Below are 57,671 nucleotides of genomic sequence, written 5' to 3' on the forward strand. Positions count from 1 at the left end.
CGCGTAGGACAGACCCAGGGTGTCGTCGAAATGGCGGATCCAGGTTCGTTGCGCCAGGGTGCGGATCCGCTCCTTGTCGGCGGCGGTCATGAACTCCCCCCCCACATTGGCCCGGGCGATGAAGGCGAACGCCTCTTGCAGCGTGGCCAGTTCGGCCTCCAAGGTCTGTCGTACGGTTTGCGGATCTGACTGGCCGGCCAGCAATGCTTGCAGACAGGCGATTTCCGCGTCCCGATGCAGCACCTCGAAGCGCATGCGCACCTCGTGGATGCGGTTGTGGATCCCTTCGAGTTTGGTGGCCTTGTCCACCACATACTCCGGGGTGGTCACCTTGCCGCAGTCGTGCAGCCAGGAAGCGATGCGCATCTCCTGGTGTTCGTCTTCGGTCATGGTGAAGTCGGTGAATCCGGGATGATCGGTTTCGCACACCGCCTGGGCCAGCAGACGCGCCAGTTCCGGCACCCGTTCGCAGTGTCCGCCGGTATAGGGGGATTTGGCGTCGATGGCGGCGGCGATCAGTTGGATAAAGGCGTCGAAGAGATCTTTCTGGGCTTGCAGCAACAATTGATTGTCCAGGGTCATGGCGGCCTGGGCGGCCAGGGCCTCCACGAAGGTGATCACCTCCGGATCAAACGGAATCACTCCGCCGGTGTTCGGGTCGGTGGCGTTGATCAATTGCATCACGCCGATCACCTTGCCTTGACGGGGTTTCAGCGGCACCGTGAGAAAGGATTGGGAACGATAGCCGGTTTTCTGGTCAAACTGCCGCACGCCGGAAAAATCGAATCTGTGGGAGTCGTAGGCGTCTGCGATCACCACGGTTTCGCTGGAGTTGGCGGCATAGGCGGCGACGTTTTTCAGATTGGGGGTGCCATCGGGTTGCGTCATGGCCACGGGGGGCATGAGGACCGGTTGGTGACCCGCCCCCCCCATGGAAATCCCCAAAGAGTCGGTGCGCACGATGGTGAAGCGCAGCAAATCATCCTTGGTGCGCAGATACAAGGTGCCGGCATCCGCGTGGGTCAGGGCCTTGCCACCCAGCAGAATGTTTTCCAGCAGGGTGTCGATATCCCGCTCCTGGGCCAGGGAGACCCCGAGTTCGACCAGTTTTTGCAGCTTTTCTTGGGAACGCACCAGATCCGCCGTGCGTTTGCGCACGGTTTGTTCCAGGGTTTCGGCGTGCCGTTCCAGGTTCTGGTGGGCGCGATTCAGATCTTCTTGCTGCAATTGGATTTGCTGGTGGGCCTGTTTGACCTTTTGTTCGTTGCGGTCGCTCATGCGCAGGATTTTTTGTGTGCCTTTGAGCAGCTTTTCGTATCCCTTCAGCAGGTTGCCCAAACCGGCGCGCAACTGCTCCGCCGGAATCTCCGGATTTTCCAGCAGGGCTGCGGCTTGGGCGATGGCGGTGTTTTCACCCTCGAAGAGGTCGAAACTCATGTGGGATCACCTTGTTTGCGGGTCGATTTTTTGATGGCTGGATACCGGGATATCCGTTCAAGCGGGATTGTGACTATAACTATTTTTTGTCTGTGCTGATTAATGCATTTTTGTTGATTATAGAGGAAACGGTTTGTGGCGCAAGAAAAATTTACAATTCATTGAAGTGTTTCAGTAAAAGCAATACCAGAAATGGCGGCATTGAAAAAAACCGCGGGACAAAAAAATGGATTGATCCCCCTCCCTGAATCCGATAGTGTGATCTCCGTCGGCATTCTTGTGCCCTTTCCCATGCGCGTCATGGTTTCTGGCAAACGTGGGCTGCGGGTTTTGGCTTCCGGCGTTTGTCGGTTCCCTTGATCGGCCCCTGCCGGGGGGCTGGGTCATCTTTTGCTTTACAACCCTTCAGGAAATTGTATGATGTCTCCAACCATACTGGAAAATTCATCCAAACCCCGCAAAAAAGGCAGGAATTTTCCGCCCTGCATGGCCTGTCACGCGGATCCGGGTTTTACCTGGACCTGCGACTGTGGTGTGGCCCTGTGTACCGAATGTCTCTGCCGCAACACCGATTTATGGATGGGAGGGGGGCGCACTTGGCGTTGTCCGCAATGCGGCAAGGAGCACCTCGGACCCAATCGATAGCCACCCTTTGGGCCGCATGTGAGTCATCATGCCGGCTGCGGATTTGAAACCTTCTCCGATGAAATCTTTTTGGCCATCTTTGTCGCTTCCATTCCGTTTTGCCGGGGGGGTGGGCCTTGTGGTGGTTTTGGGTGCCGGCCCCTTGTGGTGGCATTACGCGCTCGCGCAACAGGCCCACCCTGCGGCTTCATCTCTGGTGGAAGGGCTGTTCTGGTCGGCGTTGACCGCCTCGGCAGTCGGCGCAACGGTGCTGGTGCGGTTGACGGTCCGGTTGCGCCGGCTTTTCAGGGGACTCGACCGGCTCGCGGAGACCAGAACCCGAGGCGAATCGCTGGCCGCCGGGGGGGATGTGCCACCGGAACTCCGGGCCTGGATGGATCGCCTGCAAAGCGGAAGCGGGGGGTGCGACGATGTGCAGACGGTGATGGCCCTGCACGCCGGCAGTCTCACCGCCTGCGCCTCGGAGTTGATGAAAATGCGGGGATTGCTCCGGGACGATGCGGAAAAATCCCGGGAAAATGTCACGGTGGTCTCGAAGCAAAACGATCTGCTGGCGTCCGAGATCGAGCGGGTCACCCAATCGGTGCAGGAGACCATGGAGAATCTCACCGCCATTTCGGCGGCTTCGGTGCAGGTGTCGTCCAGTGTGTTGACCATCGCCGCCGGGGTGGAACAGTCCAGTGTCTCCATTGCCGAACTGGCCACCTCGTCCCAGCAGATCACCGGGGAGATCGGCATCGTCAGCCACAACATGGGAGAGGTGGATGTCTCGGTACGCAACGCATCGTTGGCCGTGGGTGAAATGAACGACTCCCTGGAGACCATCCGTCAGCAATGCCAAGCCGCCGCCCGGGAGTCGGACCAGACCAGCCTGCGTGCCCACGACAGCGAATCCATCATGGTACGACTCGCCGACGCCACCCACGAGATCAGTCATGTGGTGGAGATCATCGACACCATCGCCGATCAGACCAAAATGCTCGCCCTGAACGCCTCCATCGAGGCGGCGGGGGCCGGGGAGGCGGGGCGGGGATTCGGGGTCGTGGCCAACGAAATGAAGGATCTGGCCCAAAAGACCGCCAACGCCACCAAACTGATCCTGGATCGCATCCTGGAAATCAAGCAAACCAGCGTGGCCGTGGCGGATTCCAACCATGAGATCGTCTCCAGCATCGAACGGATTACCGCGGCCACCACCGAAATCTCCAACGCCGTCAACGTCCAGATGGAGACCACTCTGGCCATCGGTCGCGACATGGAGCGGATCGCCACCGCCACCGGTTCCGTGGCCCAGGGCACCGAACGCCTCATGGTTTCGGTCGCCGATGTTTCCCGTTCCGCCGCCGAGGTCAAACTCGGCACCACGGAGATCGCCCGTTCCTCTTCCGATGTGGCCCAGGCGGCCCAGGCGGCGGCCCAGGATACCAATCAGGCCCTGGAACGGGTGCTGGGCATTTTGGAATCGGCCCGCAAAACCCGTGACGCCTCCCTGCTGGTGCGGGAATGCATGGAAAACGCCAGCCAGACCGCCTCCCTGATGCACGGTTCCGCCACCCAGTTTGATCGTCTGGGGGGGGTGCTTCAGGACATGATCAACGCCTTTTACGCCACCCGCCTCGATCTGACGGAACAGACCGCCCCCTTCTTTGATATGCGCGCCATCAAGGAGGCGTTTTTGTTGTTGCAGGCGCGGCTGGAACTGGCCTTGAGCGGGCGTCACCCCTTCGAGGCGGGAGAAGCGGCCCGCATCGTCGCGGGTTGCCTGCACACGTTGCAAACAGGATCCGATCCCGCTTTCCGGGAGTCGGCCTTGTTTCAGGATGTCTCCCGTCGCGCCGGGGCGCTGTTGGAGCAGGCCGAAGCCCTTGGCCAGCGGATCACTTCCTGTGCATCGAGCGCAGCGCCGGAGGCGGAAAAAGCGTTGGTGGATCATTTGCAGGCCCGCAATCTTTTTTTCCGCAATCTGGATCGGCTCTATCTGGGAGAGCGGGAACTGGAGGTGGTCTGTCGTCCCTTCTTCCCCTGGGATGAGCGTCTGGTCACCGGAGTGCGGGAGGTGGACGCGGATCACAAAAAACTGGTGGACATGGTCAACCGGTTGCACCTCGCCATGAAAGAAGGAGAGGGACGGGAGGTGCTTGGTGCCTTGCTCAAGGAGTTGGCGGATTACACGATCTTTCATTTCCGGCGCGAAGAGGAGTATTTCGCCCGTTATGGCTATCCGGATATCGCCGCCCACATCCGGGAACATCAGAAACTCCTCGCCGCCGTGGCGGACCTGATCCAGCGTTTCGAGGCCGGTGATTTTTCCGTGGCCATCGATCTGTTGGCCATTGCCAAAAGCTGGCTGATCGAACACATCATGGATGTGGACATGCGGTTTGTGCCTTTCTTGAAGAGCAAAGGGCTGGATTGAGTTGCACCGTGACCATCCGGAATCGACTCCTGGCATTTTTTCTGGCTGGTTGCGCGCTGGTCTGGTGGTCGGGAGCCTGCGCCACAGAGGGGGTCAATCCGTTGGCGTTGCGTCCGCTGATGGAAGGTCTCCCCGCCACTCCCCATCTTTGGATTCTGGAAGATCGAGAGCGCGGATTGACGGTGGCGGATCTCGTCCGTCCCGAAGTGGCGCGACGCTTTCGACCGGTGGGTCCGATCACCAGTCAGGGACTTTCCGGCTCCGCGTGGTGGTTGAGACTCGAAGTGGTCAATCCGGATCGGCAACCCTTGCGCTGGTTTCTGCAAACCTCCAGTCCCACTCTGGACTACCTGGACCTGTTCCAGATGATGCCGGATGGCCCCCCCCAGGTTTGGCGGCTCGGGGATCGGCGTCCGATACAAAACGTCTCCATCTCCCCGGAACTCCCGGTGATCCCCCTGGTGAGCCAGCCCGGGGAACGCACCATCCTTTACGCCCGTCTGGCCTTCGAGCAGGTCGGCTTCATCGATACCGACTTGTTGCTGTGGAGTCCGGAAGCCTTCCATCTGAATCATGACCGCAACGGCCTGTTGACCGGGATCTATCTGGGCGGCTTGCTGTTCATGGCTTTTTACAATCTGTTTATTTTCTTCTTCACCCGCATGCGGGAATATTTATGGTATGTGGCCTATGTGGCGGGATTCGCCTGGGCCACCATGGCGGTCACCGGGCTGGGGCATCGCTATTTTTATACGGAATCGGTTGCGTTGACCGAGCATGTGCCCACGTTGTCGATTCAGGTGTCGTTGATCCTGGGGGTGCAGTTCAGCCGGGTGTTCCTGGATTCGGCCCGTCAGGCGCCCTGGATGGATCGGGTGTTGATCGGGGGCATGATCGGTCTGGGGACCACCATGGTGCTGATCCTGGCCGGGTTGAAGCTGGTGGCCATGAAGAGCCTGCTCGTGTTGTGCGGATTGATGATTCCGATCATGCCCCTGATCGGTCTGTATCTGTGGTCCCGGGGTCAGGACCGGGCCAGACTGATGATTCTGGGATGGAGCTTCATGCTGGCCGGATTCGCCATCAGTCTGGGGCGCTATTATGGTTATCTGCCCACGTCGTTTTTGACCATCTGGGGGGGGCGGCTGGGACTGTGGCTGGAAGCGGCCTTTTTGTCGTTGGCACTGGTGGATCACATCAACATCTTGCGCCGGGACAAGGACTTGGCCATCCGGCGGGAAAACGAGGCCATGCTGTTGGCCAAAACCGAACTGGAAACCCGGGTATGGGAACGGACCCGGGATCTGCAAGAGGCCAAAAAACGGGCCGATGACGCCAATCAGGCCAAGAGTCTCTTTCTGGCCAACATGAGCCACGAGATCCGTACCCCGATGAATGCCATCATCGGCTTGTGTCATCTGGTGCTGCGGGATCGTCCCGAGGAACGGCACGGCAAACAATTGGTCACCATCCGCAACGCCGCCCTCGCCTTGTTGGGCATCATCGACGACATCCTCGATTTTTCCAAGATCGAAGCCGGCGCGTTGCAAGTCGAAAGCATTGCCTTTTCCTTGCAGGATCTCATCCACGAAATGGTCCGACTCATGGCCCCCCGGGCCGAGGAGAAGGGATTGTCGTTTCAACTGGTGGGGTGCGGCGGCAGCGATCTGGTGTTGATGGGAGATCCGTTGCGGTTGCGTCAGGTGATTCTCAATCTGCTTTCCAATGCCATCAAGTTTACCGGCCGGGGGGCGGTGCGGCTGGTGGTGGAACGGATCACGGAAAACGGGGAGCCGCGCTGGATCCGCTTCGCGGTCGAAGACAGCGGTATCGGCTTGAGCCGGGAGCAGCAGGAAAAATTGTTCAAGCCGTTTCAGCAGGCCGACATCTCCCATGCCCGCCGTCACGGAGGCACGGGTCTGGGGTTGGCCATCTGCGAACGGTTGGTCATCGCCATGGGGGGACACATTTCCGTGGAGAGCGCCGTCGGAGTGGGCAGCACCTTTTCCGCCTGGCTTCCCTGGTCCGCGGGTACGCTGGATGTCGGCGAGTCGACCCGCGTCGCCAGTGGTCCAGCGCCGGTTGTGGGTGGTCAGACCTGGGCCCCCGCGGAAGAGGCTCTGCTTCGCATCCGGGGCGCCTCCGTGCTGTTGGTGGATGACATCGCCTTGAACCGGGAGATCGCCCGGGCTTTCCTGGAAGGATATGGACTCCGGGTCACGGTGGCGGAGGATGGGCGGGAGGCGGTGAATCTGGCAGGCGCCATGGCTTTCGATCTGGTGCTGATGGATATACAGATGCCCGGCTTGAATGGTCTGCTGGCCACCCGGGAGATCCGACGCCTGCCGGGTCGGGAGGCGTGGCCTATCCTCGCCATGACTGCCCACGCCCTGGACGAGGATCGACGCGCCTGTCTGGAGGCGGGCATGAACGACCATCTCACCAAGCCGTTGGATCCGGAGCGCTTCTTCACCAAGCTGGTGCAGTGGATTCCCCCCCGCACGCCTTTGGTCCAAACGGAGACGACGCGCTCCGAACCGGTGGCGGCTTGCGATTCGGTGGCCCTGCCGGATCTGGAACGGTCCGGCCTCGATCTGGAACGGGCCTTGCGGTTGGTGCATGGCAATCGTCGGGTGTTGCGTCTTTCTTTGGATGCTTTCGCACGGGACCATCGGGAGGCGGCGGTGCGCATCCGTACCGCCTGGGAGCAGGGACAAACCGAAGGAATCAAACCGTTGGTCCATGCCCTCAAGGGATTGTCGGGCAATCTGGGAATGACGCGTCTCGGGGAGTTGGCCCGCACGCTGGATGAAGGTCTGGCCCGGGGGACGTTCGTGGCAGGGGATGTGCTTGCGTTGATCGGGGAGTTGGAGCGGATCCTGATCGTTTTGGCACGCCTCGATCCCCTGGCTCCTCTGGAGTGCCCGCTCCCGTCGGCCCCTGGGGGGGAGAGGGATCGGGTTGGTTTCGAGGCGCAATGTCAGATGTTGCGGCGTCTGCTGGAAACCGGAGACTTTTCCGCCCAGGATCAGTTGCCGAAGATCGCCGCCCATCTGGGTGGCCGTGGGGCACGGCTCTTTTCCCTTTTGGAGTCCCAGACCGCGGCCTTTGCCACCGAGGAAGCCCTGGTCACCCTGGCCGCCTTGCAACGAGAGATGCGGAGCTGATCCGGTCGTTCCCGGCTGTGCATGGCAGGTCACCCCAGAAAAACGTGAAACTGGACACTCCTTACCAATAAGGCAATCGTCTTATGTCTCCTTCCCGTCATACGCACTTTTTTTTGCAGGGCAACCGTGCGGTCATTGCCCGTCGTTGGCCTCGGGTGTGGGCCTGGTTGACGCAAGCCCCGGAACGTCTCGTTTTGGGGTGGGAGGAGGGGAAAACACCTCAGGTGGATGGTCGTCTGGTGTGCAGCCATCGGGATCCGGAGGCCGAGGCCCGTTGGCAGTTGGCCTCCATCCCGACCGACAGCGCTTGTGTGTGGGTCTATGGTGTGGGTTCCGGTGCCGTGGCCCGGTTGCTGTTGCGTCGCGTTTCCCTGGAACGCCTGGTGGTGGTGGTATGCGACGCGGCCACCGCCCGGATCTCCCTGGAAGGGTTTGATCATAAAGAGTGGCTGGAAGATCCCCGGGTGACATGGCAAACCCCCGGCGAACATGGGGAGTGGCTCCGGTCTCCGGCGGTGTTCATTCCCTTCGACTGGCAGAACGCGTTGCCTGGCACCCAGGGCGAGGGGTTGCGCAACCGGATTCAATGTGAACTGGACTCGGCCATCTTGAATCAGGATGCCCGGCGTCTTCCCTGGCTGAAGTCTCATATCGATGACAATGCCCCATACTGGCAGCAAGACCCGGATATCGCCACGCTCGCCGGCCAATGGCAGGGACAAACCGTTGTGGTGGCGGCGGCAGGTCCGACCCTTTCGGACCATTTCGGGGCGTTGGCGACGGCCCGTCATCCTGTGATCGCGGTGGGTGCGGCGCTCAAGCCGTTGCTGAACGCGCGGATCCGACCGGATATCGTGATCACTCTGGATCCGACGCCGATCATCGTCCACCATTTTCATGCCGACTTGAGCCTGCTGCAAGAGACGGTGCTGGTCTATTTTCCCGCCACCGATCCTTGGATCGTGGCCCATTGGCCGGGTCCGCGTCGGGTGGCCTGCAGCGACGGGATTCTTTACGCGTCGTTTCTGGAACACAGACCAGCGTGTACGCGCCTTTTTACCAGCGGCACCGTGACCCATGCCGCAGCGGATCTGGCCCGTTTGCTGGGAGCGGGTCGGGTGCTGCTGATGGGAGCGGATTTCTCATTTCCCGATGGAAAAAGACATGTCGCGGGTACGGCCCACAGTCAGGTCGCCTTTTCGGCCTCGGAGAGCCTGGTGAATGGTTGGGGCGAACCGGTGCCCAGTCAGCCGGCGATGAAAAGTTTTTGTCACGATCTGGAGGTGCTGATCGTGCGTCATCCCACCATCGCATGGTTTCAGGCCAGCCGTCGGGGCGCCCGGATCGCCGGTTGCCACTATCCGGAAGGCAGCGATCTGGAAGCGTTCCTGGCTGCGCCGTTTCAGCCGGCCAACCCGCTTCCGGTCGAACAGATCCGGATTGCGGCCCGAAAGAAGGCGCGTCAGCGCCTGTGGTCGGAAACGGAACATCTGCTGGCGCCCTTGGAGCGGGACGAATCCCTTTCCATGGAGGACGGATTGCTGCTGGTGATGGCCCGTCTGCATCACGGTGCCCGTGAACAAGCCTTGTCCCTGCTGGATGCGCTGCTCGACCGTTCCCCGACCGATCTGGCGGTCCGGATTCGTTTGATGGCGCTGCGGGGGGAGGGGTTGATTCCAAGCGAACCGGATGAATCCCTCCATTTGTTGCGTGGTGCGTTGAATTGGGCTCAAGCATCTGGATTGGCGGACGAAGAGGCCTTTGTGACGGTTCGTCTGGCCCGTTTTTATCGGCATCGGGGCCAACTGCAACCGGCGTTGACCCGATGGCGGGAGGTGGTCGAACTCACGGGCTCCGGGACGGAGCGCGCCTTCTATCAGATGGAATGGGCGGATCTCTTGCAACAGACTGGACAGGTCATGGCCGCCGAAACACTGTTGCAGGAAGCGGCGCAGGTCTGTGAACGGGAGGGACTGGTTTGTGGCGCCGCCCAGGCCCGACATCAACGGTTTGTCTTGAGGATGGCGTTTCCGGATGGGGATCCCCCCGAAGATCCCGACTGTCGCCGCAAGGTTGCCCAGGTGATCGAGGCGTTTCGTCAGGGCCGTGTGGCGACGGGCAATCAGGCCATGGTTGGCAGCATCGACTGTCTGTTGAAAGCCATTCAGGCCGGGCGCATCCAACCGCGTCCCCCCTTGCCTCAGGTGCTGAAATCCGTGGTCATGGCCCAGGCCAACCGCGACTGGGTCCGGGTGGCGGATCTGCTGGAATTTGAACTGTCGTCATTTTTTTCGGTATGAGCCTTGGCGTTCGGTCGGATTCAACGGTTCTGCCCCATGGCAGACTCGCGGAGTGAAGCGCCATTTTTTTGCAGACCTTTTTTCACGCCAAGGGATCCCCCATGAGTCAAAATTCTTTGCCCCGCATCCTGATCGTCGATGACGAGCAGCACAATCTTCAGGTGCTGGGCAACGCGCTGAAAAATCTGGCCCAGATTTTTGTCGTCACCTCCGGCGAACAGGCCTTGCGCAAGCTGGCCACCGCCCCATATCCGGACATGATTCTTCTGGATATCGTCATGCCCAGGCTCGACGGCTTCGAGGTGTGCCGCAAGGTCAAGGAGCAGGCGGTTCTGGCCGACATTCCGGTGATTTTCATCACCGCCATGGATTCCGAGGCCGACGAGGCCAAAGGATTTGCCCTGGGGGCGGTGGATTTCATCACCAAGCCGATTCGTCCGGCCATTGTCGTGGCCCGGGTTTCCACCCATCTGACTTTGCAGGCCCGCAAGCGGGAGTTGATCCACGCCCGCAAGGAGGCCGAAGAGGCCAATAAGGCCAAAAGCGCTTTTCTGGCCACCATGAGTCATGAAATCCGTACCCCGCTCAATGGCATTCTCGGCATGGCGGAACTCCTGAGCGAAATCGACATGGCCGACCAGGGACGGGAGTATGTCCGGGGGCTGATCAACTCCGGTCGGGCGTTGTTGACCATCATCGACGATGTGCTGGACTACTCCAAGATCGAAGCCGACAAGTTGCGCATGGAGTCCATCCCCCTGGATCCCCACGCCATGTTGAACGATCTGGCCATGCTGTTCCGGGGGTTCGCCGGCAAACGCCGGATCGATTTCAAGCAAGACATCGCCGACACTCTGCCGGAATGGATTCTGGGGGATCCGACCCGGTTGCGTCAGGTGCTGGTCAACCTGCTTTCCAACGCGGTGAAGTTCACCCATGCAGGCAGCGTGACCCTTTCTGCCACCCCTGCGATGGATTCCAGGCTGGGACGGGCGGTGCGCTTCGAGGTGCGGGATACCGGGGTGGGCATCTCCCGGGAGCAGTTCGCGAAACTGTTCCAGGCCTTCGAGCAGGCCGAAACCTCCACCACCCGCCGTTATGGCGGCACCGGATTGGGACTGGCGATCACCCGCAAGCTGGTCGGATTGATGCAAGGGCGCATCGAGGTGGAAAGCACCCCCGGGGTGGGTAGCTGTTTTGTGGTGGTGCTGCCCATGGAGATGTGTGATCCCCAGTCGTCCAGCTCCCGGGACAGCTCTTTGGCGGATCCGGGATTTGCCCGGGGGGCGCGGATTCTGGTGGCTGAGGGCGATCCCATCAATCGGGCGGTGTTGCGGGGCATGTTGAAACGTTTCGATCTGCGTGTGGAATTCGCCGACAATGGACGGCAGGCTCTGGAGATTCTGGCGCGTTCCGCCTTCGATTTGATTTTCATGGATTGCCTGATGCCGGAAATGGATGGTTACGCCACCTGTCGGGCGATTCGTGCCCAGGAGCAGGATCGTCACACCCCCATCGTGGCCATGACCGCCTTTGCCTTGCAGGAGAACCGGGAGATGTGTCTGGCCGCGGGCATGGACGACTGTCTGTCCAAACCTGTCACCCGTTGGGGGATTCAATCGGCCATGATGCGTTGGCTTTCGGATCGGATTGCAACGCCTTCTTGACGGCAATCCGGCCATGGGAGAGGCGGCGGGGAGGGGGGTGAGAGGGCCGGAGGTCATGGTTGCATCGGAAGTCCAATGGTGCGCCGCAGCGTGGCGTCAAGGTCTGGAAGACCAGGGGGACGGGGGTGATCCGCGGGGCTGAACCTGGAGGAACTGGAGGCGGCGGTGGGACGCGCCATCATGTTGTTGCAAGAGTATGCTGGGGAGGAATAATGAATTTGATGTCATCGGAGGTGCGGAAAAAAATAAATCAAAAATAATAAATCATTATTCTTGATGTGATAAAAACCGCTCCTGGATACGCCTGTCCCCTGCGCTTATGTTGCACCGCAATGCGCTAGTGGGTTGATAGAAAATATGTATTAACAATCAAGAATATTGATATAGTCTTTTATAGAAGAAATTTATTCTTGAAGGTCGGAACTCTTTTGTATATTATGGTCTCTATACGGGGACATCAGCAAAATTGGTGAATGTTAAAACTAAGAATCAATATTAAACATCTTGAGTTTTCCTAGAACATCCCAGGAGTGACCTAATGAGCGAACAAGAACAGCAGAAAGACCAATCTTTTCAACTCAATCCAACGCCCATGCTGGACGATTTGGAAAATGGTCCTTGGCCAAGCTTCATCAAGGGCTTCAAGGAGACGGCGCAACGCACCGGCAAGACCATGGTGCGCGGTGTTCTCGATCAACTCAACTATTCCTACGAGACCCGCATGGGGTATTGGAAGGGGGGTGTGGTCGGCGTTCATGGTTATGGCGCCGGGATCATCAGCCGCTACAGCATGATCAGCGACAAGTTCCCCGAAGCCACCGAATTCCACACCATGCGCATTCAGCCTGCTCCTGGTCTGCATTACAATACCAAGTCCCTGCGCCACATGTGCGATGTCTGGGAAAAATACGGCTCGGGTCTGATCTCCATGCATGGCCAGACCGGCAACCTGCAACTCCAGGGCATCAAGGCGGAGTACGTCCAGGCCTGTTTTGACGAACTCAACCAGGAAGGCTGGGATCTGGGTGGCGCCGGCGCCACGGTGCGTACCGGTCTGTCCTGCGTGGGTCCGGCCCGCTGCGAGCAGGCCTGCTACGACACCTTGCACGCCCATGGCAAAGTACTCTCTTATTATTCCGATCTGACCCACCGTCCCCAACTCCCCTACAAAGCCAAATTCAAGTTCTCTGGATGCCCGAATGACTGCACCAACAGCATTCAGCGCAGCGACTATTCCGTGATCGGAACCTGGCGGGACGATATCAAGATCAACGAAGCCGAAGTGGAAAAATTCATCGAGGCCAAGGGTGTGGACTATCTGGTCAACAACGTCATCACCCGTTGTCCCACCAAAGCCATCACCCTGCAAGGCGGCAAAATGGTCATCGACAACCGGGATTGCGTGCGCTGCATGCACTGCCTGAACGTCATGCCCAAGGCCCTGTCTCCCGGAGACGACCGTGGCATCACCCTGCTGGTGGGTGGCAAGGGTCACCTGAAAGTGGGCAACATGTTGGGATCGGTCATGGTTCCCTTCATGAAGATGGAAACCGAAGAGGATATGGATGCCTTCATCGAGTTGGTGGACCGCATGATCGACTACTGGTCGGAAAACGGCCTCGATCACGAACGGATCGGCGAGTGCATTGAACGGGTCGGCATGCAGCAGTTCTTGGACGCTGTTGGCCTGGAGGCGTCCGTGGAGATGGTCTCCCATCCCCGCGACAATCCGTTCTTCAAGGCCGGTGAGTACTCCACCGACGAAGACGAGCGGGATGCCGCCTGATCGCGGACCCCATCACGAATCACTACAGGCACCATTAATCAAATTCAGGGAGATGTATGACCCATGGCTACTGCGCGTACCTGGAAGACCGTCGAGAACGGTCCCCATGATCTGGACGAATTCCTGCACCCCGTCAGCAAAAAGAACTATGGCAAATGGAGCCATCACGAACGGCCCCGTCCCGGTGTCTTGAAACATGTGGCCTTGAGCGGCGACGTGCTTTTCACCGTGCGTGCCGCCACCCATCGTCAGGTGACGGTGGATATCGTGCGTCGCTTGTGTGACCTGGCGGACCGTTACGCGGATGGTTATCTGCGTTGGACCGTGCGCAACAACGTCGAATTCATGACCCCCAACGCCGAAAACGTCGATCCGTTGATCGCCGCTTTGGAAGCCGCCGGTCATCCGGTGGGCGGCACCGGCCCCTCGGTGAGCGCCATCGCCCATACCCAGGGCTGGCTGCACTGCGACATCCCCGCCGTGGACGCCTCGGGCGTGGCCAAGAGCATCATGGATGCCCTGTTCCACGACTTCGCCCACGAAGAAATGCCCAACCGGGTCCGTCTCACCACCTCTTGCTGCGAAATCAACTGCGGTGGTCAGGCCGACATCGCCGTGGTGGTGCAACACACCCGTCCGCCGCGCATCAATCACGAAATCCTCGCCAACGTCTGCGAAATGCCCAGCACCGTGGCCCGTTGCCCCGTGGCCGCGATCCGTCCCACCACGGTCAATGGCAAACCCTCGCTGATGGTCGTCGAAGAAAAATGCATCTATTGCGGCGCCTGCTTCGGTGCCTGCCCGGCCATGGAAATCAACCATCCGGAACACTCCAAGCTCGCCATCTGGGTCGGCGGCAAGAACTCCAACGCCCGCACCAAACCCGCCAACATGAAACTGGTGGCCCATGGCCTGCCCAACAATCCGCCCCGTTGGCCGGAAGTGGGGGAACTGCTCAAAAAAATTCTCTCCGCCTACAAGGCCGGTGGTCGGGATTGGGAGCGTCTGGGTGAGTGGATCGATCGCATCGGCTGGAAACGGTTCTTCGAGGAGACCGGTCTGCCCTTCGACAAGTTCATGATTGACAATTATCGTCATGCCCGTGTGTCGTTCAATCAGTCCGCCCACATCCGGTTCTGACGGGGGAGCGCGATGATCGAAACCAACCCCATGTATCAATCGGCCAAGGACTGGGTCTACCCGCCGTTTTCCCTGGAGCAAGGGCTGGATCGCGTGGTCGCCTATGGCGACCGCAGCGGCAAATGCCCGACCTACGTGGAGCGGTTGCCTCCCTGTTCCAACGCCTGTCCCGCCGGAGAGGACATCCGAGGCTATCACAACCTGATCCGTGGCACCTGGAAGGATGGTCCGGATGCGTGGGAGGCGGCTTTCCGTCGTCTCACCCGCACCAACCCCTTTCCCGCCGTCATGGGACGGGTCTGCCCGGCTCCGTGTCAGGGGGCGTGCAACCGTCAATATCGGGATGAAACCATCCACATCAACGCCGTGGAACAGGCCATCGGCGAATATGCCATCGAAAAGAAACTCGCCTACCCCAAACCGGCTCATAAAACCGGCAAAAAGGTGGCCGTGGTGGGTTCCGGTCCCGGTGGTTTCTCCTGCGCCTACCAGATGGCCCTGCGTGGCCATGATGTGGTGATGTTTGAAGCCAGTGACAAGCCGGGTGGCATGATGCGTTATGGCATCATGGGCTACCGGGTGAGTCGCGACGTGCTGGAGGCCGAGTGCCAACGGATTCTCGATCTGGGCGTGGAGTTGCGTTGCAACGTGCGCGTCGGGGTGGATGTCTCCCTGGAGCAGCTCAGCCGCGATTACGACGCGGTCTTTTTGGCCGTCGGCGCGCAGAAGGGGCGGGGACTGCCCATTCCGGGTGCGGACTGTGCCAACGTGACCAATGCCATCGATTTCCTGCGCAGCTTCGAGCTGCAAGGTCATGCCATGTCCATCGGTCGCCATGTGGCGGTGATCGGCGATGGCGACGTGGCCATGGACGTGGCCCGTCTGGCCCTGCGTCTGGGGGCGGAACAGGCCACCTTGATCTCCGGCGTGCCCCGCGAAGAGATGAAGTGCTCGGCTTACGAGTTCGATGAAGCCGTGGCCGAAGGCACGCGCATGGTCTATCAGGCTGGAACCGTCGAAGTGTTGCGGGACGGCAATGCGGTCAAGGGACTCAAGTGCGTCCAGATGGTCAAAAAAGAGAAGGGCGAAGAGGGATGGAATCATCCGATTCCGTTCTTCCGCTTCAAGGTCCAGCCCGGCACCGAATTTGTGCTGGATGTGGATCAGGTGGTGGCCTCCATCGGTCAAACCACCGATATGACCGGCCTGGAACAGACCACGGGTGGCACGCCTTGGCTGAAGGTCGATCACAATCAAAAAATCGAAGGCTTTGCCAATGTCTTCGGTGGTGGTGACGCGGTGAGCATCACTTTGCTGACCACGGCCATCGGTCATGGCCGCAAGGCCGCCGAGTCCATGGATCTGCTGCTGCGGGGCGAGCCGTTGCCCCCCAAGCCGGGACGCCGCGATGTGGTCCGCTACGAAAAGCTCAAGTCGGATTATTTCGTGCCATCCGCGCAAAAGAAACGGCGGCTGGATCATCCCCAAGTCGTCAAGGGTTCCTGGCGCGAGGTGTTGATCCCCTTGTCCCGCGAAGATGCGAAGGAGGAGTCGGCGCGTTGCATGAGCTGCGGTTTGTGCTTCGAGTGCAATCAGTGCATGTTGTTCTGTCCTCAACACGCCATTACCCGTTTTCCGGGCAACCCCGAAGGGGAGGTGATGTTCACCTTCTATGAGCGTTGCGTGGGTTGTCACATTTGTGCCGAGATCTGCCCCACCGGGTATATCGATATGGGCATGGATTGATGGGCAAGGAGAGAAAAAACATGAACAAGTCGGATGTCGTCAAACAGTTGGATCAGGCCATCGCCGAATCCCGCGCTTGGTCCGAAAGCGGTTGGACCATGACCTTTGGTCGCAACGCGGTGCGGGTCGCTTCGTTGACCGAGGCCAAGGCGCAGTCGGATCGTTTTGTCAATCGTCAAGAAGCTCTGGCCTATTGGCGCAGTGTGGCCGAGGCCGGAGAAGAGACTGCGGTTCAGGGTGAAAAGGCCAAAGCGGCCCTGGATCGTGGTGATCTGCGTTATGCGGAAGGGGCGGTCTATCATGCCGCCTATGTGGAAAAACGGCTCAACAAGCCGGTCTCCACCTGGGAGCCGGTTCTGGCTGGCATCCGTACCCTCTGAGAGTAAAGCGTTTCAAGACGTGTCCGGAAACGGGGCTTGCCTGTCCCGTTTCCGGATCGTTTCCTCCCCCCGGATTTCGATTCACCTCCCCCCTAAGCTTGAGCGTTTTAAAAATGGCAGCACCCTGCTGGCTTTGCCCGCGTCATGCGTGGCAGGATCGGTCGGAATGGATCGGCCCCACGCATTTTTTTGTTTTGGTGGATGGGGTGTCATTGGGTTGGACAAAAAACTGGGTTTTTTATAAAATTCGTGCCCGTCATCGCGGTGAGCCGAATCCATTCAGGATGGCGGCATGCCCAGGATGGGATCCATGGATTTTGGTCCTGTTGGATCCATTTCCGGTCAATCCCAACGGGGGATGGCCTGTGTTCAACCCACGGGGATCCATGGACGAACAGGCTGGATCGACAACGATTCGTTGAAGGGATCTTCGATTTTTGAAGGCGTCAACCCATTGCTGTTATGAACACCTTGACCTTTGTGACCTATCTGACCCGGGATATGGAATTGATGCCGGTTGGGCCGTTGACCTTGGCCACTCTGGCGCGTGAACGGGGCGTGGATGTGACCGTGGTGGATCTGCCCGCGGTGCCGGAAGAACAAGAATGGGCGTCGTCGTTAGCCCAACGGGAGGTGGTGGGATTCAGCACTCTGTGTTCCACCTTTCATCGTTCGTTGCGTCTGGCGGGATTGGTCAAGGCGCTCAATCCCCGGGTGACGGTGGTGATGGGAGGACCACAGGCATCGGCGGTGGCGGTTTTGCTGCTGCAACGTCATGGATGTGTGGATCTGGTATTCCGGGGAGAGGCGGAAACGGGATGGACCGCCTTTTTGGATGGCGCCCCCTGGTCCGCCATTCCGGGTCTGGTGTACCGCCAGGGGACGGAGATCCTGGAGACACCCCCCGCGCCCTTGCTGATGGATCTGGACCGTCTGCCCCTGCCGGCTTTCGACCTGTATCGACCCACCGGAATCAGTGTGCCGGTGGAGACCGGGCGGGGCTGTCCTTTTGCCTGTACCTATTGTTCCACCAACGAATATTTCTCCCGTCGGTTTCGTGCCAAGAGTCCCGGGCGGATTCTGGCCGAAATGGACCAGTTGCACGCCCTTTACGGCATGCGCGCGTTTGAAATGATCGAGGACTCCTTTACCACCAATCGCCGCAAGATCATCGAATTTTGCGCGGCCATCGGCCAGCATCCCCGGCAGTACCATTGGCAGATCAGCGCCCGTCCGGATCTGGTGGATGCGGAGTTGTTGGAGCATTTGCGCCTCGCTGGATGCCAGGGCATCTATTTCGGGATGGAGACCGGTTCCCAACGCATGCAGAAAGTGGTGCGCAAGAATCTGCGGGTGGCCCGCGCTGTGGATAACATCCTGCTGACCCGACACGCTGGATTGGCGACCACGGTCTCGTTCATCATCGGCTTTCCGGATGAGACCGAGGCGGATGTGCAAGAGACGTTGCGGGTGTTCGGTACCTTGTCCGAGTCGCGGGATGTGGTGTTGCAGATGCATCTGCTGTCGCCGTTGGCAGGATCGGCCCTGGTGGCCGCCAACACGGAGCTGGCCTATGACGGTATGCCCACCGATTTTAACGAATCCGATGAGCGCGACGCATTGTCGATGCCGGATCTGGAACGATTCCGGGAAGAGAGCGGGTTGTTTCCCCATCGGCACTATTTTGCCCAGACCGTGCTGCCCCGTGGCCGTTATCTGTTTTTGGCGTATGGGCTGCGGTTGATGGCTTGGTATTTTCCCAATTTTTTGCACCGGGTGTTCGGCCAGTGCCAGGAGGCGTGGATCGATTATCTGCTGACCATACCGGTTCCGGAGGAGATGGTGAGGGATCCTTCATTTCCCGAGCCTATGGCCGTGTGGAGTGAACGGGGTTATGCGCTCTGTGTGGATTTTGCCCGCAGGGTCGATGTAGTGGGTTTGTGGGAGCTTTTGGCCTATGACCGGGCCTACAGCCGGGTGAGCCATGGACTGGAAGAGACGCCGGTGGTGGTGCGATTGCCCCGGGTATTGGCCGGGCGCAACCCGGGGCGTTTGTTGCCGGAGAGGGGGGACGCCGACTCCGAGTGGGCGTCGTTTGTGGTGAGTCGTCTGGAATCGGGGATGGTGGATGTTTCCATTCAAATGACCGCCGAGGAGATGGAACGGCGTCTGGAGGAGATTTGTGGCCCGTGCGGGGAGTGTTGTCTGGATGAGGATGGGCTGATGTGTGGCGTCGAGGAGTGGGGCCTGATCACGCAATTTCTGGAGAGTCAGCAACAGAGCGTGCCGTCCATCACACCAACGGCGTGGCAGGGGTTGGTCCTGGAAGGGGGGATTCGTTACCTGGCTCAAACCGAAGACGGGGAGCGTACTTTGCATGAGACTTATGAGACCGCCTTGCAGGAGGCCGGGGAGGATGGTTGGGTGCGGCATGCCTGCGCCCATCTGGAGTTGGAGGCGGACCGGCATCGATGCGCCCTTCAGGGGGTGAAGCCGGCAGAGTGTGTGGCCTATCCCTATCGACCCATGGAGGATGGAAACGGTGGGTGGCGGTTGGAGCCGGTGGCGGAAGTCTCGCAGGGGCGATGTGCCTTGATCAGCTTGTTGCGGGATCGGGCCATGTTTCGGGAACAGTACATGGAATGGGCCACTGGACGCATGGGGAGGAGATCCGGGGCGGTCGCGTTGAGTCGGATGCATGGGGAAGAAAAGCATGAGCAGGAACGCCGGGCTTGACCGGGATTGGGGGTGGGTACGAGAGGGGAGGGGGGCTTGGTGAGGGGATGACCGGGATAAAAATGGAATAAAAAAACGGCTTGACATTGCTGCCAAGCCGTTTTTTTATTCTGGAGCCGCTTCTCGGAATTGAACCGAGGACCTGCTCATTACGAGTGAGCTGCTCTACCCCTGAGCTAAAGCGGCTTGCCAAGACACATTAGGGCATTCCGCCTCTATCGTCAAGGGATCACAGATTGTCGGCGTGCGCGGCGAGATATTCGGCCACGCCTTTGGTGGAGCCTTTCATGCCGGCCTTACCTTTGTTCCAGCCCGCCGGGCAGACTTCGCCATGCTCTTCGGTGAATTGCAGGGCATCGACCACACGAAGCATTTCGTCGATGTCACGGCCCAGGGAGAGGTCATTGACCACCTGATGACGAACAATGCCTTGACGATCGATCAGGAAGGATCCCCGCAGGGCAATGCCGGCACCCAACAGGACGCCAAAGTTTTTGGAAATCTCTTTCGACAGGTCCGCCACCAGGGGATACTGGATGTTGCCAATGCCACCCTGGTTGACCGGGGTGTTTTTCCAGGCTAAATGGGAGAAATGGGAGTCGATGGAGACACCGATGACTTCCACATTGCGCTTTTTGAATTCATCCAGGCGATGATCGAAGGCGATGATCTCGGAGGGGCAAACAAAGGTGAAGTCCAGCGGATAGAAAAACAACACCACATATTTGCCGCGGTAGGACGAAAGGGTGAACGCATCGGCGATGCTGTTGTCGGGCATGACAGCTTTGGCGGTGAAATCGGGGGCGGGTTGGGTAACCAGAACACTCATGATGGGATTCTCCTGTTTTGCAGTTTTATTTATTTTAATATATGGTACTCTGCACGCTTGGATCGTGGGCGTCAAGACAAAAAATGATATGCAGTCAAAAATGTTTTCAGATTGTCATGCGGAGTGAAATGCCAACATGATCACCAATTTGGTCGGCACACGGATCCGCTCGATTCGCCGACAGAGAAATCTCACTCAACAACAGTTGGCCGATCTGGCAGGCATACCCAGGGCCACCTTGGCCACGGTGGAAAAGGATGCCGCCAATCCCAGTCTGGCGGTGGCCTTCAAGATTGCATGCGCATTGGAAATGACGTTGGATCAGTTGGTGGATGCGTCACGTCGTTTTATTCGGGTACTGCCGGGATCGCAGATGCATCGCGTGGAGTCCGGGGACGATGGGTATCAGGCGGTTTTGCTGACCCCACCCAATATTCTGCATCTGTCCCAATGGTCTTTCAGTTTGCGACCGGGTGCAGAGTACCTGGGCAAGCCCCATCCGCCGGGCAGTGAGGAGTATCTGCATGTGCAGGCGGGGGAGATCGAGTTGGATGTGGGAGGCGAGCTGGCGCGGTTGCGCGGGGGTGACACGGCCTGCTTTCACGGAAATGCCCGTCACTTCTACAGAAATCCATCCTCGGATGTCGTGGCGCAAGGAATCATGACCATCTTGACGGCCCCCGACGAAGAAAAAATGACCGGCTGAAGAAATTCATCTTGACATTCGGTCCCTAAGCGGTTAAAAATTTCCAGCTCAACACGGGGTTCTTTTCGAGATCCCACAAACGGGTTGAAAACGGGAATGTCAGGAGGGGTTCCCAAGCGGCCAAAGGGAGCAGACTGTAAATTTGCCGGCTCAGCCTTCGGAGGTTCGAATCCTCCCCCCTCCACCACTCGTGATCGGTCACCCCTGGTGACGCAAGAGTGAGGCAGCTGTGAAAGCGGGCGTAGTTTAGTGGTAGAACGTTAGCCTTCCAAGCTGATCATGGGGGTTCGATTCCCCCCGCCCGCTCCAATTACGTGGCGAGCAGGAGCTTGGCCGCGTATCTCTAAGTTGTGCAAGCGTAGTTTTATGCCCATGTAGCTCAGTGGTAGAGCACTTCCTTGGTAAGGAAGAGGTCCTCGGTTCAATCCCGAGCATGGGCTCCATATTTGACCCCGGTGGTTTCTGGCCCAGCCAAAATTTGCAATCCTGCAGGGTGGAGAGATTGTCATGTCCAAAGCGAAATTTCAGAGAAATAAACCCCATGTCAATATCGGAACCATCGGTCATGTGGATCACGGCAAGACAACCCTGACAGCCGCCATCACCAAGCATCTCGCCAGCCAGGGTCTCGCGGAATTCAAGGCATACGATCAGATCGACGCGGCCCCGGAAGAGCGGGCCCGTGGTATCACGATCTCCACCGCCCATGTGGAATACGAGACCGGACAGCGTCACTATGCCCACGTGGACTGCCCTGGTCATGCGGACTACATCAAAAATATGATCACCGGTGCGGCCCAGATGGATGGTGCCATTCTGGTGGTTTCCGCCGCCGACGGCCCCATGCCCCAGACCCGCGAGCACATTCTGCTGGCCCGTCAGGTGGGTGTACCCTCGCTGGTGGTGTTCATGAACAAGGCCGACCAGGTGGATGACCCGGAACTGCTGGAACTGGTCGAGCTGGAAGTGCGGGAACTGCTCTCCTCCTACGATTTCCCCGGCGACGAAATTCCGATCGTGGTGGGATCCGCCCTCAAGGCGATGGAAGGGGACACGGGCCCCATGGGCTCCGGTTCCATCCAGAAATTGATGGATGCGGTGGATGCCTACATTCCCCAACCCGAGCGTCCTTTGGACGGCGCGTTCTTGATGCCCATCGAAGATGTGTTTACCATCTCCGGTCGTGGCACAGTCGTGACGGGTCGTGTGGAGCGTGGTATTGTCCGGGTGGGTGAAAACGTCTCCATCGTGGGCATCAAAAAGACCACCAATTCGGTTTGCACCGGTGTCGAGATGTTCCGCAAACTGTTGGATCAAGGTCAGGCGGGTGACAATATCGGCGTGCTGCTCCGTGGCATCAAGCGCGAGGATGTGCAGCGCGGTCAGGTGTTGGCCAAGCCCAACTCCATCACCCCCCACACCAAATTCAAGGCCGAGTGCTACATCCTCTCCAAAGAGGAAGGTGGTCGGCATACCCCGTTCTTCTCCAATTACCGTCCTCAGTTTTACTTCCGTACCACCGATGTCACGGGTGTGCTGAAGTTGCCGGAAGGTGTGGAAATGGTGATGCCGGGTGATAACATTTCCATGGAAGTGGAGTTGATTGCCCCCATCGCCATGGAAAAAGGCTTGCGCTTCGCCATCCGTGAGGGTGGACGTACCGTGGGTGCGGGCGTCGTTGCGGAAATCGTGGCCTGAACCAGGGCATGATGTCACCAGGGATCCGGGAGAGTTAGATGCGTGACCTGATCAGTCTCAGTTGTGAAGCGTGCAAACGCCGCAATTACACAACGGACAAGAACAAGAAAAACAAGCCTGAAAAAATGGCACTCAAGAAGTTCTGCTCCTCGTGCAGAAAGCACACCCTTCACAAGGAAGGAAAGATCAAGTAATCTCGCAGGCCTCCGGCTTTTACGAAAGCGCAGGCGTGATTGATGATGATCTAGGATAGTAGCTCAATTGGTAGAGCATCGGTCTCCAAAACCGGCGGTTGGGGGTTCGAGTCCCTCCTGTCCTGCCATACTTATGATGGAATCGGGTTGTCAGGATCATGTGTGCATTTGTGGGTTACATTGTTAATTGCCTTCCTCACCGTAAGATCACTCCATGATTAATGACACCGGGCGGATTGCCCAATTCAGAAGCTATCTGACAGAGGTGCGCGCCGAGGTCGGAAAGGTGGTCTGGCCCACGCGAAGGGACACGATGAATACTACCATCGTCGTGTTCGGCATGGTGGTGCTGGTCTCCTTGTTTATGTGGATGGTGGATGCCATTCTGGCGCTCATCGTGCGGCAAATCATCGGTTGATTTTCCCCGAGTCGTGTGTGGTTTCGTGTCATAGAGGAGATCCATGGCCAAACAGTGGTATGTCATACACGCCTATTCGGGGTTTGAGAAAAAAGTCAAAACCACCCTGGAAGAGCGCGTTCGCCTGACCGGTTCCGGAGAGATGTTCGAGGAGATCCTCGTCCCCTCCGAAGAGGTCGTGGAGTTGCGTGGCGGCCATAAGGTAACCTCGGAACGCAAGTTCTTTCCCGGTTATGTCCTGGTCAAGATGGAGTTGAACGACGAAACTTGGCATCTGGTCAATTCCATTCCCAAAGTGACAGGATTTCTGGGAGGCGGTGGACGCCCCCAACCCCTTTCCGAACGAGAAGTGGAAAAAATTCTGCACCAGGTGGAAGTGGGCATGGACAAACCCAAACCCAAGGTCACCTTTGCCGTGGGCGAAAGTGTCCGGGTGACCGATGGTCCGTTCATCTCCTTCAACGGAGTGGTGGAGAATGTGGACGAGGACAAGACCCGCTTGAAGGTTTCGGTGAGCATCTTTGGTCGTGCCACGCCGGTGGAACTGGATTTCGTGCAGGTGGAAAAGCTGTAATTTTATCACATGATTTGAGGATTCGCCAAAATGGCAAAAAAAATCACAGCCTATGTCAAGTTGGAATGCCCGGCCGGCGCAGCCAAGCCCAGCCCCCCCGTGGGTCCGGCTCTGGGTCAGCACGGCTTGAACATCATGGAGTTCTGCAAGACCTTCAACGCCCGTACCCAAACCCTGGAGCCGGGTGCCCCGACTCCGGTGGTGATCACGGTTTATGCGGACCGTACCTTCACCTTCGAACTGAAGACCTCCCCGGCCACCTATCTGTTGCGCAAAGCGTCGGGTGTGCCCAAGGGTGGGGTGACTCCGGGCAAAGGGGCTCCGATCGGCAAGGTGACCTGGGATCAGGTCGAGCAGATCGCGGAAACCAAAATGGTGGATCTGAATGCCAAGGATATGGAGGGCGCCAAGCGAATCATCGCGGGATCGGCCCGGTCCATGGGCCTGGAAATCGTCTGAAGATTGATGGATTGCGATTGAATCGAGGAGCGAAGCATGGCAAAGCGCGGTAAACGGCTCAGAGGCCTTATGGAAGGACTGGACCGTACCACTCTCTATGGTCTGGATGAGGCGATCCGGTTGGTGCGGGAAAAGGGTAACGCCAAATTCGATGAAACCGTCGAGATCGCGGTCAATCTCGGCGTGGATCCCCGTCATGCCGACCAGATGGTACGCGGTACCGTCGAACTGCCTCACGGCACGGGTAAGACGGTGCGTATTCTGGCCTTCGCCAAAGGGGACAAGGTTCAGGAGGCTCTGGCCGCCGGAGCGGATTTTGTCGGTGCCGATGAACTGGTGGACAAAATTCAGGGGGGCTGGCTCGACTTTGATCGGGTGGTGGCCTGTCCGGATGTGATGGGTATCGTCGGTCGTCTGGGCCGTGTGCTCGGACCCAGAGGTTTGATGCCCAACCCGAAACTGGGTACGGTCACCTTTGACATGGCTGGCGTGATCAAATCCATCAAGGCGGGTCAGGTGGCGTTCCGGGTCGAAAAGGCCGGTATCGTCCACGCTGGCGTGGGCAAGGTCTCCTTTGAAGTCGAAAAACTGGGGGACAACTGCCGCGCTTTGATCGCCCAACTCAAAAAGCAACGGCCTACGGTGATCAAGGGAACCTACATGAAACGGGTGACGGTTTCCTCTTCCATGGGGCCGGGTGTGCATGTGGATATCCACTCCCTGTAAATCGGGGAGTGTTTTTTTGAAATACGTCCAAGACAGCGGGTGGGGCCATCACAGTGAGCCCCTTAATGAGGAGCCATCCAACCCGCCGAGACCAATCATGCGGGAAATCCTTTGGTTGGGGACGCTTTTGCAGGTCTGACGAATGGAAGTAGCGGCCTTTTGACCGCGCCAACTCAACCAGAAAGGAGAACAGTCGGTGAACCAAACCGAAAAATCAGAGATCATCCAAGAGGTTTTGGATAGCATGGGCCGCTCCGAAGTGGCCATCGCGACCCATTACCGTGGACTGTCCGTGGCCCATATGACGCGACTGCGGCGTGAAATCCGCCAAGCCGGCGCCGAATTGCGGGTGGTCAAGAACACCTTGACCAAACGTGCGATTCAGGGATCCAAGTTTCAACCCCTGGAAAAAGTGCTCACCGGTCCCACGGTGCTGGCCTTCTCCAAGGATCCCGTGGCCCCCGCCAAGGTTCTGACGGATTTTGCCAAAAAGAATCCCCTGCTCGTCATCCAGGGCGGTGTCTTGAACGGTGTCTTCATGACGCCTCAGGAGATCACCGAACTGGCCAAGCTCCCGTCCCGCGAAGTTTTGCTGGCGCGTTTGCTCGGTACCATGATGAATCCGGTGCAAGGGATTGTCGGCGTCCTGGCTGCAGTACCCGCGGCCTTTGTCCGGGTGCTCGACAAGATCCGCGAAGAAAAAGAAAAACAGGCAGCTTGAAACCACTTGGCCTTGTGACCAAGGGGTGGCAAGGCTTGTCATTCACGCAACGCGCAGATCGCGCGATCGATTTTTGGAGATAAAAACATGGCTCTCTCCCAACAAGATATGATTTCTGCCATTGAGAACATGACCGTTCTCGAACTGGCCGAATTGGTCAAGGCCCTTGAGGCCCGCTTTGGCGTGTCTGCGGCCGCCCCGGTTGCCGTCGCCGCCGCCGCCCCCGCCGAAGCCGCCGCCCCCGTCGAAGAGCAGACCGAATTCACGGTCATGCTCGTGGACGCCGGCGACAAGAAAATTCACGTGATCAAGGCCGTGCGCAGCATCACCGGTCTGGGCCTCAAGGAAGCCAAGGATCTGGTGGAAGGCGCTCCCAAGCCGGTCAAGGAAGCGGTTTCCAAGGCCGATGCCGAGAAGTTCAAGAAGGAATTGGAAGAGTCCGGCGCCAAGGTCGAAATCAAGTAATTTGGAAGCATCCCCTGTTCCCGCCGCGTGAGCCTGGAAAATTTTCCAGCGCACGCGGCGGGAACTTGTGTTTTGATGCCTTGAGTCTCTTGACCGCGTCGAGAATTTTTTGTTTCCAAACAGGTCGTTCCAGGAGTTCCGATGGCTCTGTCGTTCACTGAAAAGAAAAGGCTGCGCAAGAACTTCGGCCGCATTCCGACCATCATCGACATTCCCAACCTGATTGCGATTCAGACACTGTCCTTTCAGCGCTTCTTGCAAGAAGAGGTTGAGCCGGACATGCGCCGGGATATGGGGCTGCATGGTGTCTTTCTGTCGGTCTTCCCCATTCAGGACTATTCCGGGACCATCAGTCTCGAATATGTCCGCTACCAATTGGGTGAGCCGAAGTATGAGGTCGATGAGTGCCTGCAACGGGGTATGACCTTCTCCGCTCCCTTGAAGGTCGCCTTCCGGTTGGTGATCTGGGAGGAAAACGAGGACGCCGGTACCCGCTCGGTCCGTGAGATCAAGGAGCAGGAGGTCTATCTGGGCGAAATGCCTTTGATGACCGCTACCGGAACCTTCATCGTCAATGGCACGGAGCGGGTGATTGTCTCCCAGATGCATCGTTCCCCCGGTGTCTTCTTCGACCATGACAAGGGTAAATCCCACTCCAGCGGCAAACTGCTCTTTTCCGCCCGCGTCATTCCGTATCGTGGCTCGTGGCTCGATTTTGAATTCGACCCCAAAGATATCGTCTACGCCCGCATCGATCGCCGCAGAAAATTGCCGGTGACCACTTTGTTGCGGGCCATGGGCATGTCGGGTGAGGAGATTCTCAATCGCTTCTACGACTCCGAGCAGTTCCGCAAGCAAGGCGTGGTCTGGGAAAAGAAACTGGACCTGGACCGTCTGATGGGCAGCCGTTTCAATTACGCCATCGTCGATCCTGAAACCGGGGAGGAGTTGGTCAGCGCCAAGCGCAAGATCACCGCCCGGGCCGTCAAAAAGATTCAGCAGTTGGGCCTGGAGTGGCTGCCGGTTCCCGCCGAGGATCTGGTGGGGCGGTTTGTCTCCCACGATATGCACAATACCAACGGTGATCTGCTCGCCGAGGCGGGCACCGAGGTGACCGAGGATCTGCTGGTCATCATTGATGAGGCGGGGATCAAGCAGATCGATGTGCTGTTCATCGATTATGCCACCGTCGGACCTTACCTGCGCAATACCATGAGTCTGGACAAGAACCAGACCACGGACGACTCCCTCATCGACATCTACCGCATGATGCGTCCCGGGGAACCCCCCACCATCGACGCGGCTACCAACCTGTTCAACAATCTGTTCTTCAATGCGGAACGCTACGATCTCTCGGCGGTCGGTCGCATGAAGATGAACAAGCGGCTGGATCTGGATTGTGATCTGGATGTGCGGGTGTTGCGCAAAGAGGATATCATCGGCGTGTTGTCGATTCTCCTCAAGCTCAAGGATGGTCACGGCAAGGTGGACGATATCGACCATCTGGGCAATCGTCGTGTCCGCTCGGTGGGTGAATTGCTGGAAAACCAGGTGCGCATCGGTCTGGTCCGCATGGAGCGGGCCATTCGCGAACGGATGTCTTCCGCCGACTCCGACTCCCTGATGCCCCATGACATTCTCAACTCCAAGCCGTTTTCCGCAGTGATCCGGGAATTTTTCGGGTCGAGCCAGCTCTCCCAGTTCATGGATCAGACCAATCCTCTCTCGGAGATTACCCACAAGCGCCGTCTGTCGGCGTTGGGTCCGGGGGGCATGACCCGGGAACGGGCCGGGTTTGAAGTCCGGGACGTGCATCCGACCCACTATGGACGCATCTGTCCCATCGAAACACCGGAAGGTCCGAACATCGGTCTGATCAACAGCCTCTCCACCTATGCCCGCATCAACGAGTTCGGCTTCATCGAAAGCCCCTATCGTCGCGTGGAGAATGGTCAGGTCACGGACGAGGTGGATTATCTCTCCGCCATCGAAGAAGAGAACTTCGTCATCGCCCAGGCCAATGCGGCGTTGGATCGGCAGGGCCGGTTCACCGGTGAAATGATCCAGTGTCGTCACAAGCTGGAGTTCACGGTTTCCGAGACCAGCCGCATCGAATATATGGACGTTTCGCCGAAACAAATCGTTTCGGTGGCGGCGGCCTTGATTCCGTTTTTGGAAAACGACGACGCCAACCGGGCGTTGATGGGTTCCAACATGCAGCGTCAGGCGGTGCCCCTGATCAAGACCGATGCCCCGCTGGTGGGTACGGGCATGGAAGGGGTGGTGGCTCGGGATTCGGGTGTGGCCATTGTCGCCAAGCGTTCCGGTATCGTGGATGAAGTCGAGGCGGGTCGCATCATCATCAAGGCCGATGACGAGCCGGGCGCCACGGAACCCGGTGTGGACATCTATAACCTGATGAAGTTTTCCCGTTCCAACCAGAATACCTGCATCAATCAGATTCCTTTGGTGCGGGCTGGCGAGCGGGTGACCAAGGGCGACATCATCGGTGACGGTCCCAGCACCCAATGGGGTGAGTTGGCTTTGGGTCGCAATGTGCTGGTGGCCTTCATGCCCTGGAACGGTTACAATTTCGAGGACTCGATCCTGATCTCCGAGCGCTTGGTGCGCGACGATGTCTTTACGTCGATCCACATCGAAGAGTTCGAGGTGATGGCCCGTGACACCAAGCTGGGTGCCGAGGAGATCACCCGGGACATGCCCAACGTGGGTGAAGATGCCCTGCGCAACCTGGACGAATCCGGCATCATCTATGTGGGCGCTGAAGTCAAGGCGGGTGACATCCTGGTGGGTAAAGTCACCCCCAAGGGTGAAACCCAACTGACGCCGGAAGAAAAACTGCTGCGCGCCATCTTTGGCGAAAAGGCCTCGGATGTGCGGGATACCTCTCTGCGGCTTCCTCCGGGGGTCGCGGGTACGGTGGTGGATGTGCGGGTCTTTTCCCGGCGTGGCCTGGAGAAGGATGATCGCGCCAAGCTGATCGATCAAGAAGAGATTGTCCGGCTGCGCAAGGATATGGCGGCGGAACGACGCATCATCGAACTGGATGCGGATGCCCGTATTCGCGCCTTGATTGTGGGCAGGACCGCTCGCGGTGGTGCCGGATTGCCCCCGGGCACGGTGATCACGGAAGAGTTTTTGACCCAGATCGGTTCACGTCGTTGGGATTCCATCATTTTGGACGATGATGCCATCACCCAGCAGATCGAGGGCATCCGGGAACAGATCGAAAAGGCCGCCAACCGTCTGAAGAAGCGCTTCGACTCCAAGGTGGAAAAACTGGAGCGGGGTGATGATCTGCCGCCGGGTGGCTTGAAGATGGTCAAGGTTTACATCGCGGTCAAGCGCAAGCTGCAACCCGGTGACAAGATGGCGGGCCGTCACGGAAACAAGGGTGTGATCTCCAAGATCAATCCGGTGGAGGATATGCCCCACCTGGAAAATGGTACGGTGGTGGACATCGTGCTCAATCCCTTGGGTGTGCCCTCGCGTATGAACGTGGGACAGATTCTTGAAACCCATCTCGGGTGGGCGGCCAAAGGTCTGGGAGTGCGCATCGGCGAGGCCCTGGATGCCTATCGCGCCCAGGAGCAGAAGGATATCGAGCAGTTGCGGGAAGTGTTGGCTTTGATTTTCACCAATCCCCGTCAATCCAGGGCCGTGAAGGCGTTGACCGACGAGGAGGTGTTGATCCTGAGTTCAAATCTGCGCGACGGTGTGCCCATCGCCACCCCGGTCTTCGATGGCGCCACGGAAAAGGATATCGTCGAGCTGTTGGAAAAAGCCAATCTGCCCAAGTCCGGACAGATTCGCCTGATCGATGGTCGTACCGGTGAGCCGTTCGACCGTCATGTCACGGTGGGCTATATTTATATCCTGAAACTGCATCATCTGGTGGACGACAAGATTCACGCCCGTTCCATCGGACCGTATTCACTGGTCACCCAACAACCCCTCGGGGGCAAGGCTCAATTCGGTGGTCAGCGGTTCGGAGAGATGGAGGTCTGGGCCCTGGAGGCCTATGGCGCCTCTTATACCCTGCAAGAGATGCTCACGGTCAAGTCCGATGACGTGGCCGGGCGCACCAAGATCTATGAATCCATTGTCAAGGGTGACGACTCGTTCGATGCCGGCATTCCGGAGTCGTTCAACGTGTTGATCAAGGAGCTGCAATCCCTGGCTTTGGACGTGGAGCTGAAAACAGCCGACTAGTGCGGGTGTGCTGAGGGTATTTCCAGGATTCATCCGCCCCAAAGATGGGGCGCAAGGCTATCGAGTGGAGCCTAAGGACGTGAAACCCAATCTCTTCAAATTGTTTTCCCGGCCAACCCTGGGACAGAATTTCAACGGCATCCGCATCTCTTTGGCTTCGCCGGAGAAGATTCGTTCCTGGTCGTTTGGTGAAGTCAAGAAGCCTGAAACCATCAACTATCGTACCTTCAAACCGGAACGGGATGGCCTGTTTTGCGCCAAGATTTTCGGCCCGGTCAAGGATTACGAGTGTCTGTGCGGCAAATACAAGCGCCTCAAGCATCGGGGTGTGGTGTGCGAAAAGTGTGGCGTCGAGGTGATCCAGTCCAAGGTGCGTCGCGAACGCATGGGTCACATTGAACTGGCCGCCCCGGTGGCCCACATCTGGTTTCTGAAATCCCTGCCGAGCCGGATCGGTTTGCTGCTGGATATGACCCTCAAAGATCTGGAGCGGGTGCTGTATTTCGAGAACTTTGTGGTGCTCGATGGGGGCATGACTCCGCTTTCCAAAGGTGAGTTGCTCACCGAAGAGCGTTATCACCAATTGCTGGACGAGTACGGCGAGGATTTTACCGCCGGCATCGGCGCCGAAGCGATCCGGGACATGCTGGCTGGCATGAACATCGTTCAGGAGATCGACACCCTGCGGGAAGAGATGGCCGCAACCAACTCCGATGCCCGCCGCAAGCGGATCATCAAGCGCCTCCATACGCTGGAGTCCTTCCAGGAGTCGGGCAACCGTCCGGAGTGGATGATTCTGGAAGTCTTGCCGGTCATCCCGCCGGAACTGCGTCCCCTGGTTCCCCTGGATGGCGGACGTTTCGCCACCTCGGACCTGAATGATCTTTACCGCCGGGTGATCAACCGCAACAACCGTCTGAAAAGACTGTTTGAACTGCGCGCCCCGGACATCATCATTCGCAACGAAAAGCGCATGCTGCAAGAGTCGGTCGATGCCCTGTTCGACAACGGTCGTCGCGGTCGGGTGATCACGGGTACCAACAAGCGTCCCCTCAAATCCTTGTCCGAAATGCTCAAGGGTAAACAGGGTCGCTTCCGCTTGAATCTGCTCGGTAAGCGTGTGGACTATTCGGGACGTTCCGTGATCGTGGTGGGTCCGGACATGAAGCTTCATGAGTGCGGGCTGCCCAAGAAAATGGCTCTCGAACTCTTCAAGCCCTTTATCTACAATCGACTGGAAGAAAAGGGACTCTCCACCACCATCAAGGCGGCCAAGCGCATGGTGGAAAAGGAAAAACCAGAAGTCTGGGATATCCTCGAAGAGGTGATCCGGGAACATCCGGTGATGCTCAACCGGGCACCGACCTTGCACCGTCTCGGCATTCAGGCCTTTGAACCGAAATTGATCGAGGGCAAGGCGATCCAGTTGCATCCTCTGGTCTGCACCGCCTTCAACGCCGACTTCGACGGCGACCAGATGGCCGTGCATGTCCCGTTGTCCGTGGAGGCCCAGATCGAGGCCCGCGTGTTGATGATGTCCACCAACAACATCCTCTCACCGGCCAACGGCAAACCCATCATCGTTCCTACCCAGGATATCATTCTGGGGCTGTATTACATGACCTCCGAACGGTTGGGCGTGTCGGGAGAGGATATGATCTTCTCCTCCCCTTCCGAAGTGCGTCAGGCGTATGATTCGGGTGTGGCTGGCTTGCACGCACGCATCTTCTGCCGCATCAACGGCATGCGCATTCAAACCACGGTGGGCCGGGTTCTCCTGACCGAAATTCTGCCGGAAGTGGTCTCCTTTGAACGCATCAACCGTTTGCTGACGAAAAAGGAAGTGGCCAATCTGATCGACATGGTCTATCGCACCTGCGGTGCCAAGGAGACCGTGGTTTTTTCGGATCGTCTGATGTCCATGGGCTTTTCTTTTGCGGCCCGGGCGGGTATCTCCTTTGGCAAGGATGATCTGGTGATTCCGCAAGCCAAGAAGCGTTTGGTCCGTGAGTCCCAGGGCAAGGTGCAAGAGATCGAACGCCAGTATTCGGATGGTTTGATTACCGAAGGCGAAAAATACAACAAGGTGGTGGACATCTGGTCCCAATGCACCGAGCGCGTGGCCGAGGCCATGATGAAGGCCATCTCTTCGGAAGAAGGGGTGGATTGCAAAGGCCAAAGACAAGAGCAGCTCTCCTTCAACTCCATCTTCATGATGGCCAACTCCGGCGCCCGTGGCTCTGCGGCCCAGATGAGACAGTTGGCGGGCATGCGCGGTCTGATGGCCAAACCATCGGGCGAAATCATCGAAGCGCCCATTACCGCCAATTTCCGTGAGGGTTTGACGGTTCTGCAATACTTCATCTCCACCCATGGTGCCCGCAAAGGTTTGGCGGATACGGCCTTGAAGACGGCCAACTCAGGCTATCTGACCCGTCGTTTGGTGGATGTGGCCCAGGACTGTATTGTGCGGGAGTTCGATTGCAAGGCCGAAATCGGTTTGACCGCAGCGGCATTGCTCGAAGGCAATGATGTGGTAGAGTCGTTGGGGGATCGTATTCTCGGACGTACCCCGGTCTATGATGTTTATGACCCGGTGACCGATGCAAGATTGGTCAAGGCCGGTCAGATCATGAGCGAAGCCGATGTGGAACGGATTGAGAACTCGAATGTGGAGTCTGTTCTGATTCGTTCACCGCTGACCTGTACCACGGAGCGTGGGGTCTGTGTGCTGTGTTACGGTCGTGACTTGGCCCGGGGTGTTCCGGTGACCGAAGGTGAAGCCGTTGGTGTGATCGCGGCCCAAAGTATCGGTGAACCAGGTACTCAGTTGACCATGCGTACCTTCCACATCGGTGGTACCGCTTCCCGTGCCGTGGAACGCTCCTCCATCGAAACCGTCAATGGGGGAATCCTGCGCTATCACAATCTGACCACGGTGACGGATCGGAATGGTCAATTTGTGGTGTTGTCGCGCAACAGTGAAGTGACGGTTCACGACGCCAGACCACAAGAGGATGGTGTCAAGCTGGAGCGGGGATTTGTGGGACGTGAGCGGGAACGCTATCGTGTTCCTTATGGTGCCCGTCTGACGATCGCCAATGGCGGATTTGTCGAAAAAGGGGGTGTTTTGGCCGAGTGGGATCCCTTCGCCACCCCCATCATCACCGAATTCAACGGCGAGATCCGTTATGGGGATTTGCAGGAAGGAACCACCCTGCGTGAAGTGACCGATGAAACCACGGGCTTGACTTTTCGGGAGGTGACGGACTGGAAAGGGCAGGGACGCCGCGTGGATATGCGGCCGCGTTTGACCTTGAAGGATCCATCCACGGGTGAGACTCTCATCTCCCAGACCGGAGCGGCGGTGAGCTACTATCTGCCGGCCGGTTCGGTGATCGTGGCCCAGGAGGGAGATCAGGTACAAGCCGGTGATATTATCGCCAAGATTCCCCGTCAGAGTTCCAAGACCCGCGACATTACCGGTGGTTTGCCTCGGGTGGTGGAACTGTTCGAGGCACGGCGTCCCAAGGAGTTTGCCATCATTGCCGAGAACGAAGGCGTGGTATCGTTTGGGAAGGATCTTAAAGGCAAGCGTCGTGTGGTCGTGACCCCTGATGATGGGGGAGAACCCCGAGAATATTTGCTGCTCAAGGGCAAACAGTTGGCCGTCAACGAGGGTGACTGGATCCGCAGAGGAGAACCCTTGATTGAAGGATCTCTGGTGCCGCAAGATATCCTCAAGGTGCTGGGCCTGGAAGCGTTGTGCCGTTTCATGGTGAACGAAATTCAGGAAGTGTACCGTTTGCAGGGCGTGCGCATCAATGATAAGCACATCGAGGTGATTGTGCGTCAGATGTTGCAGAAGGTGACCATTGTGGATCCCGGTGATACCACGTTTGTGGCCGGGGAACAGGTCGAGCGTACCGAGCTGACCCGCATGAACGAAAAGGCATTGGCTCGTGGCGGTCGGGAAGCGACTTGCACACCCTTGCTGCTCGGTATCACCAAGGCGTCCCTTTCCACGCCGTCGTTTATCTCCGCGGCCTCCTTCCAGGAGACCACCCGTGTTTTGACAGAGGCCACCATTTCTGGCAAAGCGGATACCTTGACGGGGCTGAAGGAAAATGTCATAGTGGGTCGATTGATTCCGGCAGGGACTGGCCACGCGAAAGATGTTTTCAATAACAAGGTGCGCATGGTTGTCTCCTGATGCAGGGATTGGCAGCAACAGGATGTTGAAGAAAATGCAGTGTGATTCAATTTTTTTCAACAAACTGGTTGACAATGTTGGTGAGTATGGTAGTATGAAGGGCTTTCGCGAAATGGCGAAATGATAACAAGTCAAAAGGATTATGCGCCTGGCAGTGGAGTTGGAAGCAGGCGAAAGCGGGTCACCGGTCAGGTCGAAGTTTTTGAAGAGTAACACAAAATAAGGCTTTACCGGGAGGCTGAACATTGATACACTACTCGGATGAATGGTTTGGGGTGAGATCGTAATGCCAACCGTGAATCAACTTGTGCGTTTTGGACGTAAGACGATAAAAAAGAAAACCAACGTCCCGGCCATGCAGTCCTGCCCCCAGAAACGTGGGGTCTGCACACGTGTTTACACGACGACACCGAAAAAGCCCAACTCCGCGTTGCGTAAAGTGGCTCGCGTGCGTCTGACCAATGGCCATGAAGTAACCGTGTACATTCCCGGTGAAAGTCATAATCTGCAAGAGCACTCGGTTGTTCTGGTGCGCGGTGGTCGTGTGAAAGACTTGCCGGGTGTTCGGTATCACATCATTCGTGGTACTCTGGATACGCAGGGAGTCAAGAATCGCAAGCAAGGACGTTCCTTGTATGGCGCGAAGCGGCCCAAGTAATACAGTTTGTCAAACGAAGACACGTCCGATACTTCATCACTCCTTTTGGGTTTGGCAGAGTGATGGGTTTCAGGAAACCATCTCACATGTTGGTAGGAGCAGTATGAATGTCCAGACGGCGTGACGTTCAACAACGGGACACGATTGGTGATCCTGTTCATGGTGATCAGTTGGTCGCCAAATTTATGAACTGTCTCATGCGGGACGGCAAAAAATCTCTGTCTGAGCGTTTGTTTTATGGAGCTCTGGAGATTGTCGGAGATCGCACCAAAGATGATCCCATGAAGATCTTTCGGGATGCGATTGACAATACCCGTCCGACTGTTGAGGTTCGTTCTCGTCGAGTCGGTGGCGCGACCTATCAGGTTCCGGTGGAAGTGCGTCCAAGCAGACGGCAAACGTTGGCGATCCGCTGGATTGTCAAGTATGCCCGTGATCGCGGTGAGAAAACGATGCGTGAACGTCTGGCCGCTGAGTTGATGGATGCAGCCAACGGACGCGGCTCAACGGTCAAGAAAAAGGACGATACGCACCGCATGGCCGAGGCGAACAAGGTTTTCGCCCACTATCGGTGGTAACGCCAACAGCAATGAAGAGCGTATGGCTCCTCAACGCTTCTGTACAGGGGATGTGACGTGTCAAGGGAAATACCACTGTCTCGCGTGCGCAATATCGGCATCATGGCGCACATTGATGCCGGTAAAACCACCGTGACCGAGCGGATTTTGTATTACACGGGGCGTTCACACAAGCTCGGTGAAGTGCATGACGGTACCGCTACGATGGACTGGATGGAGCAGGAACAAGAGCGCGGCATCACGATTACATCGGCTGCGACTACCTGTTTCTGGAGCGATCATCGTATCAACATTATCGATACGCCTGGTCACGTGGATTTCACCATTGAGGTGGAACGTTCCTTACGTGTTCTGGATGGTGCGGTCGCTGTGTTCTGTTCGGTGGGTGGTGTTCAGCCCCAGTCGGAAACCGTCTGGCGTCAGGCGGACCGTTATGGTGTGCCCCGGGTTGCCTTTGTAAACAAAATGGATCGCATGGGAGCCGATTTCTTCCGTGTGGTAGCCATGATCAAAGATCGTCTCAAAGCGAAAGCCGTACCGATTCAGATCCCGATTGGTCATGAAGACAATTTTCGTGGCATGGTTGATCTGATTACGCGGAAAGCTTTGATTTTTGATGATGAGTCCCTTGGCGCCCGCTATGAAGTCCGGGATGTGCCTGCGGACATGGTCAATGAAGTGAACGAGTATCGGGAAAAGCTGGTCGAAACGGCTCTGGAAGAAAATGACGAGCTGATGGAACGCTATCTGGAAGGCGATGCCATCACAGAGATTGAGTTGCGGGATTGCATTCGTAAAGGCGTGATCCGGGGATCGTTCATCCCTGTCATGTGTGGATCGGCCTTCAAGAATAAGGGTGTGCAGGCTTTGTTGGATGCGGTGGTGGCCTTTTTCCCCTCACCGGATGATGTTGCTTCCGTTCAGGGAATCAAATCCTTGGATGATGCGACCCCGGATACCCGTGAGGCCAAAGACACCGCACCGTTTTCAGCCTTGGCTTTCAAGATCATGTCTGACCCGTTTGTGGGCAGCTTGACCTTTTTCAGAGTCTATTCCGGTGTTTTGACCGCTGGATCTTATATTCTGAATCCGGGCAAGGACAAGAAAGAGCGCATTGGGCGCATCATGTTGATGCATGCCAACAAGCGTGAGGATGTGAAAGAGGTCCGTACCGGAGATATTGCCGCAGCTGTGGGGCTGAAAATGACCACCACAGGGGATACACTGTGTGATCCGGCCAAACCGATTATCCTGGAAAAGATGACCTTCCCGGAGCCGGTGATTTCGATTGCCATTGAGCCGAAAACCAAAGCTGACCAGGAAAAAATGGGAATCGCTTTGGGGCGTCTCGCCCAAGAGGATCCGTCGTTCCGCGTTTCGATCGATCATGAAACGAACCAGACGATCATCTCCGGTATGGGTGAGTTGCATCTGGAGATTCTGGTCGATCGAATGATGCGTGAATTCAAGGTTGAAGCCAATGTGGGTAAACCCCAGGTTGCCTACAGAGAAACGATTACCAAAACCGTCGAGTCGGAAGGTAAGTTTGTACGTCAGTCCGGTGGCCGGGGACAATTTGGTCATGTGTGGCTGCGTATTGAACCAAGAGAACATGGTGCCGGTTTCAACTTTTTGGATGAGATCAAGGGTGGTATTGTTCCACGGGAATACATTTCGGCCGTGGCTAAAGGTGCAGAAGAGGCTCTAAATACCGGTGTGATGGCCGGATATCCGATGGTGGATATCCAGGTGGCTTTGTATGATGGGTCATATCATGATGTTGACTCTTCAGAAATGGCATTCAAAATCGCGGCGTCCATGGCCATCAAAGCAGGATGTGTCAAGGCGGCTCCGGTGATTCTGGAACCTATTATGGAAGTGGAAGTGGAAGTCTCTGAATCCTTTATGGGTGATGTCATCGGGGACTTGAACTCAAGACGCGGAACGATCTATGGCATGGATTCCGTAGCGGGCAATCAACTGGTCAAAGCCATGACCCCGCTTGCGAACATGTTTGGTTACGCCACGGACCTGCGGTCGATGACTCAGGGACGGGCGACTTTCACGATGCAGTTTCATCATTACGAACCGGTGCCGAAAAGCGTCGCCGATGAAATCGTGGCGAAAGTCAAGGGCTAAGGGGAGAGAGATATGGCCAAGGCAAAATTTCAAAGAAATAAACCACACGTCAATATTGGCACCATCGGTCACGTGGATCATGGGAAAACCACCCTGACGGCTGCGATTACCAAGCATCTGGCCTCCAAGGGACTGGCTGAGTTCAAGGCGTATGATCAGATCGATGCCGCTCCCGAAGAGAGAGCGCGTGGTATCACGATCTCGACGGCTCACGTAGAATATGAGACAGATCAGCGCCATTATGCGCATGTTGACTGTCCTGGCCATGCTGACTATATCAAAAACATGATCACGGGTGCGGCGCAGATGGATGGCGCCATCCTGGTGGTGTCTGCGGCCGATGGTCCCATGCCGCAAACGCGTGAGCATATTTTGTTGGCCCGCCAGGTTGGTGTGCCTTCTTTGGTCGTCTTTATGAACAAAGCCGACCAAGTGGATGATCCGGAACTGCTGGAGCTGGTTGAGCTGGAAGTCAGAGAACTGCTCTCCTCCTACGATTTCCCGGGCGATGAGATTCCGATTGTGGTTGGATCGGCCCTCAAAGCCATGGAAGGAGACACGGGTCCGATGGGATCCGGCTCCATTCAGAAGTTGATGGAAGCTGTGGATGCCTACATTCCGCAACCTGAGCGTCCCTTAGACGGTGCTTTTCTTATGCCGATTGAGGATGTTTTCACCATCTCTGGTCGCGGTACGGTGGTGACAGGACGTGTGGAACGTGGTATTGTCAGAGTTGGTGAGAACGTCTCGATTGTGGGTATCAAAGCCACAACCAACTCCGTGTGTACCGGTGTTGAGATGTTCCGCAAATTGTTGGATCAAGGTCAGGCGGGTGACAATATTGGTGTCCTGCTCCGTGGTGTGAAGCGTGAGGATGTGCAGCGTGGTCAGGTTTTGGCCAAGCCAAATTCCATCACTCCCCACACCAAGTTTAAAGCCGAGTGTTACATTCTTTCCAAGGAGGAAGGTGGGCGTCACACCCCGTTCTTCTCCAACTATCGGCCGCAGTTTTATTTCCGCACCACGGATGTGACCGGTGTTTTGAAATTGCCGGAAGGCGTGGAAATGGTGATGCCGGGTGACAATATCTCCATGGAAGTGGAGTTGATCGCACCGATCGCTATGGAAAAAGGTTTGCGTTTCGCCATCCGTGAGGGTGGACGGACCGTGGGTGCCGGCGTCGTATCGGAAATCACGAAGTGACGATGGCCTGTATGGGGCGGCGTCTGGAAGGCGTTGGGTGAATTGGTAATGGATAATCAAAAAATACGAATCCGGTTGAAGGCGTTTGACCATCGGATACTGGATCAATCGACGGGTGAAATTGTCCAGACCGCACGGCGGACTGGTGCTGAAATCCGTGGCCCGATCCCGTTGCCGACAAGAATCAGCCGCTACACGGTTTTGCGTTCACCGCACGTGGACAAAAAATCTCGTGAACAGTTTGAGATCCGTACCCACAAACGGGTCATCGATATCATTAATCCGACGCCTCAGACCGTTGATGCTTTAATGAAACTGGATCTGGCAGCTGGCGTTAACGTCGAGATCAAACTCTAGGCGGTTTTTGCCAGGGAAAGGATGGACCAAGATGCGCGCGGGATTGATCGGACGCAAACTCGGAATGAGCAGGATCTTCACAACAGACGGCAAAAGCGTTGCCGTGACACTGTTGAAAGTGGGTCCATGCCCAATTATTGGTATCAAGACCAGTGAAGTGGATGGCTACAATGCCGTGCAAGTCGGCTATGAAGATGCCAAGCCATCTCGTGTCAAGAAACCAGTGCGGGGACTTTACGCCAAAGCCAATGTGCCTCCTCAACGGATCCTCAAGGAATTCCGTGTGGACGATACATCGGAATATCAGGCGGGTGAGAGTCTGAAGCTGGAACGCATTGAAGCAGGCGCACGTGTTGACGTGACCGCGAAGAGTGTGGGTAAGGGATTTGCTGGTGGCATGAAACGTTGGGGCTTTCGTGGTGGTCGTGCATCACACGGTGCTCACCTGACCCATCGTTCTCCCGGATCCATTGGTCAGTGTCAAACACCTGGTCGTGTTTTCAAGAACAAGAAAATGGCTGGTCACATGGGTGATGTCAATGTGACCGTTATGGGATTGACGGTTGCATCTGTGGATTTGGAACGGAACCTTTTGGTTCTGAAGGGGAGTGTTCCAGGTTCCAAGGGATCGGTTGTATACATCCGGGATGCCGTCAAATCGGCCGTGAAATGACCCGTTCGAGATCTGATGAGATGATTGAGTATCCTGTAATCGACGCGGCCAACCAAACGTCGCACACTGTCAATCTCAGCGCCCATGCTTTTGGTGCAGAGGTCAGAGGTGATTTGCTGACACGTGTTGTCCATTATCAATTGGCCAAACGCCGTCTCGGTACCGCTTCGACCAAACGTCGTGGCGAGGTGAGTGGGGGTGGTCACAAGCCCTATCGTCAAAAGGGTACGGGTAATGCTCGTCAGGGCACGATCCGGGCACCGCAATATCGGACGGGCGGCGTTGTGTTTGGGCCTCATCCCAGAGACTTTTCGGTCAAAATGACCAAAAAAGAGCGTGCTCTCGGATTAAGGATTGCCCTCTCAGCCAAGCGTGAAGCCGAAGAGTTGATTGTCCTTAAGGATTTTGGACTGACACAGATCAAGACCAAAAATCTTTTGGAAATTTTGACTCGCCTGAATGCCGCCAAATCTGTGCTGATTGTGCTGCCGGAGGCGGACGCTCAAGTTGAACTGTCCGCACGCAATCTTCCAGGTGTGGATGTGATTCGGGTTGAGGGCGTCAATGTTTACGATTTGTTGGTGCATGAAAAAGTTTTGATGACTGAGGCCGCTTTGATAAAGCTCGAATCCAGAGTGGCTCAGGGACAAGGATCCAAAACAGAAGTGAGCGAGCAAACAGAAGGAAGCCAAGTATGAGCGGTCCATATACCCTGTATCAGGTTCTGGATGCACCGCGTGTCACTGAGAAATCCACCATGTGCCAGGAAAAGGCCAATCAAATGGTCTTCAAAGTGGCAAACTGGGCCAACAAGCCTCAGATCAAGGCCGCGGTGGAAAAGCTTTTTAATGTTCAGGTCAAGGCCGTACAAACCCTGAAGGTGACGGGCAAAATCAAGCGGGTTGGCCGCACTCAGGGACAAAGAAGTCAATGGAAAAAGGCAATCGTTCGACTTGAGCAAGGGCAAACCATCGACTTTTTCGCCAAGTCCTGACAGGAAGTGAGAACTCCACGCACGGAGCGCAACAATGGCACTGAAATATTTCAATCCTACATCCAATGGTAAACGGACCCAGATCAGTGTTGATCGTGGCGCCCTGTATCGGGGTGAACCGGAATCCAGTCTGACGCAAGGGTTGAATTCCTCGGGTGGGCGTAACAGTTATGGCCGGATGACAGTTCGTCATCAAGGTGGTGGCCACAAACAACGTTACCGTATCGTGGATTTCAAGCGGGACAAACATGATATTCCGGCGAAGGTGGAGAGGATTGAATACGATCCGAACCGCACAGCCTTTATCGCTCTGCTGCACTATGCAGACGGTGAAAAACGGTATATTCTGGCACCACAAAGATTGGCAGCCGGAGACCAGGTTCTGTCTGGAAGCACCGTGGAAGTGAAGCCTGGCAATGCTATGCCACTTCGGGTGATTCCCCTGGGTTCAGTTGTCCACAATGTGGAATTGAAACCTGCCAAGGGTGGTCAGCTTGCCCGTTCCGCAGGGAATTATGTGCAACTGATGGGTAAAGAAGGCAAGTATGCCCAGTTGAAACTGCCGTCTGGTGAAATGCGTCTGGTATTGCTGGATTGTATGGCGACGATTGGACAGGTTTCCAATCCGGATCATGGCAATATCAAATTGGGTAAAGCAGGCCGGTCGCGCTGGATGGGTAAACGTCCCTCGGTTCGTGGTGTCGCCATGAACCCGGTTGATCATCCGCACGGTGGTGGTGAAGGACGCACATCCGGTGGACGTCATCCGGTCACGCCATGGGGTGTACCGACCAAGGGTAAAAAGACCCGTGATCGCGTCAAATCCACCAATCGACTGATCATGCGGCGGCGTGTGACGGGTGACCGTAAATAACGGCACGCTAGGAACCAGGTAACGCAACTATGGAAGCAACCGGGCAAAACGCCGTAATGATGCCAGAACGGGTGCAAGAGGATAAGCATGGCAAGATCGATTAAAAAAGGTCCATTCTTCGATGGTTATCTTCTTCAAAAAGTGGAGAAGCTGCGGGAAATTGGACGTAAGGAACTGATCAAGACTTGGTCAAGAAGATCGACGATCATTCCGGAATTCGTGGGCTACACCTTTGGCGTTCATAACGGACGCAAATTTATTCCGGTCCTGGTGACCGAAAATATGGTGGGCCACAAACTTGGTGAATTTTCTGCAACCCGCACCTTCCATGGTCATGGCGGGGACAAGAAATCCAACCGGAAATAGCGAGAGGACGGGACGATGGAAGCCGTAGCAAGATTGAAGAATCTCCCGGTCTCGCCAACCAAGGTCAGACTGGTCGTTGATCAGATTCGTGGACATCGAGTGGATAATGCCTTGCGGACCTTGGAATTTTCCAAAAAACGCGTGGCCAATTCCGTAAGAGAAACGTTGAAGTCAGCGATTGCCAATGCTGAGAACAATTATGGGTTGGATGTGGATACCCTGATTGTCTATCAAGCGAGCGTTGATCAAGGGTTGGTGATGAAACGCTTTCGGCCAAGAGCAAGGGGGCGAGCAGGTCGGCTCATTAAGAGGACGAGCCATCTCACTATTACCGTGCGTTCTGCCGAATAGTCAGGTGATGGTGAATCGGGTCGAAGGATCCTCATCAAGTTAAAGCTGGAGAGCGACTCAATGGGTCAAAAGGTACATCCAACAGGTTTTCGTCTTGGTATAACCAAGACGTGGGATACGCGCTGGTATGCCGACAAGGCATTTGCATCCTTGTTGCTCGAAGATATCAAGTTGCGTGAGTGGATCAAGAAGCGCTTGGAACATGCGAGTGTATCGAAGATCATCATTGAGCGTCCTGCAAAAAAGGCACGCATCAATATTCATACGGCCCGGCCAGGCATCATCATTGGCAAAAAGGGTGCGGATATTGAGAAGCTGAAAAACGATATTGCCAAAGTTGCCAATACAGAAGTGGCTTTGAATATCGTTGAAGTGCGCAAACCAGAAGCCGAGGCCCAGTTGATCGCTGAAAATGTGGCCCAGCAACTGGTAAGACGTGTCGCCTTTCGTAGAGCCATGAAACGTGCCGTGACCTCAGCCATGCGGTTGGGTGCTTTGGGGATTCGCATCAACTGTGCGGGTCGTCTTGGCGGAGGTGAAATTGCACGCACAGAATGGTATCGTGAAGGACGTGTGCCGTTGCATACGTTACGCGCTGATATCGAATACGGGTTCGCGGATGCGAACACCACCTATGGCGTGATAGGCGTCAAGGTTTGGGTGTTCAAGGGCGAGATCATCGACAGGGAAATCAGGAGGCCGTAAGGATCCTTCGTCATGCTTTTGCAACCCAAAAAGACCAAGTTCCGCAAGGCCCATAAAGGGCGCATTCATGGCATCGCGGGAAGCTGCTCCGAATTGAACTTCGGCCAATATGGCCTGAAGGCCATGGAAGCCGGACGTATCACTGCCCGGCAAATTGAAGCAGCAAGACGCGCCATGACCCGCCACATCAAGCGTGGTGGACGCATTTGGATTCGTCTTTTTCCTGACGTCCCGGTTTCCAAGAAACCTGCGGAAGTGCGTCAAGGAAAAGGAAAGGGGAATCCAGAATTCTGGATGGGCCGGGTCAAGCCGGGCCGTATCCTTTATGAAATGGAAGGGGTCTCGGAAGAGATCGCCAGGGAGGCCATGGCCTTGGCCGGTGCCAAGTTGCCTATTCCAACCAAATTTGTGCATAATTGGAGGAAAGCGTAATGAAGGCTGCTGAAATACGAGCGCTTTCCGAAGAGCAGGTCGGCGAAAAGCTGAAGGCGCTCTATCAGGAAGCATTCAATTTGCGCTTTCAACTGGCGACGGCGCAACTGGAAAATACAGCGAGAATCCGCAAGGTCCGTAAGGAAATTGCCAGATTTCATACGATCGCTGGTGAGCGGACGATGATACAAAACGCTGTGGACAAGGAGAACTAGTCATGGCGCAACGCATTATGCAGGGCGTCGTGGTGAGCGACAAAATGGATAAGACCGTTGTGGTCAAAGTAGAGCGAAATGTTCGTCATGAACTCTATGGAAAGATCATCAAACGGTCGAAAAAATACAAGGCGCATGATCCGGAAAATCGTCTCAAGGTCGGTGATGTGACGAAGATTCGTGAATGTCCGCCGGTTAGCAAAGACAAGTGCTGGGTTGTGCTTTCGGAGGAATCCTCATGATTCAAGTACAAACGACTCTTGAGGTGGCAGACAATTCCGGTGCCAAGAAGGTGCAATGTATCAAGGTGCTGGGCGGATCAAAACGGCGCTACGCGAAAGTTGGAGATGTGATTGCAGTCGCGATCAAATCTGCAATTCCCCGCGGAAAAGTTAAAAAGGGTGATGTGGCTCGCGCTGTTGTTGTGCGTACTAAAAAGCAGGTGACGCGCGACGATGGCAGCTATATCCGTTTTGACCGCAATGCCGCTGTTTTGATTACCAAAACCGGTGATCCTGTGGGTACCCGTATCTTTGGACCGGTGACCCGCGAATTGCGTGTTAGAAACTACATGAAAATCATTTCATTGGCACCAGAAGTTCTCTGAGTATCGGTGAATTGGTAATGACGACGACGGGTGATGGTTCCATGAATACCGCTTTCAAAACTTCCCTGAAAAAGGGTGACCAGGTTGTGGTGATCGCCGGGAAGGACAAGGGCAAACGCGGTCGTATTTTACAAATCGTGACCGACAAGCAAAGCGCCCTGGTGGAACGAGTCAATATGATCAAACGCCACACCAAAGCGACCAAAGAGAAAGAATCCTCAATCGTCGAAAAGGAAGCGCCAGTCCATATCTCGAACCTGATGTATCTGGATGTTGCAACAGGGAAGGGAAGTCGGATCGGCAAGAAAATTTTGGCGGATGGACGCAAAGTACGCGTAGCCCTCAAATCGGGCGAGACCATTGACCGCTAGGCTGCGGTTCAGGTAAGATACCATCTCAAAGCTTTGTGTTTGTTAGGCCCCACAGGGAATGAACAATGGCCAGACTGAAAGAACTGTATGACAAGGAGATCGGTCCCGCCTTGATGAAGGAATTTGCATACCAAAATGTGATGCAAATCCCTCGGATCGAAAAGGTCGTCATCAATATGGGTGTTGGCAAAGCGGTTGCTGACAAGAATCTCCTCAACGGTGCTGTGTCTGATATGACCGCCATATCTGGACAAAAGCCATTGGTCACCAAGGCCAAAAAGTCCGTTGCCGGGTTCAAACTGCGCAAAGGTCAGGCCATTGGCTGTTGTGTGACTTTGCGTCGCACCCGTATGTATGAATTTCTGGACAGACTTATCAATGTGGCACTGCCTCGTACCCGTGACTTCCAAGGCGTTAAGGGAAATTCCTTTGACGGACGTGGTAATTACTGCATGGGATTGAAAGAGCAGATCATCTTTCCGGAAATTGATTACGATAAAGTGGATGCGGTTCGTGGCATGGATATTGTCATTGTGACCTCGGCACCCACAGACAAGGAAGCCAAAGCCCTTTTGCGGGCATTCCGGATGCCTTTCAAGAACTGATCGTCGAGGATGATGCGAAGAGATGGCCAAGAAATCACTGATTGCCAAGTGTAAGCGTAAACCGAAATTCAGCGTTCGGACGTACCATCGTTGCGCTCGTTGTTCTCGACCCAGAGGATATATCAGGAAGTTTACTTTGTGTCGAATTTGTGTCAGACAGCTTGCTCTGCGGGGTGAGATTCCCGGCATTGTGAAAGCATCGTGGTAGAAAACAGCATTTTTGGACTGGAGCTTTGAATCCATGGGAATGACCGACCCAATCAGTGATATGTTGAGCCGGATCCGTAACGCTCAAATGGTGCGTAAGGATCAAGTTGACATACCCGTTTCCAAGCTCAAGACGCGTATCGCCGAAATCCTTAAAGACGAAGGGTTCATCGACAGGATTGAGCTTCTTCCCTCAGGAAATTTTAATGTCTTGCGTCTTGATCTTAAATATCGGAATGGACGTCCGGTGATCGAAGAGATTCGTCGTCGTTCACGGCCAGGACGCCGTGAGTATGTTGCCCGTGATGAGATTCCGAGCGTTTATCAGGGGTTGGGTATTGCCATTCTCTCTACCAGCAAGGGTGTGGTCTCAAACCGTCAAGCCCGCAAACTGGGTGTAGGCGGCGAACTCTTGTGTACGGTTTTCTAACGTTCGAGGAATTTTCTCGTGTCCAGAATTGGAAAATTACCGATCTCTGTCCCTAAAGGGGTGGAGGTGATCATCGAGAATCAGACCATCCAGGTCACGGGCAAGCTCGGAACCTTGACTCGCAAGTTTCCGGCGCAAATGCAGGTGACTCACGATGGGGATCAGTTGATTGTTACACCCTTAACCGATTCCAAGGATAGCGGGGCGTTGTGGGGTCTCACCCGTGCCTTGTTGAACAATATGGTTAAAGGGGTGTCGGATGGCTTCTCCAAGACCCTGGAGATCATTGGGGTCGGCTATCGTGCAGCTGTCGAAGGTCGTATCTTGCGTTTGAACCTTGGGTTTTCGCATCCTGTGGATTTTAAGCTCCCAGATGGCGTGGATGCCTCTGTGGATAAAAACACAATGCTGATGCTCAAGAGTATCGATGCGGAACGTCTGGGGCAAACCTGCGCTGAGATCAGGGCTTACCGTTTGCCCGAGCCGTACAAGGGCAAAGGGATCAGCTATGTAGGCGAAAAAATACTCCGCAAGGTCGGCAAGAAGAAATAGGCCCTGCGTTTCACGCATACGTGGCCAATAATGCATGGGGATGGTTTGATGTCACAGGATCGGCACGAGGCCAGAAAAACACGGAGCGCCCGAATCCGGTATAAAATCCGGCAGGTCGCAGATAAACGTTTGCGGCTTTCTGTGTTTCGCAGTGCGAAACACATTTATGCGCAAATTATTGATGATACCCAAGGTGTGACCCTGGTATCAGCTTCGACCTTGGAAAAAGAGGTTCGTGAGCAAGTCAAGAATGGTGGCAATAAAGATGCCGCTGCCGAAGTTGGCAAACGATTGGCTGAAAAGGCCAAAGCAGCCAATCTGAGCAGTGTCGTTTTTGATCGCAGCGGTTATTTGTATCATGGCCGTGTCAAAACATTGGCCGATGCCGCGCGTGAAGGCGGGTTGGAATTCTGATCCAGCCCGTTTAGGGCTTTGACTCATGGGCAGGAGTGGAGATGGCTAAGCGACGCAGCACCAACACCAATAATAACAATAACAACACCCCTGAAGAAAAAGTGGGGAGTTGGCAGTCCGATGACTTTATCGAGAAGTTGGTGACCATCAAACGTACTGCAAAAGTCGTTAAGGGTGGCAGCCGCTTTAATTTCTCTGCCATTGTCGTGGTTGGCGATGGGAAAGGTCGTGTCGGATATGGCTTGGGCAAAGCCAAGGAAGTTCCCGAAAGCATTCGCAAGGCGACTGAAAAGGCCCGCAAAAATATGATGGATATTGCCATTAAAGATGGCAGAACCATTTTCCATCAAATGATTGGCCATTATGGCGCCGGTGGTGTGATTCTCCGGCCTGCGGTGGAAGGTACAGGCATCATTGCTGGTGGTTCCATGCGTCCCATTTTTGAAGCGTTGGGGATTCGTGATATCCTTGCCAAATCCACGGGAACCTCCAATCCCCACAATTTGATCAAGGCCACTTTTGATGCTTTGAAATCCATTCGGTCACCACGGGAAGTGGCACTGAAACGTGATCTGCCCCTGGCCCGTTTTGGCGTGGCGTGAGGATGATACCATGGCAAAAATGCTGAAAGTTCAACAAATCCGTTCCCTGATCGGGCGTCCCATGGAACAACGTTTGATTGTTCGTGGCCTTGGTTTGAAAAGAATCCGTCATATCCGTGAACTGCAAGACAATGAGTGTGTTCGCGGAATGATTACCAAAGTTCCTCATCTGGTCCGTGTCGTTGAATAATTGGTCCATCCGACCTGACAAGACAGGAATTCTTGTTTCGCCCTATCTCATTTGTCCAGTAAGGTTTTAGATACCATGAAACTCAATGAACTGCCAAAGAATCCTGCCGGTGCCCGTGGTGGCAAACGCGTAGGACGCGGAATCGGTTCCGGTCACGGCAAAACTAGCTGCCGTGGTCAGAAGGGACAAAGTGCCCGCTCAGGTGGTTATCACAAAGTCGGGTTTGAAGGTGGACAAATGCCTTTGCAACGGCGTTTGCCCAAACGTGGCTTCAAGAATCCGTTCCGTAAAGAGTATTCTTTGGTCAACGTTCAAGATCTTGAAATTTTTGATGCCGGAAGCCAAGTCGGCTTGGCGGAACTTAAGGCCACTGGCTTGATTGGACGTGAGCGTGACGGAGTGAAGCTGCTGGCTCAAGGTGAAGTGACCCGTGCCATCACCATTCATGTGGATCGTGCTTCTGCGGCTGCCATTGAGAAAGTCCGTGCTGCCGGTGGTGATGTGATCGTAAAAATGGTTGAGAGCGATGTTTCGGCTCAATCCGAGGGTGAATAAAGGCGGGCATGAGTTCTATGGAAGCGCAATCTCCGTTTGCAGGTTTGGCGAATCTTGGCCGCATACCCGAGTTGCGCAAGCGCTTGTTGTTTACATTGGGCATGTTGATTGTTTATCGAATCGGCGCCCATGTTCCCACGCCTGGCATTGATCCCAAGGCGCTGGCCGCCTTTTTTGATCAACAGCAGGGTACCCTGCTGGGCATGTTCAATATGTTTTCCGGTGGTGCCCTGTCTCGTTTGACAGTGTTTGCTCTCGGCATCATGCCCTATATCTCCTCTTCCATCATTCTGCAATTGATGACCGCTGTTTTTCCGAAACTGGAGGCCATCAAAAAAGAGGGTGAGCTGGGAAGAAGAAAGATCAATCAATACACCCGTTACGGAACCGTTGTGCTTTCGATCTTTCAGGGATTCGGTATTGCCTACGGTCTGGAATCCATGCAGGCCGGTGGACTGGGAGTGGTGGTGGATCCAGGTTGGTCTTTCCGTATCATGACGGTGATCACCTTGACTTCCGGAACGGCCTTCATCATGTGGGTCGGGGAACAGATCACGGCCCGGGGTATTGGTAATGGCATCTCGTTGATCATTTTTGCAGGGATTGTGGCCAATCTGCCCATTGCCTTGGTCAAGACTCTTGAATTGGCCAGAACCGGAGATTTGCAGCCCCTGTTCGTTTTGTTCCTCCTGGTGATGTCGGTGGCAGTGACTGCCTTCATTATTTTCATGGAGCGGGCTCAACGCCGTATCACGGTCCAATATGCCAAGCGGCAAGTCAGTGGTCGCCGCATGGTCGGTGGTGAAAGCACTCACTTGCCCTTGAAAGTGAATACTTCTGGTGTCATCCCACCCATCTTCGCCAGTTCAATCATTCTCTTCCCGGTGACCATTGCCAATTTTGCGCCTTGGGAATGGCTGAAAGGCGTAGCCACAGCACTGTCGCCTGGCCATTTTGCTTATATGGTGGTTTATTCCCTGGCGATCGTATTCTTTTGTTATTTTTATACAGCCATCGTCTTCAATCCTCAGGAGACGGCTGAAAACTTGCAAAAGTATGGTGGGTTTGTGCCCGGAATTCGTCCTGGTGTGAGAACCGCTGAGTATCTGGATAATATTTTGACCCGTCTCACCCTGGTGGGTGCTGTTTATGTCACTGCAGTTTGTTTGTTGCCAGAGATTTTGATTTCAAGCTATAATGTGCCGTTTTATTTTGGCGGAACCTCCATGTTGATCGTTGTGGGTGTCACCATGGATACCGCTGCGCAAATCCAGTCCTTTCTGATCAGCCGTCAGTATGAAGGGTTGATGCAGAAGGCCAGAATTCGTGGCCGCCGATAACGGTCAAGCTTTGGAGGTCTGACTTATGAAGGTTCGTGCATCGGTTAAAACACTTTGTAAACTTTGCAAAGTGGTGAAACGCAAAGGTGTGACCCGGGTGATCTGTCCGGCACATCCCAAGCATAAACAACGGCAAGGATGACCACAACGGAAACGTCAGGTTTCCAGGTGGGAAGAGTATAATTGGTTGAACCGGCTCAGGAGGTGGGAAGGTGGCCCGTATTGCTGGCGTAAACATCCCGATCAATAAGCGGATGGAAGTGGCTCTGACGTATATTTACGGGATCGGTCCTGAAAGAGCCAAAAAAATCTTGACGGACGCAGGTGTCTCCACGGAAGTCAGGGCTCGTGACTTGTCTGAGGCAGAAACGGCCCGCATCCGTGCCATCATTGACAAGGATTTCATTGTCGAAGGTGATCTGCGGCGTCAAGTGGCGATGAATACCAAGCGTCTGATGGACCTGGGTAGTTACCGCGGTTTGCGACATCGCCGTGGCCTTCCTACTCGTGGACAACGGACTCATACCAATGCCCGCACGCGCAAAGGACCGCGCCGCGCCGTGGTTGGAAAATGATCATGAATCACTTACTGTTTGGCCGTGGTAACAAGACCAGGCCCGGAATGAAGGAGTAAACATGGCGACGAAGGCTCAGAAAACCGCTACCCGGATTAAAAAGAAGGAGCGGAAAAATATCGCCAGCGGAATCGCGCATATCCGATCCACCTTCAACAACACGATCGTTTCCATTACCGATACCGTTGGAAATGTGATTTCCTGGGGATCGGCTGGGGCACAGGGTTTCAAGGGATCTCGTAAATCTACCCCCTTTGCAGCCCAAATGGCTGCCGAGGATGCTGGACGCAAGGCCATGGAACATGGCATGAGAAACTTGGAAGTTCGCCTGAAGGGACCGGGATCCGGACGTGAATCCGCCCTGAGAGCATTGGCCAATATTGGCTTTAATATCGCCTACGTGCAGGACGTCACCCCCATTCCACACAATGGCTGCCGTCCTCCGAAGCGGCGTCGCGTCTGATTCGACTCGGTTGATAAGGGACTCTGGGAAAACATGGCCCGTTATTTTGGATCCAAATGCAGATTGTGTCGCCGTGAGGCGACCAAACTTTTCCTGAAAGGGGAAAAGTGCTACTCTGACAAATGCGCTATTGAGCGCCGAAACTATGGTCCCGGTCTGCATGGTCAGCGCCGTCGCAAGGTTTCGGACTATGGTGTCCATCTGCGCGAGAAGCAAAAAATTAAACGCACCTATTGCGTGCTGGAAAAACAGTTCCATAACTATTTCCAGAAAGCTGCGCGCATGCCCGGTGTTACCGGTGAAAACCTGTTGATCCTCCTCGAAAGGAGACTCGACAATGTGGTCTATCGCCTCGGCTTCAGCGCTTCCCGCAGCGAAGCAAGACAGGTGGTCAGCCACAAACAAATCCTGGTGAATGGCAAACCCATCAACGTCAGTTCCTATTTGGTAAAGCCAGGGGACAAGATCGCTGTGGACGAACAGTGCAAGGCTCATATCCGTATCAAGGGTGCCTTGGACAGCGCGATGCGGCGCAGTTTCCCCTCCTGGCTTGAGGTCGATCCCGTGGCCATGTCCGGCACATTCCTCTCGTTCCCGGATCGCGCGGATCTTCCTGCCGATTATAACGAAAACCTCATCGTCGAACTTTATTCCAAGTAGTGTGTTTACCTGGATGGGGGATTGTGATGTACAGGAATTGGACGGAATTGATCAAGCCCCGCAAGGTGGAGTTGGTCGGGGATGGAGATTCTCAATACAAGGCCACTCTGGTTGCCGAACCCCTGGAACGTGGCTTTGGCACCACACTTGGCAATGCTTTGCGTCGGGTTTTGCTTTCGTCTTTGCAGGGAGCCGCTGTTTCGTCGGTCAAGATCGAAGGTGTCTTGCATGAGTTTTCGAGTATCCCGGGTGTGCTGGAAGATGTGACGGATATCATCCTGAATCTCAAAGGGGTGGCCATCCGGATGAAAAGTGGCAGTACCCGTACCATGTCTTTGGTCGCGGATAAAGAAGGGGTCGTGACCGCTGGTGATATCGAATGCGGTCATGATGTGGAGATCCTGAATCCCCATCACCACATCGCCACCTTGAATAAAAGTGGCAAATTGAATATGACCATGACCGTCACAACGGGCAAAGGTTATGTTCGTGCCACTCCTGGCGCGGATGACGTTCCGACCAATATCGGTGATATTCCCCTGGATTGCAGCTATAATCCAGTCAAACGGGTGTCGTATAAAGTATCCAATGCCCGCGTTGGTCAACAGACTGACTATGACAAATTGGTTTTAGACATCGAAACCAATGGTGTCGTGAGCCCGGAAGACGCTTTGGCCCTGGCGGCCAAAATTCTTCAGGATCAGTTGAGCCTGTTCATCAATTTTGATGACATTCCCATTCATGAGGGGCGTGATGACAACGCCACTCCCAAATGGAATCCGAATCTCTTCCGCAAGGTCGATGAACTGGAACTTTCCGTCCGTTCGGCCAATTGCTTGAAGAATGATGACATTGTCTATATCGGTGACTTGGTTCAAAAAACCGAGTCCGAAATGCTCAAGACCCCGAATTTTGGTCGCAAGTCCTTGAATGAAATCAAGGAAGTGCTGGAAGAGATGGATCTGAGCCTGGGCATGCATCTGGATGGTTGGCCGCCGGAAAATATTGAAGACTTGGCCAAGCAGTTTGATGAAGAGAATTTCTAGGAAAGAGAACATCTGATTTAAGGACAGATTGATCATGAGACACCTCAAAAAGGGCCGCAAACTGAATCTCAGACCCGATATTCGCAATGCCATGTTGAAAAACATGTTGACCAGTCTGTTTCGGTACGAGCGAATTGAAATTACCCTGCCCCGTGCCAAGGAATTGCGCATGCTGGCAGATCGGATGGTGACCCTGGGGAAAGATGGGTCGCTGCATTCCCGGCGTCAAGCCTTGTCTGTGATGACCGACAAGGAAGTGACCCACAAGCTGTTTTCGGATATCGCCGAGCGCAACCGGACCCGGAATGGTGGTTATACGAGAATCATCAAGACCCGTCACCGGTTTGGTGACTGCGCGCCGATGGCCTTTCTGGAATTGGTGGAGCGGCAGGCCACTGCTTGATGTGACGTTGGTGGTAACCATGATGTCGCAACCGTTTGATTGGGTTGTCATCATTGGAACGTGAGATTGGAAAAGGCCGATGGTGCAAACCATCGGCCTTTTCTTTTGGTCGTGTTTCCTGACGGATTTGCAAATTTTTGATGGTGTTGCGTTTCTTTTGGTTTGTTTGCGCCATGTGAGGGGGGGATATCTATCCTCCCGGTTTACAGTTGACGCAGGATGGCGTGCAGTTCATCGATGCGCACGGCGGCGTCCTCCCAAACCCGATCCTTGATGCTCAGGGTCTGGGTTTCGTGATTGAGGCGGATGGCTCCTTTCCCTTGCTGCAACAAGCCGATGATCCCTTCCGGGCTGACATTGGGGGTGGCGTGAAACTGGATGCTCGCCCCTTTGGGGCCGGCGTCGATCTTGAGAATCTTGATGCGCCGACAGGCCTGCTTGAGACTCATGACCCGGAGCAGATTGGAGGCGGATTCGGGCAGATGGCCAAAGCGGTCCGTGAGTTCGGCGCGCATCTCTCCGATGTCGTTGGCGGTTTCCAGGGTGGCGATGCGTTTGTAGAGGGTCAGCCTCTGGCGCACGTCCGGGACGTAATCTTCCGGAATGTGGGTGGAAATGTGTAGATTGATCACCGGTGAGAACTCTTCGGGTTCCGGTTTGTCGGTTGCTGAAGCCAGACCATTGCCGGAGGCGAGACTTTCCACCGCCTCCTTGAGCATTTGATTATAAAGTTCAAAGCCCACTTCCCGGATTTGTCCCGACTGTTCTTCTCCTAGCATGTTGCCGGCGCCGCGAATCTCCATGTCGTGGGTGGCCAGGGTGAACCCGGCTCCCAGTTCTCCCATGGACTCGATGGCTTCCAGCCGTCGCAGGGCATCTTCGGTGAGGGATTGGACGTGTGGAATGAACAGATAGGCGTAGGCCCGGTGTCTGGAGCGTCCGACACGACCCCGCAGTTGATGCAGCTGCGCTAGGCCGAAGCGGTCGGCCCGGTGGATGATGATGGTATTGGCGGTGGGGATATCCACCCCGTTTTCGATGATGGTGGTGCAAAGCAGCAGGTTGAACTCCTGGCGATAAAAGGAGAGCATGATCTTTTCCAGCCGACCTTCCCGCATCTGGCCATGGGCCACGCCGATCTTGGCTTCCGGGACCAGTTCGGCGAGTTCGACCGCCATTTTATCGATATCCTGCACCCGGTTGTGGACAAAGAAGACCTGTCCACCCCGGTAGATTTCCCGCAATACCGCTTCCCGTACCTTTTGGCGGTCGTACTGGAGCACAAAGGTGCGGATGGCCAACCGGTTGACCGGAGGTGTGGCGATGATGGAGATGTCCCGCAGGCCGCTCATGGCCATGTGCAGGGTGCGGGGGATGGGGGTGGCGGTCAGGGTGAGGATGTCCACGGTGGCGCGCATCTGTTTGATGCGCTCCTTGTGGATCACGCCGAACCGCTGTTCCTCGTCCACCACCAGCAGTCCCAGATCCTTGAACACCACATCTTTTTGCAGCAGTCGATGGGTGCCCACGATGATGTCCACACCCCCGCAAGCGATCATCTCCACGGCCTTTTTTTGTTCCGCCGGGGTGCGGAAGCGGGAGAGAATATCCACCGTGATGGGATAGGCGGCGAGACGACGGCTGAAGGTCTCGAAGTGTTGTTGGGTCAGGATGGTGGTGGGACTCAAGACCGCCACCTGTTTGCCATCCATCACCGCCCGGAAGGCGGCCCGCAGGGCCACTTCGGTTTTGCCGAATCCCACGTCGCCGCACACCAGTCGATCCATGGGTTTGCTCTGGGCCATGTCCTCCAGTACCGCTTCGATGGCGGCGGTCTGGTCCGGGGTCTCCTCGAAGGGAAATCCCGCCGCGAACTCTTGCAGCAACGGATCCGGCGTGGAAAAACGATACCCCTGGTTGGCCTGCCGCATGGCTTGCAGGCGTACCAGTTCTTCGGCCATTTCCAGGATTTTGCGTTTGGCTTTTTCTTTGGTTTTTTCCCACTTGACGCCGCCGAGTTTGTCCAGCGGCACCTCTTCTCCGCCGACGTATTTGGTCACCCGGTCCAGGTTTTCCACCGGGGCGTAGAGTTTGTCCGAGCCGGCGTAGTGAATCAGCAGAAAATCGTTTTTGATCCCCCCCACCTCCAGAGAGAGAAGTCCGCCGTAGCGGCCTACTCCGTGGTCCGCATGCACCACGGGATCCTGTTCTCTCAAGTCGGCGAATCCCGCCAGCAGTTGATCCAGGTAGCGGGGATCGGTTTTGCGGCGTTTGGTCTTGATGCCGAAGATGGCACTTTCCGTCAGCAGCACGATGCCCATGCGACCGTGGACAAATCCGCTTTCCAGGTCACCGACCGCTAAAAAGGTGGTGGAACCGGGCGCGACGGCGAGCAGTTCGTTCCAGTGGGAGACGGTGGTGGTGGGGATTTTGTGGTCTTCGAGGAGTTCCCGCAGCCGTTCCCGTTGTCCCATGGAGGTGGCGGTGACACACACCTTGAACCCTTGGGCATGGGCCTGGCGGATGGTGTCGCTGGCCAGATCCAGGGGCGGCTTGGGAGCTTCGGTGGTTTCGGTGCCTGCCGGCTGGATAAAGTTGGGAGCCGGATCGAACCCCATGGAGATGCCCCCGGGGGCGGCCTGGGGGGTGGTGGCGAACAGGGAAAAGCGGTTGAGCTGTTCCCGGAGTGTGGCTTCCGACAGATAGAGTTCCCGGGGTGGGGGGGGACGATGGGGATCGTGTTGGGTTTCGTGTTCCAGATTGGCGATGCGTTCCTGCACCTCTTCGTCGAAGCGTTTGGCTTCGGCGATGGCGTCGGTATCGAGCAGAAACAGAGCCGTGGGGGGCAGATAGTCGAAAAAGGTTTCCGCCGCGTTGTAGAAAAAGGGCAGATATTGTTCCATGCCTGGGGATTTTTCCCCTTTGGAGACCTGTTTGTACAGTTCATCCTCGGCGGCGCCGATGCCGTGGGCCTGACGGAACGAAGAGCGAAAGTCGCGGATGGTCTCTTCGGTGAGGATCACCTCGCTCACCGGCAGGGCCTGGACCGACTGGATGCGATCCGTGGAGCGTTGGGTGATGGGGTCGAAGAGTCGCAGGGTTTCCACCTCGTCGCCGAACAGTTCCAGGCGCACCGGGTCTTCTCTTCCCGGCGGGAAAAAATCGACGATGCCGCCCCGGATGGCGTATTCCCCAGACTCTTCCACCTGGGTGGCGGCCCGGTAGCCCGCCGAGGCCAGAAAATGCCGCAGCGCGGCCAGATTGAGTTGATCCCCTCTGGAGACCGAAAAACCATGGGTGGCCAGATATTGATGGGGAACCGTGCGGCGCATGAGGGCCGACGGGGTGGTGATGAGGGTGGTGAGGGTATGTCCTGCCGTATCTCCGGCCATCACCGGGCCGGTGCCCAGGGTCTGGGTGAGGCGGAACAGGGCGCGGATGCGTTCTCCCATGATTGGGCCATAGGGGGAGAGCCGTTCAAAGGGCAGGGTCTCCCAGGCCGGAAAAGGCAGCAGGGTGAGGGATGGCGCCAGATGATCGGCGAAAAAGAGCAGTTCCCGATAGAGGCTTTCCGCCCGTGCCGAGGTTCCGGTGACCACCACGACCGGTCCCAAGGCGTGTCGGGAGGTTTCGACCGCCAGCCATGGGAGGGATGCGCCGGGAAGATTGCCCAGGAGCGGATAGGGTGGGCCACGACGTTCCAGAAGAGGCACCAGGGGGGCGAGCAGGGGATGTTTCACGGGAGTGGACGTATCGGTGGTCTGGCGGTGTGAAAGTTCGGGCAAATAATTGATTGTGTATTTATAATAATATAATATGCAGTGTCAACCCAGCCTGAGAGCGGTTTTTCTTGCGCCGGGGATGATCCGGGCGGGAAAGTGAGTCGGTTCAAGGGGGAGATGGGATGCGATGACCTGGGAATTGCGGGTATTGGTGGAGCGGGCGTTCGAGGAGAGCGTTGCCGATCATTTGACGGCGGAAGGCTCCATGGGGGTTTCCGCCACGGTGGCCGGGGATCGGTTGCTGGTGACGGGTTACTTCGATCCGGAGGTGGATCGAACCGGCGTGGAGATCCGGCTGTTGCTGGTTCTGGCCGCTGCGGGGTGGGTGGCCGAAGAGCAGGCGGTCACCTGGCGGTTTCTGGCCGAGCAGGATTGGGCCGAGGCGTGGAAGGAGTCCTACACGTCCCTGCCCGTGGGCAAAGGGTTGTTGATCGTGCCCTCCTGGCTGGAAGAGCCTGCCGATTCCGGGCGTCGGGTGTTGCGCATGGATCCGGAGATGGCCTTTGGCAGTGGCACCCATGCCACCACCCGGGGCTGTCTGGAACTGCTGGAGGAGGTGGCGGGTCAAAAGCCTTTGGGGCGGGTGCTGGACATGGGATGCGGTTCCGGGGTGTTGGGGATCTGGGCCGCCATGCTGGGGGCCGAGGGGGTGGTGGGGACCGATCTGG

At 56.2% G+C, this 57,671-nt stretch carries 56 protein-coding genes and 5 tRNA genes (2 of these 61 cut by a window edge); 57 read left to right on the forward strand and 4 right to left on the reverse strand.

What is annotated here, in order from left to right:
- Window positions 1-1,278, reverse strand: the 5' portion of a protein-coding gene (locus tag HQL98_04705; GenBank protein MBF0271369.1) for a GAF domain-containing protein. The gene continues 615 nt to the left of window position 1, outside the view; only the first 1,278 of its 1,893 coding nucleotides appear in the window; it begins with the start codon at window positions 1,276-1,278; the stop codon falls past the left edge of the window.
- A 922-nt stretch (window positions 1,279-2,200) separates the two neighbouring features.
- On the opposite strand from HQL98_04705, the gene HQL98_04710 reads away from it, so the two are divergent.
- From HQL98_04710 to HQL98_04750, 9 genes are all read left to right on the forward strand, one after another.
- A complete protein-coding gene (locus HQL98_04710) occupies window positions 2,201-4,498 on the forward strand; it encodes a bacteriohemerythrin (protein MBF0271370.1) in 2,298 nt (765 codons plus the stop codon).
- Between the two features lie 8 nt (window positions 4,499-4,506).
- The gene (locus HQL98_04715) at window positions 4,507-7,665 is read left to right on the forward strand and encodes a response regulator (GenBank protein MBF0271371.1); all 3,159 of its coding nucleotides are present in this window, start codon (window positions 4,507-4,509) and stop codon (window positions 7,663-7,665) included.
- An 83-nt stretch (window positions 7,666-7,748) separates the two neighbouring features.
- Window positions 7,749-9,965, forward strand: coding sequence for a motility associated factor glycosyltransferase family protein (locus HQL98_04720; GenBank protein MBF0271372.1), 2,217 nt, complete (start codon window positions 7,749-7,751; stop codon window positions 9,963-9,965).
- Between the two features lie 101 nt (window positions 9,966-10,066).
- Window positions 10,067-11,632, forward strand: a complete 1,566-nt coding sequence (locus tag HQL98_04725) for a response regulator (protein ID MBF0271373.1) — start codon at window positions 10,067-10,069, stop codon at window positions 11,630-11,632.
- A gap of 538 nt (window positions 11,633-12,170) precedes the next feature.
- Window positions 12,171-13,418 (forward strand): dissimilatory-type sulfite reductase subunit alpha, encoded by a 1,248-nt coding sequence (gene dsrA / locus HQL98_04730; protein MBF0271374.1) that lies wholly within the window; start codon window positions 12,171-12,173, stop codon window positions 13,416-13,418.
- 63 nt (window positions 13,419-13,481) lie between these two features.
- A complete protein-coding gene (dsrB, locus tag HQL98_04735; GenBank protein MBF0271375.1) occupies window positions 13,482-14,558 on the forward strand; it encodes a dissimilatory-type sulfite reductase subunit beta in 1,077 nt (358 codons plus the stop codon).
- A 12-nt stretch (window positions 14,559-14,570) separates the two neighbouring features.
- Window positions 14,571-16,304 (forward strand): NAD(P)-binding protein, encoded by a 1,734-nt coding sequence (locus tag HQL98_04740; GenBank protein MBF0271376.1) that lies wholly within the window; start codon window positions 14,571-14,573, stop codon window positions 16,302-16,304.
- A 20-nt stretch (window positions 16,305-16,324) separates the two neighbouring features.
- A complete protein-coding gene (locus tag HQL98_04745; GenBank protein MBF0271377.1) occupies window positions 16,325-16,684 on the forward strand; it encodes a hypothetical protein in 360 nt (119 codons plus the stop codon).
- Window positions 16,685-17,146: 462 nt separating this feature from the next.
- Window positions 17,147-19,420, forward strand: coding sequence for a B12-binding domain-containing radical SAM protein (locus HQL98_04750; protein MBF0271378.1), 2,274 nt, complete (start codon window positions 17,147-17,149; stop codon window positions 19,418-19,420).
- A gap of 111 nt (window positions 19,421-19,531) precedes the next feature.
- On the opposite strand, the gene HQL98_04755 is transcribed toward HQL98_04750, so the two are convergent.
- Together HQL98_04755 and HQL98_04760 are read right to left on the reverse strand one after the other, a co-directional pair.
- Window positions 19,532-19,606 (reverse strand) — tRNA-Thr (locus tag HQL98_04755).
- Between the two features lie 43 nt (window positions 19,607-19,649).
- The gene (locus HQL98_04760; protein ID MBF0271379.1) at window positions 19,650-20,249 is read right to left on the reverse strand and encodes a peroxiredoxin; all 600 of its coding nucleotides are present in this window, start codon (window positions 20,247-20,249) and stop codon (window positions 19,650-19,652) included.
- Window positions 20,250-20,385: 136 nt separating this feature from the next.
- On the opposite strand from HQL98_04760, the gene HQL98_04765 reads away from it, so the two are divergent.
- The 47 genes from HQL98_04765 to rplQ all read left to right on the forward strand — a co-directional run bounded on the left by HQL98_04765 (window position 20,386) and on the right by rplQ (window position 53,221).
- The gene (locus HQL98_04765) at window positions 20,386-20,955 is read left to right on the forward strand and encodes a helix-turn-helix transcriptional regulator (GenBank protein MBF0271380.1); all 570 of its coding nucleotides are present in this window, start codon (window positions 20,386-20,388) and stop codon (window positions 20,953-20,955) included.
- A gap of 102 nt (window positions 20,956-21,057) precedes the next feature.
- A tRNA-Tyr gene (locus HQL98_04770) sits at window positions 21,058-21,142 on the forward strand.
- Window positions 21,143-21,190: 48 nt separating this feature from the next.
- Window positions 21,191-21,264 (forward strand) — tRNA-Gly (locus HQL98_04775).
- 59 nt (window positions 21,265-21,323) lie between these two features.
- A tRNA-Thr gene (locus tag HQL98_04780) sits at window positions 21,324-21,398 on the forward strand.
- Window positions 21,399-21,462: 64 nt separating this feature from the next.
- Window positions 21,463-22,653, forward strand: a complete 1,191-nt coding sequence (gene tuf, locus HQL98_04785; GenBank protein ID MBF0271381.1) for an elongation factor Tu — start codon at window positions 21,463-21,465, stop codon at window positions 22,651-22,653.
- Window positions 22,654-22,691: 38 nt separating this feature from the next.
- Window positions 22,692-22,847, forward strand: a complete 156-nt coding sequence (gene rpmG / locus HQL98_04790; GenBank protein MBF0271382.1) for a 50S ribosomal protein L33 — start codon at window positions 22,692-22,694, stop codon at window positions 22,845-22,847.
- A gap of 52 nt (window positions 22,848-22,899) precedes the next feature.
- A tRNA-Trp gene (locus tag HQL98_04795) sits at window positions 22,900-22,975 on the forward strand.
- A gap of 86 nt (window positions 22,976-23,061) precedes the next feature.
- The gene (secE, locus tag HQL98_04800; GenBank protein MBF0271383.1) at window positions 23,062-23,265 is read left to right on the forward strand and encodes a preprotein translocase subunit SecE; all 204 of its coding nucleotides are present in this window, start codon (window positions 23,062-23,064) and stop codon (window positions 23,263-23,265) included.
- A 43-nt stretch (window positions 23,266-23,308) separates the two neighbouring features.
- Window positions 23,309-23,839 carry a transcription termination/antitermination protein NusG gene (gene nusG, locus HQL98_04805; GenBank protein MBF0271384.1) on the forward strand — a complete coding sequence of 177 codons (531 nt, stop codon included), beginning with the start codon at window positions 23,309-23,311 and terminating at the stop codon, window positions 23,837-23,839.
- Window positions 23,840-23,869: 30 nt separating this feature from the next.
- Window positions 23,870-24,298: a 50S ribosomal protein L11 gene (rplK, locus tag HQL98_04810; protein ID MBF0271385.1), complete on the forward strand. Its 429-nt coding sequence runs from the start codon at window positions 23,870-23,872 to the stop codon at window positions 24,296-24,298.
- Between the two features lie 36 nt (window positions 24,299-24,334).
- Window positions 24,335-25,024, forward strand: a complete 690-nt coding sequence (gene rplA / locus HQL98_04815) for a 50S ribosomal protein L1 (protein MBF0271386.1) — start codon at window positions 24,335-24,337, stop codon at window positions 25,022-25,024.
- A 196-nt stretch (window positions 25,025-25,220) separates the two neighbouring features.
- Entirely contained in the window at window positions 25,221-25,745 is a 525-nt protein-coding gene (gene rplJ, locus HQL98_04820) for a 50S ribosomal protein L10 (protein ID MBF0271387.1), read from the forward strand.
- A gap of 87 nt (window positions 25,746-25,832) precedes the next feature.
- Entirely contained in the window at window positions 25,833-26,210 is a 378-nt protein-coding gene (rplL, locus tag HQL98_04825) for a 50S ribosomal protein L7/L12 (protein ID MBF0271388.1), read from the forward strand.
- A 141-nt stretch (window positions 26,211-26,351) separates the two neighbouring features.
- On the forward strand, window positions 26,352-30,443 hold the full coding sequence (gene rpoB / locus HQL98_04830) for a DNA-directed RNA polymerase subunit beta (GenBank protein ID MBF0271389.1): 4,092 nt from the start codon (window positions 26,352-26,354) through the stop codon (window positions 30,441-30,443).
- A gap of 100 nt (window positions 30,444-30,543) precedes the next feature.
- Window positions 30,544-34,656 (forward strand): DNA-directed RNA polymerase subunit beta', encoded by a 4,113-nt coding sequence (gene rpoC, locus HQL98_04835; protein ID MBF0271390.1) that lies wholly within the window; start codon window positions 30,544-30,546, stop codon window positions 34,654-34,656.
- Between the two features lie 286 nt (window positions 34,657-34,942).
- A complete protein-coding gene (locus HQL98_04840; GenBank protein ID MBF0271391.1) occupies window positions 34,943-35,314 on the forward strand; it encodes a 30S ribosomal protein S12 in 372 nt (123 codons plus the stop codon).
- A 107-nt stretch (window positions 35,315-35,421) separates the two neighbouring features.
- Complete coding sequence (gene rpsG, locus HQL98_04845; protein MBF0271392.1) at window positions 35,422-35,892, forward strand: 30S ribosomal protein S7; 471 nt, start codon at window positions 35,422-35,424, stop codon at window positions 35,890-35,892.
- A 57-nt stretch (window positions 35,893-35,949) separates the two neighbouring features.
- Complete coding sequence (fusA, locus tag HQL98_04850) at window positions 35,950-38,031, forward strand: elongation factor G (GenBank protein ID MBF0271393.1); 2,082 nt, start codon at window positions 35,950-35,952, stop codon at window positions 38,029-38,031.
- A 12-nt stretch (window positions 38,032-38,043) separates the two neighbouring features.
- Window positions 38,044-39,234, forward strand: coding sequence for an elongation factor Tu (tuf, locus tag HQL98_04855; GenBank protein MBF0271394.1), 1,191 nt, complete (start codon window positions 38,044-38,046; stop codon window positions 39,232-39,234).
- 48 nt (window positions 39,235-39,282) lie between these two features.
- On the forward strand, window positions 39,283-39,591 hold the full coding sequence (rpsJ, locus tag HQL98_04860) for a 30S ribosomal protein S10 (GenBank protein ID MBF0271395.1): 309 nt from the start codon (window positions 39,283-39,285) through the stop codon (window positions 39,589-39,591).
- 31 nt (window positions 39,592-39,622) lie between these two features.
- Window positions 39,623-40,264, forward strand: coding sequence for a 50S ribosomal protein L3 (rplC, locus tag HQL98_04865; GenBank protein MBF0271396.1), 642 nt, complete (start codon window positions 39,623-39,625; stop codon window positions 40,262-40,264).
- A gap of 20 nt (window positions 40,265-40,284) precedes the next feature.
- Window positions 40,285-40,962 carry a 50S ribosomal protein L4 gene (gene rplD / locus HQL98_04870; protein MBF0271397.1) on the forward strand — a complete coding sequence of 226 codons (678 nt, stop codon included), beginning with the start codon at window positions 40,285-40,287 and terminating at the stop codon, window positions 40,960-40,962.
- Window positions 40,959-41,258 (forward strand): 50S ribosomal protein L23, encoded by a 300-nt coding sequence (rplW, locus tag HQL98_04875; GenBank protein ID MBF0271398.1) that lies wholly within the window; start codon window positions 40,959-40,961, stop codon window positions 41,256-41,258. The genes rplD and rplW overlap by 4 nt, the downstream gene beginning before the upstream one ends.
- Window positions 41,259-41,292: 34 nt before the next feature.
- Entirely contained in the window at window positions 41,293-42,132 is an 840-nt protein-coding gene (gene rplB, locus HQL98_04880; protein ID MBF0271399.1) for a 50S ribosomal protein L2, read from the forward strand.
- Between the two features lie 87 nt (window positions 42,133-42,219).
- A complete protein-coding gene (gene rpsS / locus HQL98_04885; protein ID MBF0271400.1) occupies window positions 42,220-42,498 on the forward strand; it encodes a 30S ribosomal protein S19 in 279 nt (92 codons plus the stop codon).
- A gap of 15 nt (window positions 42,499-42,513) precedes the next feature.
- On the forward strand, window positions 42,514-42,849 hold the full coding sequence (gene rplV, locus HQL98_04890; protein MBF0271401.1) for a 50S ribosomal protein L22: 336 nt from the start codon (window positions 42,514-42,516) through the stop codon (window positions 42,847-42,849).
- 60 nt (window positions 42,850-42,909) lie between these two features.
- Window positions 42,910-43,554, forward strand: a complete 645-nt coding sequence (gene rpsC / locus HQL98_04895) for a 30S ribosomal protein S3 (protein MBF0271402.1) — start codon at window positions 42,910-42,912, stop codon at window positions 43,552-43,554.
- A 12-nt stretch (window positions 43,555-43,566) separates the two neighbouring features.
- Window positions 43,567-43,986: a 50S ribosomal protein L16 gene (gene rplP / locus HQL98_04900; protein MBF0271403.1), complete on the forward strand. Its 420-nt coding sequence runs from the start codon at window positions 43,567-43,569 to the stop codon at window positions 43,984-43,986.
- Window positions 43,986-44,201: a 50S ribosomal protein L29 gene (rpmC, locus tag HQL98_04905; protein MBF0271404.1), complete on the forward strand. Its 216-nt coding sequence runs from the start codon at window positions 43,986-43,988 to the stop codon at window positions 44,199-44,201. The genes rplP and rpmC overlap by 1 nt, the downstream gene beginning before the upstream one ends.
- A 2-nt stretch (window positions 44,202-44,203) precedes the next feature.
- Complete coding sequence (rpsQ, locus tag HQL98_04910; protein MBF0271405.1) at window positions 44,204-44,443, forward strand: 30S ribosomal protein S17; 240 nt, start codon at window positions 44,204-44,206, stop codon at window positions 44,441-44,443.
- Window positions 44,440-44,808 (forward strand): 50S ribosomal protein L14, encoded by a 369-nt coding sequence (gene rplN / locus HQL98_04915; protein ID MBF0271406.1) that lies wholly within the window; start codon window positions 44,440-44,442, stop codon window positions 44,806-44,808. Before rpsQ ends, rplN begins: the two co-directional genes overlap by 4 nt.
- Before the next feature lie 41 nt (window positions 44,809-44,849).
- Window positions 44,850-45,179, forward strand: coding sequence for a 50S ribosomal protein L24 (rplX, locus tag HQL98_04920; protein MBF0271407.1), 330 nt, complete (start codon window positions 44,850-44,852; stop codon window positions 45,177-45,179).
- A gap of 65 nt (window positions 45,180-45,244) precedes the next feature.
- Window positions 45,245-45,784, forward strand: coding sequence for a 50S ribosomal protein L5 (gene rplE, locus HQL98_04925; protein ID MBF0271408.1), 540 nt, complete (start codon window positions 45,245-45,247; stop codon window positions 45,782-45,784).
- Window positions 45,785-45,806: 22 nt separating this feature from the next.
- Window positions 45,807-45,992, forward strand: coding sequence for a type Z 30S ribosomal protein S14 (locus HQL98_04930; protein ID MBF0271409.1), 186 nt, complete (start codon window positions 45,807-45,809; stop codon window positions 45,990-45,992).
- Between the two features lie 33 nt (window positions 45,993-46,025).
- Window positions 46,026-46,421: a 30S ribosomal protein S8 gene (rpsH, locus tag HQL98_04935; protein ID MBF0271410.1), complete on the forward strand. Its 396-nt coding sequence runs from the start codon at window positions 46,026-46,028 to the stop codon at window positions 46,419-46,421.
- An 18-nt stretch (window positions 46,422-46,439) separates the two neighbouring features.
- Window positions 46,440-46,973: a 50S ribosomal protein L6 gene (rplF, locus tag HQL98_04940; GenBank protein MBF0271411.1), complete on the forward strand. Its 534-nt coding sequence runs from the start codon at window positions 46,440-46,442 to the stop codon at window positions 46,971-46,973.
- A gap of 48 nt (window positions 46,974-47,021) precedes the next feature.
- Window positions 47,022-47,387 (forward strand): 50S ribosomal protein L18, encoded by a 366-nt coding sequence (gene rplR, locus HQL98_04945; GenBank protein MBF0271412.1) that lies wholly within the window; start codon window positions 47,022-47,024, stop codon window positions 47,385-47,387.
- A gap of 41 nt (window positions 47,388-47,428) precedes the next feature.
- Window positions 47,429-47,989 carry a 30S ribosomal protein S5 gene (gene rpsE, locus HQL98_04950; protein MBF0271413.1) on the forward strand — a complete coding sequence of 187 codons (561 nt, stop codon included), beginning with the start codon at window positions 47,429-47,431 and terminating at the stop codon, window positions 47,987-47,989.
- A 10-nt stretch (window positions 47,990-47,999) separates the two neighbouring features.
- Window positions 48,000-48,179: a 50S ribosomal protein L30 gene (gene rpmD, locus HQL98_04955; GenBank protein ID MBF0271414.1), complete on the forward strand. Its 180-nt coding sequence runs from the start codon at window positions 48,000-48,002 to the stop codon at window positions 48,177-48,179.
- Window positions 48,180-48,254: 75 nt separating this feature from the next.
- Window positions 48,255-48,734 carry a 50S ribosomal protein L15 gene (rplO, locus tag HQL98_04960; GenBank protein MBF0271415.1) on the forward strand — a complete coding sequence of 160 codons (480 nt, stop codon included), beginning with the start codon at window positions 48,255-48,257 and terminating at the stop codon, window positions 48,732-48,734.
- Between the two features lie 8 nt (window positions 48,735-48,742).
- Window positions 48,743-50,074: a preprotein translocase subunit SecY gene (gene secY / locus HQL98_04965; protein ID MBF0271416.1), complete on the forward strand. Its 1,332-nt coding sequence runs from the start codon at window positions 48,743-48,745 to the stop codon at window positions 50,072-50,074.
- 25 nt (window positions 50,075-50,099) lie between these two features.
- A complete protein-coding gene (gene rpmJ, locus HQL98_04970; GenBank protein ID MBF0271417.1) occupies window positions 50,100-50,216 on the forward strand; it encodes a 50S ribosomal protein L36 in 117 nt (38 codons plus the stop codon).
- Between the two features lie 70 nt (window positions 50,217-50,286).
- Window positions 50,287-50,649: a 30S ribosomal protein S13 gene (rpsM, locus tag HQL98_04975; GenBank protein ID MBF0271418.1), complete on the forward strand. Its 363-nt coding sequence runs from the start codon at window positions 50,287-50,289 to the stop codon at window positions 50,647-50,649.
- A gap of 61 nt (window positions 50,650-50,710) precedes the next feature.
- Window positions 50,711-51,112: a 30S ribosomal protein S11 gene (gene rpsK, locus HQL98_04980; protein MBF0271419.1), complete on the forward strand. Its 402-nt coding sequence runs from the start codon at window positions 50,711-50,713 to the stop codon at window positions 51,110-51,112.
- Between the two features lie 33 nt (window positions 51,113-51,145).
- The gene (rpsD, locus tag HQL98_04985) at window positions 51,146-51,772 is read left to right on the forward strand and encodes a 30S ribosomal protein S4 (GenBank protein MBF0271420.1); all 627 of its coding nucleotides are present in this window, start codon (window positions 51,146-51,148) and stop codon (window positions 51,770-51,772) included.
- A gap of 23 nt (window positions 51,773-51,795) precedes the next feature.
- Complete coding sequence (locus tag HQL98_04990) at window positions 51,796-52,818, forward strand: DNA-directed RNA polymerase subunit alpha (GenBank protein ID MBF0271421.1); 1,023 nt, start codon at window positions 51,796-51,798, stop codon at window positions 52,816-52,818.
- A gap of 34 nt (window positions 52,819-52,852) precedes the next feature.
- Entirely contained in the window at window positions 52,853-53,221 is a 369-nt protein-coding gene (gene rplQ, locus HQL98_04995; protein MBF0271422.1) for a 50S ribosomal protein L17, read from the forward strand.
- 203 nt (window positions 53,222-53,424) lie between these two features.
- Here rplQ and mfd read toward each other — a convergent pair whose 3' ends face one another.
- A complete protein-coding gene (mfd, locus tag HQL98_05000; protein MBF0271423.1) occupies window positions 53,425-56,961 on the reverse strand; it encodes a transcription-repair coupling factor in 3,537 nt (1,178 codons plus the stop codon).
- A 169-nt stretch (window positions 56,962-57,130) separates the two neighbouring features.
- Here mfd and prmA point away from each other — a divergent pair, with 169 nt between their 5' ends.
- Window positions 57,131-57,671: the 5' portion of a 50S ribosomal protein L11 methyltransferase gene (gene prmA / locus HQL98_05005; GenBank protein ID MBF0271424.1), read on the forward strand. Its footprint extends 323 nt past the window's final position; the window shows 541 of its 864 coding nt (coding positions 1-541); its start codon is at window positions 57,131-57,133; its stop codon lies beyond the right edge, outside the window.

It is taken from the genome of Magnetococcales bacterium, assembly GCA_015231755.1.
GTDB lineage: Bacteria > Pseudomonadota > Magnetococcia > Magnetococcales > Magnetaquicoccaceae > Magnetaquiglobus.

What these genes read in the sequence shown, in the direction of transcription:
- HQL98_04720 (MBF0271372.1), top strand. Translation starts at nt 7,749, where the DNA reads ATGTCTCCTTCCCGTCATACGCACTTTTTTTTGCAGGGCAACCGTGCG.
- HQL98_04725 (MBF0271373.1), top strand. Translation starts at nt 10,067, where the DNA reads ATGAGTCAAAATTCTTTGCCCCGCATCCTGATCGTCGATGACGAGCAG.
- dsrA (MBF0271374.1), top strand. Translation starts at nt 12,171, where the DNA reads ATGAGCGAACAAGAACAGCAGAAAGACCAATCTTTTCAACTCAATCCA.
- dsrB (MBF0271375.1), top strand. Translation starts at nt 13,482, where the DNA reads ATGGCTACTGCGCGTACCTGGAAGACCGTCGAGAACGGTCCCCATGAT.
- HQL98_04740 (MBF0271376.1), top strand. Translation starts at nt 14,571, where the DNA reads ATGATCGAAACCAACCCCATGTATCAATCGGCCAAGGACTGGGTCTAC.
- HQL98_04745 (MBF0271377.1), top strand. Translation starts at nt 16,325, where the DNA reads ATGAACAAGTCGGATGTCGTCAAACAGTTGGATCAGGCCATCGCCGAA.
- HQL98_04750 (MBF0271378.1), top strand. Translation starts at nt 17,147, where the DNA reads ATGAACACCTTGACCTTTGTGACCTATCTGACCCGGGATATGGAATTG.
- HQL98_04760 (MBF0271379.1), bottom strand. Translation starts at nt 20,249, where the DNA reads ATGAGTGTTCTGGTTACCCAACCCGCCCCCGATTTCACCGCCAAAGCT.
- HQL98_04765 (MBF0271380.1), top strand. Translation starts at nt 20,386, where the DNA reads ATGATCACCAATTTGGTCGGCACACGGATCCGCTCGATTCGCCGACAG.
- tuf (MBF0271381.1), top strand. Translation starts at nt 21,463, where the DNA reads ATGTCCAAAGCGAAATTTCAGAGAAATAAACCCCATGTCAATATCGGA.
- rpmG (MBF0271382.1), top strand. Translation starts at nt 22,692, where the DNA reads ATGCGTGACCTGATCAGTCTCAGTTGTGAAGCGTGCAAACGCCGCAAT.
- secE (MBF0271383.1), top strand. Translation starts at nt 23,062, where the DNA reads ATGATTAATGACACCGGGCGGATTGCCCAATTCAGAAGCTATCTGACA.
- nusG (MBF0271384.1), top strand. Translation starts at nt 23,309, where the DNA reads ATGGCCAAACAGTGGTATGTCATACACGCCTATTCGGGGTTTGAGAAA.
- rplK (MBF0271385.1), top strand. Translation starts at nt 23,870, where the DNA reads ATGGCAAAAAAAATCACAGCCTATGTCAAGTTGGAATGCCCGGCCGGC.
- rplA (MBF0271386.1), top strand. Translation starts at nt 24,335, where the DNA reads ATGGCAAAGCGCGGTAAACGGCTCAGAGGCCTTATGGAAGGACTGGAC.
- rplL (MBF0271388.1), top strand. Translation starts at nt 25,833, where the DNA reads ATGGCTCTCTCCCAACAAGATATGATTTCTGCCATTGAGAACATGACC.
- rpoB (MBF0271389.1), top strand. Translation starts at nt 26,352, where the DNA reads ATGGCTCTGTCGTTCACTGAAAAGAAAAGGCTGCGCAAGAACTTCGGC.
- HQL98_04840 (MBF0271391.1), top strand. Translation starts at nt 34,943, where the DNA reads ATGCCAACCGTGAATCAACTTGTGCGTTTTGGACGTAAGACGATAAAA.
- rpsG (MBF0271392.1), top strand. Translation starts at nt 35,422, where the DNA reads ATGTCCAGACGGCGTGACGTTCAACAACGGGACACGATTGGTGATCCT.
- tuf (MBF0271394.1), top strand. Translation starts at nt 38,044, where the DNA reads ATGGCCAAGGCAAAATTTCAAAGAAATAAACCACACGTCAATATTGGC.
- rpsJ (MBF0271395.1), top strand. Translation starts at nt 39,283, where the DNA reads ATGGATAATCAAAAAATACGAATCCGGTTGAAGGCGTTTGACCATCGG.
- rplC (MBF0271396.1), top strand. Translation starts at nt 39,623, where the DNA reads ATGCGCGCGGGATTGATCGGACGCAAACTCGGAATGAGCAGGATCTTC.
- rplD (MBF0271397.1), top strand. Translation starts at nt 40,285, where the DNA reads ATGATTGAGTATCCTGTAATCGACGCGGCCAACCAAACGTCGCACACT.
- rplW (MBF0271398.1), top strand. Translation starts at nt 40,959, where the DNA reads ATGAGCGGTCCATATACCCTGTATCAGGTTCTGGATGCACCGCGTGTC.
- rplB (MBF0271399.1), top strand. Translation starts at nt 41,293, where the DNA reads ATGGCACTGAAATATTTCAATCCTACATCCAATGGTAAACGGACCCAG.
- rpsS (MBF0271400.1), top strand. Translation starts at nt 42,220, where the DNA reads ATGGCAAGATCGATTAAAAAAGGTCCATTCTTCGATGGTTATCTTCTT.
- rplV (MBF0271401.1), top strand. Translation starts at nt 42,514, where the DNA reads ATGGAAGCCGTAGCAAGATTGAAGAATCTCCCGGTCTCGCCAACCAAG.
- rpsC (MBF0271402.1), top strand. Translation starts at nt 42,910, where the DNA reads ATGGGTCAAAAGGTACATCCAACAGGTTTTCGTCTTGGTATAACCAAG.
- rplP (MBF0271403.1), top strand. Translation starts at nt 43,567, where the DNA reads ATGCTTTTGCAACCCAAAAAGACCAAGTTCCGCAAGGCCCATAAAGGG.
- rpmC (MBF0271404.1), top strand. Translation starts at nt 43,986, where the DNA reads ATGAAGGCTGCTGAAATACGAGCGCTTTCCGAAGAGCAGGTCGGCGAA.
- rpsQ (MBF0271405.1), top strand. Translation starts at nt 44,204, where the DNA reads ATGGCGCAACGCATTATGCAGGGCGTCGTGGTGAGCGACAAAATGGAT.
- rplN (MBF0271406.1), top strand. Translation starts at nt 44,440, where the DNA reads ATGATTCAAGTACAAACGACTCTTGAGGTGGCAGACAATTCCGGTGCC.
- rplX (MBF0271407.1), top strand. Translation starts at nt 44,850, where the DNA reads ATGAATACCGCTTTCAAAACTTCCCTGAAAAAGGGTGACCAGGTTGTG.
- rplE (MBF0271408.1), top strand. Translation starts at nt 45,245, where the DNA reads ATGGCCAGACTGAAAGAACTGTATGACAAGGAGATCGGTCCCGCCTTG.
- HQL98_04930 (MBF0271409.1), top strand. Translation starts at nt 45,807, where the DNA reads ATGGCCAAGAAATCACTGATTGCCAAGTGTAAGCGTAAACCGAAATTC.
- rpsH (MBF0271410.1), top strand. Translation starts at nt 46,026, where the DNA reads ATGGGAATGACCGACCCAATCAGTGATATGTTGAGCCGGATCCGTAAC.
- rplR (MBF0271412.1), top strand. Translation starts at nt 47,022, where the DNA reads ATGTCACAGGATCGGCACGAGGCCAGAAAAACACGGAGCGCCCGAATC.
- rpsE (MBF0271413.1), top strand. Translation starts at nt 47,429, where the DNA reads ATGGCTAAGCGACGCAGCACCAACACCAATAATAACAATAACAACACC.
- rpmD (MBF0271414.1), top strand. Translation starts at nt 48,000, where the DNA reads ATGGCAAAAATGCTGAAAGTTCAACAAATCCGTTCCCTGATCGGGCGT.
- rplO (MBF0271415.1), top strand. Translation starts at nt 48,255, where the DNA reads ATGAAACTCAATGAACTGCCAAAGAATCCTGCCGGTGCCCGTGGTGGC.
- secY (MBF0271416.1), top strand. Translation starts at nt 48,743, where the DNA reads ATGAGTTCTATGGAAGCGCAATCTCCGTTTGCAGGTTTGGCGAATCTT.
- rpmJ (MBF0271417.1), top strand. Translation starts at nt 50,100, where the DNA reads ATGAAGGTTCGTGCATCGGTTAAAACACTTTGTAAACTTTGCAAAGTG.
- rpsK (MBF0271419.1), top strand. Translation starts at nt 50,711, where the DNA reads ATGGCGACGAAGGCTCAGAAAACCGCTACCCGGATTAAAAAGAAGGAG.
- rpsD (MBF0271420.1), top strand. Translation starts at nt 51,146, where the DNA reads ATGGCCCGTTATTTTGGATCCAAATGCAGATTGTGTCGCCGTGAGGCG.
- rplQ (MBF0271422.1), top strand. Translation starts at nt 52,853, where the DNA reads ATGAGACACCTCAAAAAGGGCCGCAAACTGAATCTCAGACCCGATATT.